Raw genomic sequence first — 57671 nt, 5'->3', positions numbered from 1 at the left:
CAAGGTCCAGACCACGCGATCCCACAACGACCAATTGCTTCGCAGGACCGTTGGATAGATCCAGTGCAGCACACTGCCGACGAGATTCCAGGTCCGCTCGCTGCGCGTCGTATCCAGGACGATCTCGCCGGTGAGCGAGGAGACATAGACCTCCGTTCCGGCGGAGTCGCCCAGGGCAACCCGAAACAAGGGCCGGTGGCGGTCAAAGCCGTTCGGCACGTTCCATTGGTCGTAGTCCGCGCGCGCAACGATCGCGACCCGCGCTGCATCCAGCCCGCGGCTGCGGGCGTGATCCCGCGCGATGGCCAGCGCGAGGTCGGAAGACGCGACCGACGCGTCGACCCCGTGGGCGGCGAGGACTGCGCCTGCGCGCGATGGCCCCGAAACGACATAGACTGGTCCGTCGCTGCGCTGGATCAGGCGAATGCGCGTCGCATCCGCGATCGCGCTCGCGGCAACGGCATCGGCGACCGCGATCGTCGTCTCAACGCGATCCAGCGGCACGAGGCCGGCAAAGCGTTCCGCTTCCGTCAAGGACGGAAACGGAACGAAATGCATCACGATTCCCGTCGCGAACCACATCGCGAACAGCAGGCAGAACGCCATCCCGAGCCATCGATGCAGCAGGACGATCGCGCGCATCATCGGTCAGCGTCCTACCATTTGAACGCGGCCGAAATTTCGTAGGTCCTGGGCGCGCCCAGCAGGATCTGATCGGGATAGAACGGATCGCCCCAGATCGCGTAACGCTTGTCGGCGATGTTACGCACCCGGAATGTCAGGCGGGCCTGATCGACCGCGTTGAATACGGTCTTGGGGATGTCGACGAAGGCATAGACATCGGCCACGGTATAGGCCTTCAGCGTCACGGTGTTGGCATCGGCGTTGTAGCGGTCGCCGACGTGGCGGCCGGTGATACCGAGCTCGACCGCCCAGGGCGCGAAGAACCGGTACGACGCGCCGGCATTGGCGACGACGCGCGGCACGTTCGGCGGCGTATTGCCGGAGAACGAGCCGCCGACGAAATCGTAATCGGCATAGCGGGCGTCGACATAGGCGATGTTGCCCCAGAGGCGCAGCGGCTCGATCGGACGCACCGAGGCGGCAAGCTCGACGCCCTTCGACTCCTGCCGCCCGGCGAGGTTGAGCTGCATGCCGCCTGCCGCCGCATAGACGTTCTTGCGCAAGATGTCATAGGCCGAGAACGACCACTCCGCCCGATTGTCCCAGAACAGGTGCTTGACGCCGGTCTCGTAGGTGCGCGCGGTGGTCAGGTTGAGCGGATCGGTCGGATTGAGCAGAAAGATGTTGTTGGCTGCGATGTCGGCGCCGGTCGCGTATTGGCTGAAAAAGGTCAGGCCCGGAACGGCTTCCCACGTGTAGCCGATACGGCCCGTCGTCGGGACCCAGGATTGCGAGAACGGGAAACCCGCGTTCACGAGCCCGGTCTTGTCGGTCGAGTTGCGGTCGAGCCCGATATGCTCGACGCGGAGGCCGCCGACTAGCGCAAAGGTCCGTGTCAACTTCAACCGGTCCTCGAACGACAGCGCCTCGTTGTCGATCCGCGCGGTCTGCTGCTTAGTCGTGAGCAAGCCGTAATAGCCGCGATCGGGATTGACCAGCGAGACGGAATCATCGGGAAAATTTGCGGCGCCCGGCCTGACGAAGTCGAGGTAACTCGACGATAACGTCGTGACCAGGCGGTTGTCGAAGCCGGCGATATTCGCATCCCAGATCAGGTCGGTGATGTTTCCGACCAAGCGTTGGCTGTGCGCGACATAGAAGCGCCCACGGTCCACCAGGTTGGTACCGGAATTGAACGCCTCGACCTCGTTGTTGAACCACGTGCGCTCTGCACCATAACCATAGGCCTGGCTTTTCAACGTCAGGTCTGGCGCGAGCTTCAGCTCGAAACCGCCGCGCAGCCACACCTCCTGCGCGACGTTGCGATTGTCGAGGACGTTGTAGTTCGTGTTGAAGGTGCGGTCATCGATCGTGACCGCACCGAGATTGGTTTTGTTGTAGTTCGAGACGTAATTGCCGGACACGATCCCCGTCGTCGCGTGCGAACCACTGAAGGCAATCGGCACCAGCGGCGCACCCCAATAGCCTTTCGAGCGATCCTCGCGGTATTCGATCGCGCCCCAAACCTTGAGGCTGTCGGAGATGCGGTAGTTGAGCTGGCCCGAGACGTCGAGCGTCTTGGTGTTGGTGTCGTCGGCAAAGCCGTTGAGCGAGGAACGACTGACGTCGAAGCGGTAGTCCAGTCCCTGCACGTTCGTGCTGCCGCCCGATCCGTAATGCGCCCGGAACGAGTTCAGCGAATCCCAGGAGAAATCCGCCTCGTTCCGGATCGGACCGGTGTGCGGCTGCTTGGTGACGAAGTTGATCGCGCCGCCGGCGGCGCCCTCGCCTGACATCAGTGACGCCGGACCCTTCAGGCATTCGACAGCCTCCAGGTTGGCCGTGTCGGTGATCCGCGAGGTCATGTTCTGCGGACCGATCTTGATGCCGTTGTAGAGCGTGTTGATCTGGCTGTTGGTGAAGCCGCGCATGGAGAAAGCCGACGGTTCGGCCGGATTGTCGCCGGCTGTGACGCCAACCGCGCCCTGCGCGACGTCGGACACGGTGCGATAGCCCCGCTCGCGCATGGTTGCGGCCGAGATCACCTCCACGGTCGCGGGCGTTTCGCGAACGGTCAGGCCAAGGCGCGAGGCGCTTTCGGCGACGGCATTGGTATTGAGCGGCGTCTGTGCTGCCGCAGTCGGCAGGACAGGCTTGGGCACTGCGGATGCAGTCTCCGGCCGGCGCGCTGCTGCGCGGCGTGAGCTCTGCGCGTCCCGTCCGGCCGGGCTGGCCTGCCTGCGGGATTGTGGCGCCGACACCTCGACGGGCGGCAGTGGCTCGCGGGCCTGCTGCGCCAATGCCGCTGGCATGTCGATGGCGACGAAAGATGTGAGAGAAGCGCATGCCAGTAGGAAACGGCATGGTCGTACGATACAAAGGGAATACACGGTCTTGGGCCTCGGAGTGACGTCAGTGGCACGTCACCGCGAACCAAGGTCCCATCTTCCGGCTCATAAGCCTTCCGATGAAGCCGAATGTCTGTACTCCCCGACCGACATCTTCGCGTGTGACCACGGCTGACGGCAGGTCTCCTGGCTCGCGGGTCACTACCTTGCGTCGCCTTCCCGGGACCGAGATACCCAGTGGCATGTGATGCAAGATTCGCCGCTTACAGTTGCGGGGGCAGCCACGGCATTGGGGACAATGTCCCCGCACCGCATTCCCTTTTCATCCCCTCTCGGGGAAACCGTCGCGAGCATCTAGGATTACGATCCAGACAGAGTCAATGTGCCAGTTGCGGCGTTATTGCCACAACGACCAGTTTCCTTGGAGATAAGCATGGAAGGCGAGACCTTCCTCTGGCTGATACGGCACGCGCCCGTCGATGGCGCCACGGGGACGATCCATGCGGCCGACGCACCGGCCGATCTCGGCGCTCGCGCGCAGCTGGAGGCGCTGCGGCAGCGCCTGCCGCGCGACGCCACGAGCTATGCCAGCCCCTCGCGGCGCACGGTCGAAACGGCCCGCGCGCTGGGGCTCGAGCCGCTGCAGCTGGACGAATTTAGCGAGCAAGACTTTGGCGACTGGACCGGCCGTCGGCATGACGAGCTCGCCGCGACCGGTGGCGAGGCCTATGCACAGTTCTGGAGCGATCCTGCGCGCGGACGGCCGCCGGGCGGCGAAAGCTTTGAGGAACAGGTCGCGCGGGTCCGGCTGGGTCTGTCAAGGGTCGGCGCCGGGGCCGCAACGCTCGTCGTGCATTCCGGCACGATCCGCGCGGCGCTGTGCATCGCGCTCGATCTGACACCACAAGCTGCCCTGCGCTTCGTGATCGATCCGCTGTCGCTGACCAGGATCGACCGGCTCGCGACCGGCTGGCGCGTCGTCTGCGTCAATCAGCCGATGATTTGATCAGGCCGGACGATCAGGCACATTGGCCTGCGCAAAGGTCGCCATGCCGTTGTGGAGCGCGCAGGCCGACCGCACCAGCGGCAGCGCTATGGCCGCGCCCGATCCTTCGCCGAGCCTGAGATCGAGGCTGATCAGCGGTTGCACGTTCAGCGCGCGAAGCACCAGCCGATGGCCCTGCTCGGCGGATTGATGCGAAGCCAGCAGAAACGGCTGGCACGAGGGGTTGAGCCGCGCCGCCGCCAGCGCCGCCACCGACACGATAAAGCCGTCGATCAACACGGGGATGCGGCGCTGTGCAGCCGCGATAATTGCACCGCAGATGGCCGCGATTTCGAGACCGCCGACGGCGCACAGGATCTTTTCCGGCGAAGCGCCCGCAATGCCATGGCGTGCAATCGCGGCGTCGATCACCCGCGCCTTGTGCACACGGCCGGCCGCGTCAACGCCGGTCCCGCTGCCCGCGATCTCCTCAGCGCTCACGCCGAGCAGGCTCGCCGCAATCGCAGCCGACGTCGTGGTGTTGCCGATACCCATCTCGCCGAAGATCAGAACATCGGGCTGCCCGGCCTGCGCGCGTGTCACCGCACGTCGGCCGGCTTCGAACGCAAATGCCAGCTCTGCGGGGGTGAGCGCAGCTTCGATGCTGAAATCGCGCGTGCCGCTGCGCGGCTTGTCGGTCACGATTCCAGCCATCTCCTCCTGCGCCAGCGTGCCGGCGTCGATAACCTCCAGGCTGGAGCCCAGCTCACGCGCGAGCACCGAGATCGCGGCACCGCCGGAGGCGAAGTTCGCCAGCATCGCGATGGTCACTTCCTGCGGATAGGCCGAGACGCCCTGCGCGACGATGCCGTGATCGCCGGCGAAGATGACGATCGGCACCCGCGCCGCGCGCGGTTGCTCGGTCGCTTGCAGGCCCGCAAGCTCGATCGCGAGCTGCTCGAGCCGGCCGAGCGCGCCGGTCGGTTTCGTCAGTTGCGCCTGCCGCGCCACCGCCGCCTCGCGATGGACTGCGGAGATGTCGGGGCATTGTTGGGTGACCCATTCGGGGAGCATGCTGCCTCGCTGCCTCACGGCCTGCGCTTGAGGATGTAATTGTCCATGATCCAGCCGTGCCGTTCGCGCGCCTCTTGCCGCACCGCGACGATACGCGGGCCGATCTCGGCCAGCGCGCCGGACATCACGATCTGATCGGGCATGCCGAGATAGGCCCCCCACCAGATGTGCAGGCCCGCCGGATCAAGCGACTGGAACGCCGTGCCGCCGTCGAGCATCACCACCACGGTATCGACGCCCTGCGGCCAGCCGCCATCGCGCAAGCGGCGTCCCGTCGTGACCAGAAAAGGCTCGCCGATGTCATTGAGCGGCAGCGCATGCGCCGCACACAGCGCCTGGATCGAGGTGATGCCGGGCACGACCTCGATCTTTGGCGAGGGATTGAGCCGCCGCGCAATGCGCAGCGAGGAATCATAAAGCGAGGGATCGCCCCAGATCAGCAGCGCGACCTTGCCCTCGCCTTCGAGATGATCTGCGATCGTGTGCGACCAGGCAGCGGCGACGGCATCGTGCCAATCGTCGACGCCCTTGCGATAGTCCGCTTCCGCGGCGTCGCGGACGGGCAGATCGAACTCGGCAATGCGGGTCGTGTCGCTGGCGAGCACATCGGCGCAGATCGTCCGCCTGAGATCGGCGAGGTCGGACTTGGCCGTTCCCTTGCGCGGGATCAGGACGAGATCGGCCGCGTTGATGGCAGTGATCGCGGCACGCGTGAGCTGCTCGGGATCGCCGCAACCGATGCCTATCAGGGAGAGCGTGAGCATCGTGGCTGCGAAGGGCGGCCACAGCGGCCGCCCTTTCGCTTGTCTCTAGGCCGCGTTGTGCAAACGCGGAGTGACGAGGCTGGGCGCGGTGACGCCGCGCAGCGACTTCGCCAGCGCCAGCACGCCAAGATCGGCGAGCGGCTCGATCACGATGACCAGCGCATAGGACGCCGCGAAGGTCGCGATGTTGGCGAGGTTGGTCGCACCGAAGCCGGAGCCATAAATCGCCCAGAACGCCACCCAGGCGATGACACCCGCCTGATAGGTCGTCGAAAGCGCCAGCGCCTGGCGGTACTTCAGATCGACATAGGCCGTGTTGCTCGAAATGATCCGCGTAGCGATTGCCTGGATCCCGAACAGCGGCACCAGCAGCGTGGTGACGTTCATGCCATATTGCGGCAGGTCGGGCGGCTCGAAGAAGATGCCCTGGAACAGCAGGCCGAACGCGAGGCCGAAGGCCGCAGGCGCAGCTCCAAACAGCAGGAACAAGGTCGAGCCGAGGATGAAGTGCACTTCGGAGACGCCGACCGGGAAGTGCGGCAGGATCTCAAAGAAGATAAACACGAGTCCCGTGGTGGCGAGCGTGCGCGCCGCGAACGACGCGATGCCCTGCTCGCGCACGGTCTCGACCGCGAGCTTCAAGGCAACGCCGCCAACGGCGATGCCGGTTGCGTAACTCAGCACGAGCTTGGCGTCCGAGACTAGTCCGGGTTCGATATGCATGGCTCAAATCCTTCTTGCCGTCACACCCGACGGCCTTGGCCTCAAAACGTGCACGGCCGGTCTCCTGGCTCGCGGTTCACTGGGAGTCTCCGGCCTTCCCGAACCTTGCGGCCCAGTGGCTGATCGAAGTCCCTCACCGCTTACAGTCGCGGGGGCGGCTGGGGTTTTGGGCGCCGCAACTGGGTCCGCCCATCCCCATTCCCGATTATGCTCCGGCGCTTTGCGCCGCGTCGAGCACCATGCCTCTCCTGTGTGCCCCTTTCGCCAGCCGGGCGTCAAGGGGCGAAGGGCGGCCGAGACCGTCATGACCGATAATCCCCCGCCAGCGCGCCGAACAGGATGACGGCCGCCGTGGAGGCCGCCCCGCCCCGCGCAAGCTGCTCGGCAAGTTCCGAAATGGTGGTGCGGACCAGCCGCTCATCGGGACGGCCGAGCGATTCGGCAAACAACGCCGGCGTGGTTGGGGCAAGCCCGTGCTCGATCAATTTGACGACAAGCGCCGGAAACGTCCGCCGGCCCATATAGACCACGGTCGTCGCCTCCGGATCGGCCAGCGCCGCCCAATTGAGGTCTGGCGGCAGCTCGCCGGTGACGTCCGCCCCGGTCACGAACTGCACGCGGCGCGAGGTGTGACGCCGGGTCAGCGGAATGCCGGCTTGCGCGGCGGCGACACAGGCCGACGTGACGCCGGGAATGATCTCGTAGCCGATGCCCGCTTCACGCAGCGTCTCGAGCTCCTCCTCGAGCCGGCCAAAGATGCCGGCATCGCCCGACTTCAATCGCACCACGCGCGCGCCTGTTGCGGCGTAGTCGACCAGCAGGCGGTTGACGTGGTGCTGCTTGGTCGAGGCGCGCCCTGCCCGCTTTCCCACCGCGACGAGATTGGCGCCGGGCCGGGCCAGATCGAGGATCGCCCCCGAAGCAAGATCGTCATAGAGCACGACATCAGCTTCGCGCAGCCGCGCGGCACCCTTGAGCGTGAGGAGCTCGGGATCGCCGGGCCCGGCGGAGACAAAGGACACAAAACCGCTCACCGGTCCTCCGCGATCAGGTGGAAGAACGTGCCGGTGGCTTGTCCCCGCCGCGAGCCGGTCTCGGCGATGACGGCGCCTGTCGCGTCGTGCACGACCGCCAGCGGCGTATCGGGTTGCGCGACGATCGTCGAATAGTGGAATTCATGGCCACGCAGGCGTGCACCCGCCTGATGACCCGGCATCGGCGCGGCGAGCTCGGCCAGACGATAGCCCAGATGCATGCGGCGCTTGGCAAAACTCGTCTCCAGGCCGAGCAGGCCCGTCATCTCGTGGCGGATGCCGTCGGCATCGGTCAAAGCGGTGCCCAGCACCATATAGCCTCCGCATTCGCCATGCACCGGGCGCGTTTCCGCGAAGGCCCGCAATCCGCTGCGGAAGCGCGCATTGGCCGCGATCTTGCCGGCCTGCAGCTCGGGATAGCCGCCAGGCAGCCAACACACATCGGCGCTCGGATCAGGGCCCTCGTCCGCCAGTGGCGAGAATGTCGAGATCTCCGCACCCGCCGCGCGCCACGCTTCCAGCATATGCGGATAGACGAAGGAGAACGCGGCGTCACGGGCGAGCGCAATGCGCTGGCCGGGCGGCGTCACGTTCACGCCGCTTGCGGCAGGTTGCGGCGACCAGGTGGCAGCCGAACGCAGCACCGCGTCGAGATCGACATGCTCGGCGACGAAGCGTGCGGCCTCATCGATGAGTTTGCCGATTTCCGCCTGCTCCTCAGCCTGCACCAGGCCGAGATGCCGCTTCGGCAGGCTGATCTCGGCATGGCGCGGCAGCGCGCCGAACACGGCGATGCCGACGTCCAGCAGCGCACGCCGCACGAGGGCTTCATGGCGCGGGCTGGCAACGCGATTGAGCACGACGCCCGCAAGGCGCACACCGGGACGGTAGTCACGAAGGCCCGCCGCGATTGCCGCCGCAGTTTGTGCCTGTCCCGAGGGATCGATCACCAGCAGCACCGGCCAGTCCAGCATCTCTGCGATATCGGCGGTCGCTCCCGTGCCGCAGACGCCGCGCGCGGCAACGCCGTCGAACAGGCCCATCGAGCCTTCGGCCAGCACGACATCGGCGTCAATGCCGCGACTGACGAGATGCGAGATTGTCCCGCGACCCATCGCCCAGCTGTCGACGTTGACCGAGGCGCGTCCCGTAGCGGCCGCATGAAACGCGGGATCGATGTAATCGGGGCCGCTCTTGAAGCACTGCACCCGCAATCCGCTGTTGCGCCAGGCGCGCGCGAGCGCAAGCGTCAGCGTGGTCTTGCCGACGCCCGAGGCCGGCGCGGAGATGACGAGCCCTGCCGCCATCAGGACACCTCCGGAAAGCGCGGCTCGGCGCCCACGGGGCGATAGCGGCGGTCATAGTCAGCTGCATAGAGACGGCTCTCGGAAAAAACCGCCGAGCCCAGCGTCTTGCCGACCAGGATGAGCGCGGTGCGCTCCATCTCGCTGCCGACGGCAACGTCGAGTGTTGCGAGCGTGGCGCGGATGATGCGCTGGTCGGGCCAGCTCGCGCGCCAGACGATCGCGACCGGACAATCCGCGCCATAATGCGGCGTCAGCTCGCCGACGACCTTGTCGAGCAGATGAATCGACAGATGGATCGCGAGAACCGCGCCGGTAGCGGCGAAGGCGGCGAGCTTCTCGCCTTCGGGCATCGCACTGGCGCGGCCCGGCGTGCGCGTCAGCACCACCGTCTGGGCAAGGCCGGGCAGCGTCAGCTCGGCCTCCAGCGCAGCCGCGGCGGCCGAGAAAGAGGGAACGCCGGGCGTGACCGTGTAGGGAATGCCGAGCGCGCGCAGGCGGCGGAGCTGCTCGCCCATCGCCGACCAGATCGAGAGATCGCCGGAATGCAGCCGCGCAACGTCCTTGCGGTCCGCTTGCGCGGCGGCGATCTCCGCGATGATCTCGTCGAGCGACAGCGGCGCGGTGTTGACGATCCGCGCGCCGGGCGGGCAATGCGCCAGCACGCCTTCTGGGACAAGCGAGCCGGCATAGAGACAGACCGGACAGGCGGCGATGAGGTCGCGGCCGCGCAATGTCAGCAAATCAGGGGCGCCTGGCCCCGCGCCGATGAAATGCACCGTCATGCGCCGTCTCCTTCCGCGATTGCCGCGGTCGCGGTGCGATCCTGCGAGACCACCCGCGTCGCAATCAATCGCGCGCGAGGGCCAGCCGCCGCGAGAGCTGCCGCTTCGGCGACCGATCCCGTCCCGAACCTCTCCGCGACGAGCTGTGACTGGGTCGGCGTATCGATGCCAACAAGCATTTCGGCGGCGACCGCCTTGATCGGCACGCCGCATTCGCGCGCGAGCTGCTTCAGCACCTCCGCGTCGGCCTTGTCGCTGACCGTCGCCACTGCTGCGAGGCCTTCGGGACCACCGGCCGCCAGAAGCGCCTCACGCAGCGAGGCCAGCGTGACATCCTTTTTGAATCCGAGCCCGGCGACCTTCATCGGACCGCGCTCCATTGCACCACGGGCCGCACCGCCTCCCAGGACCGGTAGCGGCCGAGGGAAGCGGCGTGCGCAATCTCCACGCGCATCAGTTCACCGCCGTGGCGCTGGTGCAGCTCACCCAGCAGCGCTTCCGTTTCCAACGTTACTGAATGCGCGACCAACCGCGTACCGGGCGAGAGCCGCGACCAGACCGCGTCGAACATCGCGATGTCGAGACCGCCGCCGATGAACACGGCGTCAGGTGCGTCCAGGTCAGCAAGGACTTCAGGCGCCTTTCCCGTGATGACTGTGATCCGATGTGCCAACCCGAACGCCGCTGCATTGCTGCGAATGTTGGCGGCGCGATCCTCGCGCGCCTCGACGGCGATCGCGGTGCCGCCGCACAGCGTCCACTCGACCGAGATCGAACCCGAGCCCGCGCCAATGTCCCACAGCCGTTCACCGGGACGCGGCGCCAACGCCGAGAGCGCGAGCGCACGGATCGGACGCTTGGTGATCTGGCCGTCATGGACGAAGAGTTCGTCCGATAGTCCCGAGCTGCGGGGAAGACCCTGCGCTCCTCTCGCCTCCACCGCCACCGTCACCAGGCTCCCGGCAAGATCGCCTGCAAAACTGTCGGCGCGATGCGCGTTGATAATTTCGCGCGGCCCGCCAAGCGCGGTAAGCGTCCAGAATGCCGAGGCACCCCATCCGCGCGCCGTCAACCATTTCGCAAGATCGCCGGCCGCCTTGCCATCGCGCGCGAGGCAAATGATGCGTGCACCTCGCGCCAGATGCGGCACCAGACGCTCGAATGGCGCGGCGTGGAGACCGAGGCACGCCACGGACTCAAGGCGCCAGCCTAGTCGCGCCGTGGCGAGCGAGAAGGTCGACGGCGCGGAATGCGCAATCCACTCGCCCGCGTCCAGCTTCTTGGCGAGGCTCGCGCCGGCGCCGTACCAGAACGGATCGCCGGAGGCGAGCACCGCTGTGGGGCGGCCGCGGCAGCTCAGCACGACATCTGCATCGAACGGCACCGGCCATGGACGGCCGCGCCCGGTCACGCCGGCAAGCGCAAGATGCCGTTCACCGCCGAAGACAGTTTCGGCATCATCGAGCGCCTTTCGGCTTGCCTCGGACAGCCCGGCAAGGCCATCTTCGCCGATACCGATGATGGTCAGCCAGGGATCAGCCATGACGCGCGCCCTCATTCTGGGCGGAACGGCCGACGCGAGCCTGCTCGCGGCGGAGATCGCGCGCGCCGGCATTGACGCTGTGTATTCCTATGGCGGCCGCACCCGCGCGCCCGCCGGTCAGCCGTTGCCGACGCGTATCGGCGGTTTTGGCGGCGTCGGCGGTCTTGCCGATTACATTCGTCGGGAAGAGATCACGCACGTGATCGACTCGACCCATCCCTTTGCCGCCAAGATGAGCCGCAATGCGGTCGCGGCATGCGCGGAAACCGGGACGCCGCTGATCGCTCTGGAGCGGGCGCCCTGGACCAAAGCGCCCGGCGACAACTGGATCGAAATACCTGATGTCAACGCCGCGGTCGCCGCACTCCCCGAGGCGGCGGCAAATGTGTTCCTCGCGATCGGCCGCCAGCACATCGCGCCGTTCGCGACCAGGCCGCAGCACGCCTACACGTTGAGATTCGTCGATCCGCCCGATGTGCCCCTGCCCTTTGCCGCGGACGTGATCGTGTCGCGTGGGCCATTCACGCTTGAGGGCGAGCTGGAGATGATGCGCAAACGCAGCATCACCCGGATCGTCGCCCGCAATTCGGGCGGCGACGGCGCGCGCGCCAAGATCGACGCTGCGCGGGTACTCGGCCTGCCGGTGATCATGATCGCACGACCGCAACTGCCGGAAAGATTGCGGGTCGAGGGCGTGGCCGAGATCATGCAATGGCTCGGTCATCGCACCTGCCTCGGCGCATAGACCCAGCGGCCGACGCGGCGTGTCTGCGAGTTGCCCACGATCACCAGCGTGCGCATGTCGGCCATTTCAGGTGTCGCTGCGTTCAGCCTGACGGTCTCGATCTTTTCATCGGCGGCGCTGATCGCGCGCGCGAAGATCACGAGCCGTTCGCCGCAGCCGGCCTCGTTCAGCACTGCGAGCGCACGGCCAAATCCCTCCGGCCGGCTCGCCGAGCGCGGATTATACATCGCAATGGCAAAGTCGGCTTCCGCGGCGAGCCGCAGGCGCTTCTCGATCACCGCCCACGGCTTGAGATTGTCGGAGAGGTTGATCGCACAGAAATCATGGCCGAGCGGCGCGCCGGCGCGCGCGGCAGCCGCCAGCATCGCAGTGACGCCGGGCAGCACACGAATCGGCAGCTCCCGCCATTGCGGCGCCTGTTCGAGCGCCTCGAACACGGCAGAAGCCATTGCGAAGACGCCGGGATCGCCCGAGGACACGATGACGACTTGCCCGCCTTCGGCCGTGAGCCGCAATGCCTCGCTTGCACGCTGCAGCTCTTCGCGATTGTCGGAAGGATGCAAAGTGAGCCCTGCCCGCGCTGGCACGCGCGCGACATAGGGCGCGTAGCCCAGAATGTCGGTCGCGGCGGCAAGCGCGGCGGAGACCTCGGGCGTCACCAGCGCATCGCTGCCCGGCCCGAGGCCCGCGATGGTCAGCGTGCCCGTCATTCGGCGGCGTCCGGATGCCGGCCCTTGCCGTGCACGAGCACGATCGCGAAATAGGGGCAGTCGGCGGCATCGATCTCCGCGAGCCGCACCACGCGCTCGCCCGGCATGGTGCCGCGCTCGACCAGCCAGGCGTCATCCAGCCGTCCGGCGGCAGCGAGCGCGCGGCGGACCTTTGCCAGATTGCGCCCGGTCTTCATGATCACGAGCGCATCGGAATCGCGCATGCGGCGCTCGAGCTCGGCCTCGGCGAGCGTGCCCATGAGCACCGTCGTCACGTCATCACCGAGCGCGATCGGCTGTCCCACGCCATTCCAGCAGCCGACCATGCCGGGAATGCCGGCGATCACCTCGATCTCGACACGGCCTTGCAGGCGCGTGTGCAGATGCATGAAGGAGCCGTAGAAGTAAGGATCGCCCTCGCAGAGCACGACGACGTCGACCGCACGCGCCAGCCGGGCCAGACGTTCCGCCCATTCGTCGTGGAAGCCGGCAAGCAGCTGGACATATTCAGGCGTGTCGAAGGCGATTTCCGTGGTGACCGGATATTCCATCGGATATTCGGTGACGTCGGCCGCCAACATGCCCTCGACGATGCGGCGCGCCTGGCCGGGCCGGCCCTTCTTGCGGAAATAGGCGACATGCTTTGCGCCGCGCACCGTGCGATCGGCGCGCACGCTCATCAAATCGGGATCACCGGGGCCGAGACCGCAGCAGATGATGCGTCCCATCTATTCGCTCCGGCTCGCCAGCGCGTTCACGGCGGCGACCGTGATCGCGGAGCCGCCGAGGCGGCCCTCGACCGTCAGCGCGGCGACGCTCGGATCGGCCATCAGCGCAGCCTTGGATTCGGCTGCGCCGACAAAGCCGACGGGACAGCCGATGATCGCCGCGGGCCGCGGGCAGCTCCGGTCCTCCAGCATGTTGAGGAGATGAAACAACGCAGTCGGCGCGTTGCCGATCGCCACGATCGCGCCGTCGAGATGCGGCCGCCACAGCTCCAGGGCCGCAGCCGAACGGGTGTTGCGCATGGACTGCGCGAGCGCAGGAACGGTCTCGTCGCCCAGCGTGCAGATGACGGCGTTGGCGGCGGGAAGCCGCGCGCGCGTAATTCCTTCGGAGACCATGCGCGCGTCGCACAGGATCGGTGCGCCCTTCTGCAACGCCGCGCGGGCGGCGACCGCCATGCCTGATGTGAAGCGGATATGCGCTTCGAGGCCGACCATGCCGGCGGCATGGATCATCCGCACCACCACCTGCTCCTCGTCCGGCGTGAAGCGCGCAAGATCAGCTTCAGCCCGGATGGTCGCAAAGGACTGCCGGTAGATCGCCGCGCCGTCGGTCTCGTAAATGTGCGGCATCAGTGTCCTCCCATCAGGATGGAGGGATCTCTGACGATGTCGTCGCGGGTCAACCCCCGCAGGATGGGCTCATCGCGCGTCGACCCGGCACGCACGAGGTCGAAGCCGGCGCTGGTCGCAACCAGAGTGATGGCGGCGGGACCGGAATGGGCGCAACCCTTGGCACAGCCGGAGACGTGGAGCCGTGCGGCCGCGCCGATGTTCGGGGCCAGGGCCGCGGCAAGGCCGCGGGTATCGGCATGCGCCTCGCGACAGCGTGGCGCACCGCTGCAAGCGATGACGCGCAGCGCAGGGTCGTAGGCCTCGGTGATAAGACCGGTCACGCTCGGCATCGCGCGCTTGCCCTCGCTCAAAACCATCCGCCATGGCGTCATACGCAGCGCATGTCCGCAACCGGCGAACTGGTTGAGCGTCGCATGCGCCATCTGCCCGAAGGCGACGCCGACCATCGCACCTTGCGCATAGAGGCCGGGACGCGCCGCGGCCATGATCGGCGCCGGCTCGGCCTCGCCGCGCAATGCCTCCGGCAGGATTGCGCCAGCGGCAAGATGCGCCGCCATCCGCCCTCGCCCGCCTCTGGCGCCGCCTGAGATCACGAACCAGTCGGCGAATGCGAGCGCGGTGGTCACGGCCTCGCCACGCACGACGGAGCGGCCGAGTTTGTCGCCATCAGCCCGGACCAGCAGTGCGCCGGAACCATCGCGCTCGATCCGCACGTCCGCGGAATCGCCCGCAAGCACGCGTGAGGTGCCGTCGTCGATGGCGAAGCCGAACTTGGTTGGAAGTTCGAGCGAGCTATCGGCGAGCGCCTCCTCGAGCTCGGCGGCGAGCGATTGGGTCGCGTCGCCGGCACGCCAGAACGGCGTCACAAGGATGTTGCGACGGGATTCGGTGTCAGCGTCCGGATCGAGCAGCGCCAGTTGGGCAAGGCCCTCGAGCAGCAGCCTGTGGCTGGTCTCGTTGACGCCCCTGATCTGGAGATTGGCCCGGCTGGTCACGTCGACCAGGCCGTTGCCATGGCGCTCGGCAAGATGGGCCAGTCCGGAGATCTGGGCCGCGTCGAGCCGTCCGCCGAACGGACGCACGCGGACCACGAGCCCGTCGCCCGATTGCATCGGGCGCAGGGCGCCGGGACACCAGCCCTTGACCACGGAAGCGCTCATGACGCCTCCCGCAGCGCAGCCGCGATCGAATTGCGGCGCGTTCGCCAGAGCGAGGCTTCATGCAGGCGCGTGAAACACGTCTCCATCGCCGCGAGTGCCGCCGGATTTTCGCGGGCCATGAAGGCCCGGACCTCGTCATGTCCGAGCGTCGCATCGTAGTAGAGGTCGAACAGATGCGGTGGCACGGCGCCGGCCAGATGCGCGAAGGCGGCCATATGCTCGAGCGTTGCGGTGATCTCGGCCGCCCCGCGAAAACCGTGGCGCATCATGCCGGCGATCCAGGCCGGATTGGCCGCGCGCGCGCGGACGACACGGGAGATTTCCTCGGTCAGCGTACGCGCATGCGGCTGCTCGGGGCGCGTCGCATCGAGATGATAGAGCGATGGCCCTGCCGCACCGAGATGTGCCGCGGCGGCCGCAATGCCGGCCTCATGCGCGGCATAGTCGGCCGCGAGCAGAAGATCGGTTTCCGGCAAATCCTGCACGTGCACGAAAGCATCGGCGGATGCGAGCCGCTTCTCGATACCGGCACGATCGAGCCTGATCTCGCCATCGGCCGAAAACGCCCATGACGATGCCGAGAGCCAGGCTTCGCCGGCGGCTTCGCGCGTCTCGGGCGTGAAGGCGTCCGGGATTGCCGAGAGGCCGACGCCGTATTGTCCGGGACGCGGCGCGAACACGCGCGATGTGCGATGGCGATATGGATTTTCGTCGCCCTCGTCCTCGCGGGCCGACAGCGCCTCGGCTGCCGCCTCGAACAATTGCGCAAGACCTGAGAAGACGTCGCGAAACAGGCCCGAGACCCGCAGCGTGACGTCGATGCGGGGCCGGCCAAGCTCGGCAGGCGCGATGATGTCGTAGCCGGTGACGCGGCCGGAAGCGTGATCCCAGCGCGGTGCGAGGCCGGCCAGATGCAGCGCCATGGCAAACTCCTCGCCCGCGGTGCGCATCGTCGCCGAGCCCCAGAGGTCGACGACAAGTCCCTTTGGCCAGTCGCCATGATCCTGCAGATGACGACGTAGCAATTCTTCGGCGAGCTTGATGCCTTGCGCATGCGCCGACGGCGTCGGTACCGCGCGCGGATCGATGGCGAAAAGGTTGCGTCCCGTGGGCAGCACGTCCTGCCGGCCGCGATAGGGTGAGCCTGACGGCCCCGGCGCGACGCGCTGTCCTGCAAGCGCGGCCCGCAAAGCGTCGCGCTCCGCGTCGCCGCAGGCGCCACGGCCGAACACGTGGAGGCCGTCACCGAACTGGCTTTCCTTGAGATCGCAGACGAAGCGGTCGATCCGCGGGATCGCTTCGGCCGGTGCGGCGGCTGCATCGAGGCCGAGATCGTCTTCGAGGCCTGCCGCGCGCGCCTCGTCACGGATCGCGGCGATCAGACGCTGGCGGCGGGCGGGATCGAGGCCGTCAGCCGTCGAGTACTCGTCGAGGAGCTGTTCAAGCCTGCGCAATCCGTCCGGCACCGCCGATGCTGCGAGCTGCGGCGGCAGATGGCCGATCGTGACGGCACCCAGGCGCCGCTTGGCCTGCGCGGCCTCGCCGGGATCGTTGACGATGAAGGGATAGATGACGGGCAGATCGCCAATCAGGGCTTCCGGCCAGCACGCCTGCGACAGCGCCACCGATTTTCCGGGCAGCCATTCCAGCGTGCCGTGCGCGCCCATGTGCACGACGGCATCATAGCGCTGCTGCCGGAGCCAGAAATAGAACGCGACATAGGCGTGGCACGGCGTGCGCGCGAGATCGTGATAGTCGGCATCGCGCGTCGCCGCATCGCCACGCTCCGGCTGAACCGCGATGATCGACCGGCCGCACTGAATCGCGGCGAAATGAAACGCGCCGTCGCGACAACCCGGATCGTTCTCCGGCGCGCCCCAGGCTTGCGCGAGATCATCCTGCAACACTTGCGGAAGGCGCGACAGCGCAGCGCGGTAATCGGCAACGCTCCAGCTCAAGGTCCGCTCGAGCAGCGTCTCGCCCAGTCCATGGACCGGCGCAACATCGAAGCCGGCCTCCGCTAGGTCCGACACCAATGCGTCGACCGAGGCCAGCGCATCGAGACCCACCGCATGCGCGATCTGATGCGGACGGCCCGGATAGTTCGAGAGCACGAGTGCCATCCGCTTGTCGGCGGCCGGCGTCTCCGCAAGGCGACGCCAGGCCGCAACGCGCGCGGCCACGGCCTTCACGCGCTCCTCGTCCGGCCCGTGTGCCAGATGCGAAAATTGCAGATCGGGATCGCGCATCGCTGCTGATTTGAAGCTCACCACGCCCGCAAACATGCGGCCGTCGACCTCGGGCAGCACCACATGCATCGCGAGGTCGCCGGGCGACAGGCCGCGGAGCGAACTCGCCCAGTCCTCGCGGCGTGCCGTGGAGAGTGCGACCTGGAACACCGGGCAGGATGCGGCATCGAACGGCGTCCTGCCGTCGTCGCCCATCGCCGAGAACGCCGTCGCATTGACGATCGCGGCAGGAGGATTTTGCGCAAGATGCACCCGCAACCAATCCGCGACCCCCGCGGCTTTCAGCGAGGTGACGAACACACCATGCGCGTCGAACCCCTTCTCGCGCAATGCGGCGATCAGGGCATCGACCGGGCCAGTGTCGGCAGCGGTGAGATAGGAGCGATAGAAGGTCACGAGCGCACGCGGCCTGCCCTCACCCAACGCCGGCGCGGCAATGACACCGCGCGCCGGATCGTAAAAGCCCATCTCGGGCACGGCCGTCTCGCCGATCACGGGGCCGGCATAGAGGCCCGAAGCCAGCGCAAGCTGCGCGATCGCGGCTTGCGATGCGACGGGGCCGCCGGTGTCGCAGAGCACCTTGAGCCGCCGCAGCGTCGAGACCGGCAGGGTGGAATACGCATCCAGACGCGTGTCGTCGCGGCCGTCGGCCGGCAGCACGGCTAGCACGATGCCGCGCTCCTTCGCCAGTTGCTGCAGGGCCCCGAGCCCATACGACCAGTAGGATTCTCCGCCGATCAGACGCACGAGGATGCCGCGCGCCTGCGCCAGCGTGCGCTCGATATAGGTGTCGACGGAGAGCGGGTGACGGAGTTCTGCGAGATTGACGAGCCGCAGCGACGGCAGGCTGTCGCGGCCACGACGCCAGCCGGCCGCGAATGTGGCAAGATCGGAATCCGAATACGAGAGCACCACGAGATCGGCCGGGTCCTGGCCGATGTCCCTTGGTATCGCGGTCTCCTCGAGACCGCGGCTCTCGCGGAAGACGACGTGCATCAGATACCGAGTCCCGCCTTGATCGCGGCTTCATCAATGTTTCCGTGCTCGCCGATCACGACCAGCTTTGACCGTCTCGCACCCGCGCCCCAGGGCTTGTCGAACTGGTGCCGCACGCGCTCGCCGACCGCTTGCAGCAAGAGACGCATCGGCTTGCCCTCTACCGCGATGTAACCCTTGACGCGCAGCACATTCTGCTCGCGCGCCAGACGCTGAACGGATGCAACCAGCGCGTCGATGTCGGTGACTTCAGGAAGATCGATCACGACGGACGCAAAATCGTCGTGCTCGTGATCCTCTTCGCCGTCGTGATGCGAGGGACGCGCGGCGAGATCGTTCTCGGCGGCAGCGCCGAGACCGAGGATGAGGCGCGCGTCGATCGCGCCGTCGGTAATCGCCAGCATCGGCACGCGGCGCGACATCTCGGCGGTGATCGCCGCTTTGGCTGCTTCGAGCCCTGCCGCACCCGCAAGATCGGCCTTGGTCAGCAGCACGATGTCGGCGCAGGCGATCTGGTCCTCGAACACTTCCGACAGCGGCGTCTCATGGTCGAGATTGCCGTCCGCCGCGCGCTGCGCCTCGACCGCAATTGGGTCGGTCGCGAAACGGCCGGCAGCAACAGCTTCGGCGTCGGCAAGCGCGATCACACCATCGACCGTAATGCGCGAACGGATCTCCGGCCAGTCGAATGCCTTGAGCAGCGGCTTCGGCAGTGCCAGGCCCGAAGTCTCGATCAGGATGTGGTCGGGCCTGACCGGCCTCGACAGCAGCTTCTCCATGGTCGGAATGAAATCGTCCGCGACGGTGCAGCAGATGCAGCCATTGGCGAGCTCGATGATGTTCTCTTCCGGGCAATTCGCATCGGCGCAGGATTTCAGAATCTCGCCATCGACGCCCTCGCTGCCGAACTCGTTGACGAGCACCGCGAGCTTCTTGCCGTTAGCGTTGGCAAGCAGATGCTGGATCAGCGTGGTCTTGCCGGAGCCGAGAAAGCCCGTGACGACCGTGACGGGGACTTTTGCGAGCGAATTCATTCGGCGGCCTCCGGCACGACGGCCAAGGGGAGAATGGGGGGAATGCGGGCAAGCGATTGCTTGCGGAAGATCTCCGGGCGGCTGCGCCAGGGCACGAGGCCATCGGGTGCGGCCGCATAGGCCGCGGCGCCCGCGACCACGTCGCTCGCATGCGCATCCGAGAGGCGACCATAGACATAGGACCAGCGGCCGGGTGCGCTGAGCGCGACCGAGCAACCCTGGTTGCATGCAGACAGGCATTCGACCGGAACCACGCTGACGCCATCGGGCACGCCGGCCTCGAGGATCGCACCATGCAGGCGCTTGCCGGGCGTCGTCTCGCCCTCGCCAAGCGTCTGGCCGGCGCGGCAGGTGATGCAGACATGAAGTGTGACGGTCATCGCTTCTTCCAGAATAAACAGCGGGAAGCGAAGAGGCCCACGAACCGTTCTTGCGAAGGCCCGTTTCCCCGTCGCGGAACACCCCGTCCGCCGGTCCAAAATCGTCCACGCTGGCAGGTCTCCCGGCTTCCGGAGCAGGGTTTCCCCTTCGATCCCCGCCTTCCCGATCCCCAAGGGATCAGTGGCTTCGGGCATCTCTCCGGTCACGGTCGCGGGGGCGGCTGCATTTTGGAACCAAATCTTGCCGATTCGGACCCTATCGCATTCCCTCTTCGCCTGTCGTAGGACAGGAACCAACGCGGGGCCACCATTTGCCCCCCACCGCCTCTTGTCAAGCCGAAGGACCCCGTCCGATGACGTCAGAACCGGATACCCAGACGGGCGACCAAACCGACGCCCGTCACGCCTCGAAAATGGCGAAGAAGAAGGTCGCCCGCGACAAGATCATGGCGACCAAGAGCGGCGAAAAGGGCCTCATCATCGTCCACACCGGCGCAGGCAAGGGCAAGTCCTCCTCGGCCTTCGGAATGATCGTCCGCTGCGTCGCCCATGGCTTCCCCTGCGCGGTCGTGCAGTTCATCAAGGGCGCCTGGGATACCGGCGAGCGCCGCATGCTCACGGGCCATTTCGGCGACCTCTGCCAATTCCACGCCATGGGCGAAGGCTTTACCTGGGAGACGCAGGACCGCACCCGCGACATCGCCGCCGCCCGCGCCGGCTGGGAGAAGGCCAAAGAGCTGATCCTTGACCAGAATCTTCGCATGGTCGTGCTCGACGAGATCAACATCGCGCTGCGCTACGACTATCTCGACATCGCGGAGGTCGTCGAATTCCTCACGACGCAGAAGCCGCCGATGACGCATGTCGTGCTCACCGGACGCAACGCCAAGGACGAGCTGATCGAGATCGCCGATCTCGTCACCGAGATGACGCTGGTCAAGCATCCCTTCCGTTCCGGCATCAAGGCGCAAGCCGGCGTCGAGTTCTAAGAACTCGCGATGGCGCGCACATTGATGATCCAGGGGGCCGGCTCGGACGTGGGCAAGTCGCTCATCGTCGCCGGTCTCGCGCGCGCCTTTGTGCGACGCGGCCTGCGCGTGCTCCCGTTCAAGCCGCAGAACATGTCGAACAATGCTGCCGTCACGATCGACGGCGGCGAGATCGGCCGCGCCCAGGCGCTCCAGGCGCTCGCCGCCGGCGTCGAACCGCACACGGACATGAACCCGGTGCTGCTGAAGCCCGAGACGGATGTCGGCGCGCAGGTGATCGTGCAGGGAAAGCGCATCGCGACCGCGCGTGCGCGTGAATATGCGGCGATGAAGCCGTCATTGATGGGTGCGGTGCTGGAGAGCTTCGAGCGGCTGAAGGCGCGCGCCGATCTCGTGCTGGTGGAAGGCGCCGGCAGCCCGGCCGAGGTGAACCTGCGCAACGCCGACATCGCCAATATGGGTTTTGCGCGCAAGGCCGATGTGCCGGTCGTGCTGGTCGGCGACATCGACCGCGGCGGTGTCATCGCGCAACTCGTCGGCATCAAGACGGTGATCGACCCGGACGATGCCGCGATGATCCAGGGATTTGTCATCAACAAGTTTCGTGGCGATCCCACGCTGTTCGACGATGGCTACAAGCTGGTCGAAGAAAAGACCACATGGCGCGGCTTCGGCGTGCTGCCCTGGTTCGCGCGCGCCGGCGAACTGCCGGCAGAGGATGCGCTGGGCCTGAGCGATGCGCGCAAGCCGGGCCAATGCAAGATCGCCTGTCTCGCGCTGTCGCGGATTGCCAATTTCGACGATCTCGATCCGCTCAAGCTCGAGCCTGGCGTCGATCTCGTGATGGTGCGGCCGGGCGAGGCCATTCCCGGCGACGTCAGGCTCGTCATCATCCCCGGCTCGAAATCCACCCGCGGCGATCTCGCCTTTCTGCGCGCGCAAGGCTGGGACATCGATCTTCTGGCGCATTACCGCAGAGGCGGCCACGTGCTCGGCCTCTGCGGCGGCTATCAGATGCTCGGACGAAGCGTTGCCGACCCCGATGGGATCGAGGGCCCTGCGGGCGACACAGCGGGTCTCGGACTTCTGGATGTAGAGACGGAGATGAGTGCACAGAAGACGCTGACGCGTGTCGCGGCCGTGCATGCCGCGACGGATCAGCCGATCGAGGCTTATGAAATCCACATCGGCCGCACTGATGGGCCGGATCGCGCGCAGCCATTCGCAAGGCTGAACGGCGAACCGGAAGGCGCGATCTCGCGCGACGGTCGTGTGCAAGGCAGCTATCTGCACGGCCTGTTCACGTCGGACGATTTCCGCAAGGCGTTTTTGGCGAAGCTCGACATTCCCGCCGGCGACGAGCCCTATCACGCCAGGGTCGAGAGCGCGCTCGATGCCCTTGCCGATCACATCGAAGGCCATCTCGACGTCGAAGGCCTGCTCGCGCTAGCGCGCTAGAGCCTCGGCCAGGCGCGTCCATTCGGGTTCGCCGCCCGGAAGCCCGAGGCGTAGCCATGCCGGCTCTCGCGCGAACACGCGCGACCAGATATGGCGACGCGCCAGCTTCTCCTGCGCGGCAAGCGCGTCAGGCGTCGCGTAGAGACGAAACAGCTGCGTCCCGCCAATGACCGTCCAGCCTTGCGCCTGCACCATGCCATCGAGGCGACCGCAGTCACGCACGAGCCGCACGGACGTGGCCTCGGCCCAGGCATCGTCATGCAGAGCGCGGCAGCCGACCGCGATCGCCGCTCCCGAGACCGGCCAAGGTCCCGACATCGAGGCGATCCTGGCGATGTCGGACGAATTGCCGAGCGCGAAGCCGAGCCGCAGGCCGGCAAGGCCGTAAAACTTTCCGAAGGAGCGCAGGATCAGCAGCCCCGGCCGGTCCTCGGATGCAAGCGATAGCTGCGGGGCCACATCGGCAAAACTCTCGTCGACGATGAGACGGCCGACGCGCGGCAGCAGCGCCAGCAAATCCTTTGGCGGATGGCATCGGCCGTCGGGATTGTTGGGATTGACGACAATGACGAGGTCGGCGCCGACCAGCGCGTCGAGCTCCCCGACCTCCTGGACCTCCCAGCCCGCGGCCGAGAGGACCCCGGCATATTCGTTGTAGGTCGGCGCGAGGATGCGCGCGCGGCCGGGTGGTGCGAGTTGCGGCAGCAATTGAATTGCGGCCTGTGCGCCGCCAAGCGCGACAACCGCCGCGCTCGTGCGGTAAGCGTGCCGCGCCGCCCGATGCAGAGCCTCGATCTCGGCGCGCGACGGCAACGCGCTCCACGCGCGCGAACTCACCTCGCCCACGGGATAAGGCAGGCGGTTGATCCCGGTCGACAGATCGATCCAGTCTTCCGCGCGACCGCCGAAGCGCTGCTGGGCCTGATCGAGATCTCCACCGTGCTCGCGCATGCGCTGTTCTTTCACGCGAAGGCCAGGATCGCAAGGAGGCCGGCGAGCAGCAGCATGGCGCGACGGTAAACCGTCAATCCCCGATCGATGTCGGCGGCAAGCGGATCGCGCGCACCTTCATTCAACCAGGGCTCGTTGGTGGTGCTGCCGTGATAGATCCGCGGACCGCTGAGCCGCACGCCGAGCGCACCCGCCATGGCGGCTTCCGGCCAGCCGGCATTGGGCGAACGATGACGGCGCGCGTCCCGCGTCATGCACGACAGCGCCTCTGATCGCTGGGGCGCCAGCAGCACGAACAGAAATCCGGTCAGCCGCGCCGGAATGAAGTTGGCGACATCGTCGATGCGCGCCGCGGCCCAGCCGAAGGCTTCGTGCCGTTCGGAGCGATGGCCAATCATGGAGTCCAGCGTGTTGATCGCCTTGTAGCCCAAAATGCCGGGCAGACCGAACAGCGCGCCCCAGAACATGGGTGCGACGATGCCGTCGGAGGCATTCTCGGCGAGGCTCTCGATCGCCGCGCGCGCGATGCCGGCCTCGTCGAGCGTCAGGGGATCGCGGCCAACGATGCGCGAGACCGCGTCTCGGGCGGCGGCGATGTCACCGGCCCGCATGGGATTTGCGACGGCAGCAACGTGGTCGTGCAAGGAGCGCAGCGCGACCAGCGGCCAGGCGAGGACGCCGACCAGCACGATCTGGATCCAGCCCAAGGGAAGCAGGGACTGCAGCGCCCAGCCGAGCGCGACGGAGAGCCCGATCACCGCGAGCGCTCCGGCGAGACCAGCGGCGCGGCGAAATGCCGGCGGATCAGACGGTCGATTCCAGGCAGCGTCGATGGCAGAAATCAGCCAGCCCAGCCAGGTGACGGGATGGCCGATCCGCGCGAACAACCACGACGGCCAGCCCAACAGGGCATCCACCGCCATCGCCACGACCATCGCACCGGCAAAACCCACGCACGCCTCCTGTCCCGCCCCTGTTGCGCAAACCCCAGCCGGAGCGCAAGCCGCCGGCCGGCGGATTTCGGCTTTGTCTTTGCCCAAGTTTGGTGATTAGTGCTGGCCGACAGGAGACTTCATGGCCGTCATTTTGATCACCGGCGGAGCACGGTCCGGCAAGAGCAAACGTGCGGAAACGCGCACGCGCGCCTTTCCCGGGCAGCCGGTCTATGTCGCAACGGCCGAGGCGCTCGATGCGGAAATGGAGACGCGTATTGCCATGCATCGCGCGCGCCGCGGAACCGACTGGATCGAACGCGAAGTGCCGCTCGATCTCGTCGAGTCGCTGCTCGCAACTGATGGCGGCGGCGCAAGGCTGGTCGACTGCCTGACGCTGTGGCTCTCCAACCTCATGCATGCGGAGCGCGACTGGGAGCGCGAGGTGAGCGAGCTCGCCGCCGCCCTGCTCCGCCTGAAGAGCCCCGTCGTCCTTGTCACCAATGAAGTCGGCCTCGGTATCGTGCCCGACAACGCGCTGGCGCGCAGCTTTCGCGACGCCGCCGGGATCATGAACCAGACCATCGCTGATGTCGCCGACGAGGCCGAGTTCGTCGTCGCCGGCCTGCCGATGAAACTGAAATGATGCCGCGCGCCGAGCTTCTGCGGGATCTCATCGCCGATCTCAGGATCGCGGCGTCCTTTGTCACGATCCTGCCGGTGGCATCGTCGGAGCCAGCCGGCGACGGCGCCATCGCGCGCGCGACCTGGGCGCTTCCCGTTGCGGGACTGGTGGTCGGCCTTGCCGGCGCTTTGGTTTATGCGATCGCCAGCCGGTTCGGTCTGACATCGAGCCTCGCCGCCCTGCTCGCGCTGGCCGCGACCGCCCTCGTCACCGGCGCGCTGCACGAGGACGGCCTTGCGGATACTGCCGACGGGCTCGGCGGCGGCCGCACGCGCCAACGCAAGCTCGAGATCATGCGCGACAGCCGGATCGGCACCTATGGCGTCTGCGCGCTGATCCTGTCGTTCGGCCTGCGCTGGAGCGCGCTCGCGGCGATCGCCAATCCGTGGGCCGTCGCGCTCGCGCTGTGCGCTGCGCATACAGCGGCCCGCGCGGGCTTGCCGGCGTTCATGTCGCAGGTCGCGCCTGCACGACCTGACGGCCTGTCGGCGAGCGCCGGATCACCGCCGGGCCGCAGCGTTGCGATCGCATTCGCTGTTGGGATCCTCGCGCTCGTGCTCGCGCTTGGGCCGGGCAAGGCGCTGGTGAGCCTGATCCTGCTCTCCCTCGCCGCCCTGATGCTGGCGCGACTTGCCATCCGCCAGATCGGCGGGCAGACCGGCGACATCCTCGGCGCATTCGAGCAGACCGGCGAGATCCTGATCCTGCTGGTTGCCGCAGCTTTTCAGATCGGAGGGTGATGCGATGGTCGAATTCGACGACACCTTCCGCCAGCACTTGCGCGAGCTGTTCGTGTGGCGCCGCGACGTGCGCCGCTTTCGCGCCGATCCGTTGCCTGACGGCGCCGTCGATCGCCTGATCGAGACGGCCTGTCTCTCGCCTTCGGTCGGCCTCAGCCAACCCTGGCGCTTCGTCATCGTTGACGACGCCGCACGGCGTCGCGCCGTGATCGACGACTTCAAAGCGTGCAACGCCGACGCCTTGAATGCCTATGCCGGTGAGCGCGCAGCGCGCTATGCGACGCTGAAACTGTCGGGTCTCGAACAGGCCCCCGGCCACCTCGCCGTGTTCGCGGACAAGGCCAGCGACATCGGTCACGGCCTCGGCCGCGCGACAATGCCGGAGACGACGGAATATTCCGTGGTCGCGGCGATCACCGCGATGTGGCTCGCCGCGCGCGCCGAGGGCATCGGGCTTGGCTGGGTATCGATCCTCCATCCAGATCGCATCCATGCCATTCTCGACGTCCCGGACAACTGGAAGTTCATCGCCTATCTCTGCATTGGCTATCCGGAGGTCGAATGCGACCGGCCCGAGCTGGAACAGGCGAAGTGGGAGCAGCGGCGCGGCGCGGAAGAATTTACGTTGCGGCGTTAATCAGACCGCATCGCAGTCCATCGGCTCGCATTGCGAGCGAAGCGAAGCAATCCAGGCTTGCGAGCGCAGCGAAGCAATCCAGAATCTTGCCGCCGAAGCAGTCTGGATTGCTTCGTCGCAAAGACGACCGAGAGCTTCAGCTACGACTTGCTCCTGCCGGCCACTGCCGCGACAGGCGCCGGACTTTCCTGCTTCTGGAACATCAACAACGGCCGGAAGATGACGCGGCCATAGGCCTCGTAATGGTTCTGGGTCGAGACAGCCATCTTCAACGGCGTCGCGTAATTCGCCTCGAACGTCATGAACGAGGCGTAGGTCCAGGAGAAGCCGATGCCGACCGAGCCCAACTCGGTGATCCCGGGGAACGTCGAATACACCGCACCCCAGTCGGTGAAGATGTAGGTGTCGAAACCCCTGAGCCATTGCGACCAATTGTAGTGCAGCTCGGCGTTGAAATAATAGCCGCTGTCACCGGATGCCGAGTTGGAGGGATAACCGCGCACGGTGGTGGGACCGCCGATCGAGAAGATCTGGTCGCCCGGCAGCAGCTTCTCCTGTGTGTACTGCCAGCTCGCCAGCACATTGGTGCTGAAATTTGCAGGCCCTGCGGCGCTGGTCGCGAACATCGAGCCGGTATAGGTGTTGAACGTGCGATTATTGCCGAGCACGTGGTCTTGCCACGTGATGTAGTTCACCGCCGGCGACACCGTGATCGAATAGGTGTTGCCGGAATTGGTCACCGAGAGGCCCGCCGTGGCCTTGTCGTAATGATCCTGAGTCACGGCGACGGTGGCGAAGCGGCTGACCGTCTTGCCCTCGGTCTCCGCGGCGTTGAGCAGCACCAGCCAGTTCTGCGTCACCCAGACCGGCTGGCTGAAATTGACCGCGGCCTGGCTCGAGCGTCCGGTGACGTCGAGCGCGACGAACGGTCCCTGGATGATCTTGATCTTGCCTTCGGTATAGCTGACGCCGGCGCGGCCGCCCCAGGGATTGACCGGGATGCTGTAGGCGACATTGCCGTTGAGATTGCCGTCGGAACGAACGCCGTAGAAGGTCAGGCGGTCGTCGACGCCGAACAGGCCGTGGCGCTTGTAGAAGGCCCCACCCTCCCAACGCCCGGTGTTTTCCGCGCCCTGGTTGTCGGTGAAGAGCTGCAAGGTGTCGACCGGCGGCTCGATCACGGCGAACTGGAGATCGGTCAGGCCGAAGCTCGTGCCGGGCTGCAGCAGCGCCTTGATCTGCACGTCGTTGGTTCGGTTGAACCAGATCACGTCGCGATTGAGTTTTGGAACGTCGAGGACCTCGCCTTCGGGCTCCTTCACGCGCTGAAAGATGTACTCGGTGCGGGTCTGCTTGTTGCCCTCGATGGTCGTCTTCTGCAGCCGGCCTTCGGTCAGCTTGACGCGGACGATGCCGCCCTTGGCATCCTGCTCGGGCAGCGTCGCAATGCCCGTCACGATGCCGCGCTCGGTATAGATGGCGTTGATGTCGGCGACGAGCTGCAGCAGCGAGGCGATGTCGACGTTCTTGCCGACATACTTCTTCGCGATCTCATCGAGCTCGGCCGGCGTGATGAACTTGGAGGCGTCGAACTCGACCTTGCGCAGGCGGAATTTCGGCCCGCCCGGCTTCAGGAGCTGGGACTTCTCCCGCTCGCCGCCAATTACCGCCGGCCCGTTGAGCTTGGGCGGCGCGCTCTGCTGTTCGAGCTGCCGGCGTTGCCGGTCGACGTCGTTCTGGATCACGCCGGGATTGATCGAGGGCACCTGCGCGCGCGCAGGCGCGATCCAGCTAGCTGCTAGCCCAATCCCTAACGCTGCCCCCCAAATCCGCATCCCGAGTCCCGTTACCATGCCTGTGCGAGACGGCCGATGGCCGGCTTCGTCGCCTCATTCGCCGCGTCTTTCCAGCCGGCGCGTCCCACGCGCTGACCCTGCCGGCGCAGCTTGCGCATGTCGCTCAGTCCCTCGATGTTGACGGCGGGACCAGAGCCGATGGTCTCGACCGGCCGCGGCGTCAGCAGCGCATCGAGCCGCGCCTTGCCGGAGAGACCGAGCAGGTAGAACGTCCCCCCGTCCTTCTTCGCGAGCCAGGTCTCGATGTTCTCGCTGCCCTCGCCGTCGACCGGGATGTTGCGCACCATGCTGGCGCCGGTGAAGTCGTAGCAGCAGGTGTGGGTCGGCCCATAGTTGCTAACGGTGGCCGAGACGTCGCCGGTGTAGAACACCACATAGGCGTTGCTGACATTGGCATTCCCGACCTGGCTCATCGTGAACACGCCACCCGGCTGGTAGAGCTGCAACGTCGGCCAGTTGGACGGCGCCGGCGTACGGTTGTTGAGCAGCACCTGCTGGGTTGCCGTGGTCAGCATCAACTGGCCCGGGACATAGCCGTTCAGGATCGCGACCGCGTGCGCATCAGTCCAGAAGTTCGCGTCCACCACCTTGAACTGGTTGATGATGATGCTGTCCGGATCGATCGAGATATTGGCCGAAGTCGCGACGCCGCCGTTATGGCCGGTGATGTTCATGATCAGCGGAACCGACGGGTTCGAGCGGACCTGCTCGCCCTTGACGTTGATGGTATCGGCGGCGAGATCGAGCTCCTTGACCACGCTGACCCAATCAATGGTCAGGTCGCCCGATGAAGTCAGCTTGATCACGTTGCCGCTGACCCGGTCGAGCGAGACCGATCCGGCCACATCGAAATGCGTATCCCCGCTGGCCGAGATCGATCCGCCACGGAGCGAGCCGGTGTCGGACTTGACGTTGAGGTCGCCGGCGTCGCCCGGGATGCCTGTCGTGGTGAGCTGGCTGAAGACGATGTCGTTGACGGCGTGCAAGGTCTGTGTGCCGCCGCTGATGGCGGTGCCAACGGTAATCCCCCCGGCGGTCGCGGTGACGTCGAGTGTGCCGCCGGCCGTGAGATTATCCCAATGAACCACGGTGCCGCTCAGGACCGCGGTGCCGGTCGCGGCCGTGAGGTTATGACCGGTGTTGGTGCCCGCCGCGATCAGCCTTGCCGAGCCGTTGGCCGAGACCGAGCCCAGCGTCGGCACGCCGCCCGACATCACCGTCTGCGCCAGGATGAAGCCGTTGTCCGCATTGACGTTGATGCTGCCGGCGTCGCCGCTGTAGCCGGTGGACGTGAGCGACTTGAACGTCACGTTCTGGGTGGCGTGGACCGTCTGCGAGCCGCTGCTGTCGGCGGTGCCGATGACGATGCTGCCGTTGTTCGCGACGGCGCTGAAGGTGCCGCTCGCGCCTGCATCCGTACCTGCCAGCACCTGGTCGAGCGTCAGGCCGCCGGTGCCGAGGATGTCCACACTGCCCTTGACCGCCGAGAGCAGGCTCGCCTCGGTGTCGGTCAGAGACTTCAGATAGATGTCGCCGGCACTCGTGCTTGCCGACAGCCGCGCGGCACTGAGGATGAACCGCCTCGCCGCGTTGCCGATGCCGTTGGACGCGCTCAGCGAAACTTCGGCGCCGGAGCCGGACGCGACGAATTTGGTCTGGCCGTCGCCATTGTCGATGATCGCTCCGAGCGAGGCGACGCCGCCAGCGGTGACGATGATCGAAGGCGCATTCGAGGCCACCGCATAGGACAGCGACGAATTCAGCTGGCCGATGGTCGCGTCGCCGGTGGTGGTCACGGAGATCACGCCGGCCGCGTTGATGGCGGAGTAAGCTCCCATCGACAGTGTCGCGGCTACCAGCGTCATCCCGCCGGCGCTGCTGGTCGCAACCACCGGCGCCGTGCCGGTGCCGGCCGCGAAGGTCATGCCACGGTTGGCGAGGAGCTGCATCAGGCCGCCGCTGGCGAGGTCGGCATTGATGGTGAGCGCGCCGCGCGCAACGTTCAGCGTCAGTGCGCCGCCGGATGTCAGCGTCCCATAGGCGCCGCTGGTGCCGACCACGAGGTCGCCGGTGACCGCCAGGATGCTGAGATCGCCGACCGCCGAGCCGGTCACGGCGCCGGAGATATTCACCTGCACCGGCTGGAAGGTCGAGCCGTTGAAGCCGATGCTGCCGCCGGCGCGCAGATCGAGATCGGTGCCGAGAATATGGATCGCGGTACGATCCGTGAAACCGGACTCGGCGTAGATGCTGCCGGTCGCCGCGAGCTGGATTGCATTGCCGGCGGCGATGTTGCCGACGATGAGATCGCCGGTGGTCTGCTTCACATAGATGCCCTGCGCCGACGAGACCTGGTCGAGCTGGTCGTTGGCCGGGTCGGCAAAGGCGATCTGGATCGCGTTCGCGTTGGTCGCGGGATTGCTTCCGGCAGCGCCGGGGGCACCGACATTGCCGTGCTCGGCGATCAGAGTCAGATTGCCGATATCGCCGGAGATCACGGGCGTACCGGTCACGCCGGCGGCGGCGGTGATGCTGGTCACGGCGTCGAGCTTGACGTCTCCGCGGCCGGTCACCTCGATGCCGTTGGCCTGCGCGGCCGCGATCGGGCCGTAATTCGCGGTGATGCCGCCGAGCGTGAGGCTGTTCTTGCTGCCGAGATAGATGTTGGTCAGCGCCTTGGCCGAGATCGCGATCGGGTTGTCGACGACGACGAGGTTCTGCTGCGACAGGCTGACCGTATAGGTCACGACGTGGGTGGTCGGATCCGTGACCGCGCCGACGGTGAGCTGACCCGGACCGGCCGTCGCGAGCAATCCCCTCTGCGCCGGCGTCAGCGACGAGGAATCGACGCTGGTGAATGTGAACGTCTGAGGCGCTGCCGAATTGCCGACCGAGCCGTGCGGCGCGTAGAGCATGATCTGGTTGGCGCTGACATTGGCCACGACGTTCTCGTCGATCGGCGGCGGCGCCGCGCCGACGGCCGACGACGAGACGGTGTAGGCGAGCTGGCTCTGCGTCCACTGCGCGCCCGCGGTGATGATGCCGTAGACCCGCTCGGTCGACGCGAGCGCATAGGCGTAGTTCGCATTGTAAGTGTTCAGCGCCGTTTGCAGCGCCGTATTGCTCGGTAGGCGCTGATTGGCTGTCGTTACGCCGTCGAACAGCTTCGTGAACAGCGTCGACGACAACGAGCTGCCGAACACGGTCCCCAGCGGATCTGCCGGTGCCGTGCCGAGCAATGTCGTCAGCGACGTCTTGAGCTCGTCGGTCGTGATCTTGCCGAGCAGGAACTGGTCCCTCAGGAACCGCGTCGTGGCCTCGACCTTCATGTCCGTCGTCGAGACGTTTGCGGGATCGATGCCGAGCTTGGCCGCCACCTGCGCCCGCAGCACCGTCAATCCCACCGAAGTCGGGTTGTAGGTGCTGCCGTTCGCGAAGGCGATGTTCTTGAGCTGGAAGTAGTCGTTATAGGCCGACGTCACCATCGACTGGTAGCTGTTGACGGCGTTGGTGGCGGCGTTGCCACTGAGCAGGTCGAGGCTGGTCCAGACGTCCTGGAGATGCTGGCTCTGCGCCTGGGTGAGACCAACCGCCGCCCTTCCGTTCAGGATGCTGGCCTGGTTGCCGTCCGAGCCGGCCGCCTCGAGGAACACCGGGCCGCCGCTCGACTGGACCGTGCCGAGACGCAGGTCGCCCTTGGACTGCACGATGTAGGTGCCGGTCGCCGATGCGCTGTCGAGAACCCCGCCGTCGACGGTGCCGCCGGCCTGCGTCGTGCCCGTCGCCTGGATCACCAGCGGATTGATATTGGTCAGGGTGCTCGCGCCGTTGATGACGGCGCTCGTCGCGCCGATCGCGCCGGCGGTGGAGTTGATCTCGACGTTCTTGCCGATCACGACGGGGTTGGCGACGTCGTAGGGCGAGGCCGAGTTGATGTCGCCGGTCGCCGAGATAAAGACGCTGCCCTGCGGCGTGCTTCCTGCCGAATTCACCTTCACATGGTTGATCGAAAGCGAGCCGACGGCCGCGATCGCGATGTCGTGGTCGATCGAACTGGCCGTCAGGCTGCCGCCATAGACCTGCACCTGGACGGGAACACCGTTCGCGCCGATCGTGCCGATGCCGCCATCCGCCGAGAGAATGACGCTCCGGCCCGATATCATCGGGTTGTTCGCGTTCGTGCCGCTGGTGATAGCCGAATTGGCTCCCGTGGCGCTGACCGTCGTCGTGCCCGAGAGGTTGTTGATCGGACCGTTGACGACGATGCCGGAGTTGGAAGTGACCAGAACCGTGCTGTTGCCGCCGCCGCTGAACGAGATGTTGATCGGGTTCGACGCCTTGACCGTATTGGTCAGCGTAAGGGTCAGGTGATCATAGATATTCTGGTACCAGTTATATTGGTTGTCCGTGCCGCAGCACTTCTCGGGATGGGTGTTGCCGCCACCGGTGTGATAGGAACCGGTCGCGGTGACGACTTCCTGGAAGTTCGATGTCTGTGGGCCAGTGCTGCCGCCGCCGCCCTGGGCCTGTTGCACGTCCGAAACCAGGCTGATGGTGCGGGTCCAGTTCTGCCCGGTGGCCGAGTTGGGCGTATAGTGCCATCCGTAGTCGAACTGCGTCGAACTCGTCGGACGATCCAGCGTCGCCATGTCGACCCACTGGTAGAACATGTTTGCCTTGGTCGCGTACTGGATACCTGCCGTGCCGCTGAGGCTCGTCAACATCGTGTCGGTGTAGTGGCTCGCATTGACGCCGCTCGTTTGATACGTCGACACCTGCTGGCCGCCCGCAGCGGACGGATTGTAGACGTACCACGTCGTCTGCTGCTTGAGCTGATCGACGATCTCGATCACGCTCGGCGCGCTGACGCCGGTATTGATGGTGTTGGTGACGAGCTGCAGACCGGTCGTGTTGTTGACCGCGATCGAGCCGGCGCCACCTTTGACCGCGATCGTGCCTTGGGAGACACCGTCCTGGGTCGAGGTCGAGATGATCCTGCCGTTCAGATAGACGTAGCCGCCCGAGCCCTGCACCACGCCGTTCACGAGGATCTGGTCGGTGAGAGCGTTGTACTTCACCCCGATCTTGATGTCGCCGGCGGCCTCCGTCGTCGCGGACGCCGTGATGTCGTAATAGCTGCCGTTCTGGGCGTTGACCTGGGCCTGGGCAAAGTCCGCGCCCGCATTGCGGCTCTTGAGGTCGTTGATGGCGGTCAACGTGGAGCCTCCGATGTCGACCGAGTAATCGCTGCTCGTGCCGCTCTGGATGGTGCCGTTGATGTTGATGACCCCCGCCGAGATGATGATCGCCTTGCCGAAGATGAAGGGCGCGTTAGCCGGCGGGTTGGTCCCCGTGCTCGAGTTCGCGGCCGAGTTCGAAGACGCGGTCTTCGGCGTGATCACGTCGGGCTGGATATTGACGACCTGGAAGTAGGCAGAGCACCCCGCGCAGTTGAATGGCGAGTAATACGTAGCCGTGTGGTTGGTGGTGGTGGTGTTGCCCTGTGCGTCTGTCGAGGTCGTGGTGTAATCGTAGGTCGAGTTGCTGTAGACGCCTTGCCCGGTATAGGTATTTCGCTCCCACGGCGCGGTGGAGATGGTCTGAGCCGTCGGGCCCTCCATGATCGCGAGCGTAGCAGCGTTAGGCACGCCGCCGACGTTCGGGTTACCGGCGCCGGGCGCACCCTGGCCCATCGGCAGGAAGATCGCCGAATAGAGCGACAGGCCGTCGTAATACAGATCCAGCATGCGCGCGGTGAAGATGGTGCTGTTGCTCGCCGTTTGCTGAACGCCGTTATTGCCGTCGACGCAGCAATAGTAGGAATACGGGTGACCGCCGCCCGCGCCGATATGCGGGCTGTTCGCGTAATCGCCATAGGCGCCGAGATAGGTCGCCGCCGCCATCACCGCCGTCAGCGTGTCGTTATCACCCGGCTTGAATTCGACACCCGACCATTGCGAGAGAACATCGTGGTTGGAGGTGTAGAAGCTGCCGATGCCGCCGAGGAAGACGAACGAGCCGTTGGGCGCCACCATCTGGACAGTCGCGGCGTTGAGCGACTGCGACGCGACGATGCTGCCGAGATTGTTGGTGATCTTGAGCAGGCCGTTCTCGTTGTTGACGACGCCGTCGAAATAGATGTCGGGCGTGCGGGTCAGCTGGTTGCCGTTCTGGTCGACGCCGAGTCCGCTGGAGGGATCCAAGCGGTTGTAGGTGGCCGAGATGTCGATGATCGGCGTCGCGCTCGGCGTGGCCGTGAAGGTCACATTGGAGTGCGAATCCGGGTCGACATGGTCGATCTGGCGGTAGGTGATGTTTCCTCCGGTGATATTGGTGACCGTGAGGTTGGCCAGGTCCATGAAGTCGAGGCCCCTGTTCTCGATCTTGATCATCGGCGAGCTGCGCGCGATGACCGCCGGCGCTGCGGGGTTCGTGCCGCTGTTTCCGGTCAGCTTCTGCGCCAGAATCGAGACGTTGCCGGCGGACACCAGCATATCGCCGAACGCGAAGGCATTGCCGGCGGCGTCGGAGGTATACGGCGCCTGCTGGATCAAGGCGTTGATCTGGCGCTGGAAGTCGCCGGTCGGATCGGTGCCCGACGGCGACATCGTGGCGGGCGCCGCGGGCGTCGCCGCCGCGAGCTGCGAGCGGATCTGCGTCTCGGTCAGGCCGGTCAGCGTGGCGAGCTGGTTGACGACGCTCTGGTAGGGATTGAAGCCGCCGACGATGGTGTACTGGACCACCTGGTGGTTCCAGCTCATCATCGGGTTGAAGTGATCGACGTCGGCGACATATTCGAGGGTGGGCGTCGACGAACCGCCGGACAGCAGTGACGAGTAAGGACTCGTCGTGCTCGCGGTCGGTGCGCCCGCACCAACGTCGATCGTAATGGTGATATCGTTGTTGATGCCCGCTACCACCAGGCCATCGAGTGCGACGTCGCCGGTTCCGCTGGTATGGCTGTGGTTGTCGCTGTTCTTGGCGCTGAAGATGTCCAGATACGGATTGTAGTTGCTGCCATTGCCGGAGGCGGTGACCTGTCCCTGGGTCGCTCCCAGGGAAATGTTCTGGACGCCGAGCACGGTCGAGGTGTTGGCGAGCGTCAGGCTCGTGGTGTCATCGGCATTGGCCGTGCCGCGGTAGAGCGTGGAGATCGGAATCGCGGTGTTGTTGTAGACGACCGTCGTCGCGGTAGCCTGAACGCTGCTGAAGATGATGGTGTCGCCCGACATGCCGGCATAGATGTTGATCTGGCCCCAGGCCTCGACCTTGGCGTTGTTGCCGACGTTGACGGCCTGGTTGGCGTGAACCCAGCTGTTGGTGCTGGCGCCGACGCCGGCGATCGCGCCGTAGAGACTGGCATTGGCGTTGTTGGACGCCGCCATCTTCGCAGCCGTGCCGATATAGATCTTGCCGGCGCTGAAGAGTTCGCGGGCATTGATGTTGACCGCGAGCATGGCGTTCGCCGTCATGTTGGATTCGGCGCCGCCGCCGGCGAAGAACGCGGCTGTGGCCAGGCTCGCCGTGTCGTTGGTATTGAGCGTGTTGTAGGCCTCGATGTTGATCACCGCCGCCGATGTCCGCGGATCGCCGTTGAGGCTCAGCACCGTCCCGGCGCCGATATTGGTGGTGACGGTCTGGGTGACATGCGTGTTGCTCAGTGCCGCAGCACCCGCGAACACGCCACCGGAGCCCGACCGCGCGCCGCCACCAGCCTGGGTGACGATGTCGTTGGCGATGACGACCATGTCGCCGCCGGCCGAGTTGATGATCAGATGAGGTCCAATGTCGACGGTCGTGGTCGCGTTGACGTCGTTCTGCGCGCTGCCTCCGGAGACGCCGGCCGTGGACGCCTGGTAGGCATCGCCGCTGGCGGCATAGTTCGTGGTGTGCTTGGCCTGGATGTTGAGGCCGCCGAAGAACAGCGTGTCATCCGTTGCGCCGCCGTCGAACCGCGCATTGGTCACGGCGGTCGAACTGGTCGTCGCGACCGCGGCAGCGCCGGCATAAGTGCCACCCGCGCCAACCGTCGCATTGGAGACGTTGATGTCCTTGCCGGTCGCCGTGATCTGGAGGATACCGGTGTAGTCGGCGTGATTCAGATGGGTCGCGCCCATATCGTCGGGGGCGCCCAGATAAGCGTAAGTGTGCGCGCTCGACGACGTCTGGGCGACCGTCGCACCCACTGCCAGGAAGCCGGTCGAAAGGCCGGTCGCCTGGGCGTATTGGCTGCTGTCGTTCTGGGCCGTGATGACCACGTCGGCGTTGGGAAGCGTAATCCCGGTGCCGCCATACGCGCTCACCGTCGCGTTCTCGGACGCCCTGGCGTAGCTGCCCTGTGCACCGATCAGCGAGCCACCGCCGCCAGCGAGCGACCAGGCGTAGGTCGTCGTGCCGCTCGTCGGAACCAGCGCCATCGCGGTCACGGCGAGCGCACCGCCCGAGAAGGTGGTGTTGTCGCCGACATCGGCCGTGACGGTGGCCGTCACCATCGATTCCGCGACCGACACGCCGATGGCGCCGCCGCCGACCGCGACGCCAATCGCCTTGCTCGAAAGATTGGGGGTGAGCGATGCCGAGACCAGCGTGCCGACGCCGGTCGCGGAGGTGGTGATCGATGCGCTGGAACCGATCTCGGCCAGAACAGTCGAATTTTCCTTTGCCGTCGCGACTGCGCCGTCACCGGCGACGATGCCCCCCGCGACCGCGGTCGCGGACGCCGACATTGCGCCGGCCTCGCCTGCGCCAACCGCAAGGGTCGAGCTGTTCACCGTCGCGTTCGACAGCACCTTTGCCGCGACAGAACTGGATCGTCCCGTGGTGGCGATCGATACCCCGATGGCCGCAAGGCCGCCGGTGCCGCCGCCCGCGGTCACGCTCTGCGTCGAGCTGTCCATCGCCATGACGGCGACGCCGGTGCCGCCCGTGCCGGTGACGGAGCCGCCGAGCTGGGCTGTCACGGTGTTGGCGACGTTGCCGACAGCGACGGCCGCGTCCGCGCCGAAGTAGAGCGCTGCACCGCCGGCGATCGCCTCGCTGTCGACGGTCTTGCCCGAATAAGGGCCGGTGTCGGCGTCCTTGACCCGGGCGGCGACCGTCACGGAAGGCGCCGCGACGATCGCGCTCAGATTGGCGAGCACGCTGCTGTTGACGCTGGTGTAGCCGATGCCGGCACCGATCCCGACATTCTTGGCAAAGCCGGCGCCGAGCAGGAACATCTTGGTCGCGTTGGCGCTGGTGGCGGCGACGTTGACCTGCGTGCCGGTCACATTGCCGCCCGCGATCTGGGCGGTGACGCCGTCATTGCCGCCGGTCAGGACGGTGCTGATGTCGTAGGTCGAGGTTGCGTTGGCGTTGCCCGGATTGCCCGAGGTGCCGCTCGCGACCGCGTCGCTGCCGTGCGAGGAATTGGTGCCCGCGTTCACCGACGCGAGGGTGCCGTTGTTGCCCTGGTTGAGCTGGCCGGTCTGCTCGCCCAGCGTGTCCGGATCGGCGGTGTTGGTGCCGACGATGATGACGCCGACGGTTGCGCCGATGCCGACGCTGCCGCCGATGCCGGCGGTGACTGCGTAGGACAACACTTCCTTGGTGCTGAGCGCGCCGACATTGATCGCGCCGGACGAACTGAGGTTGCTGTTGCGGCTTTCCGCAATGGTCTGGCTCTTGAAGACGATGACGTTGGCCGCCGCGCCAACGCCAACGCCGGATCCGCTGGCGGCAATCGAGAGCGCGCCGGCAATCTCCTTGATCGCAACGTCCTCGGTGGCGTTGATGGTGACCGCGCCAGCCGCGCCGCCCGTGGGGGACTGCAGCGTGGTGTCGTAAACGCCCGCGATGGTGGTGTTGTTGGCAATCTCGATATTGGCCATGCCGGCGATCGCCGCCGTGCCGGTCGAAAGCGCCCCGCCGATCGAATAGGCCTGGAAGCGGTTTTTCGTCGTTGCCTGGACGTCGAGCGCACCGCTCAGATTGACCGCGGTGGTGTGCGCCGCACCGTTGCCCTGGTAGTGGAACTCGTCGCCGACATAGGCCTCCGTCCGGTTCGCCGAGACCTGAACCAGGAACGCCGCGCCGACCGCGGCCTGGCTGCCATAGGCGCCCGAGCCGTTCGCCGACGCGATACCTGTGGCGTCGTAGGCGTTGACCGTGAGCGACGACGCCGTGAGGGAGCCGCCGTCGACATAGGCCTCGGTGGTTGCGACGAAGACGTTCAGCCCGACCGAGCCGGTGCCGAAACCGACTGCGATCGATGACGCGTCCTGCTCGGCATTGGCTTTCACGGTGACGGCGCCCACCGTTGCGCTCGTCGACTGCACGCCACCAACGGTCGCATTGGTGATGTACGCTTCGGTGTCACGCGACATCGTCGTGCTGAGAATGGTCGCGCCGCCGCCCCCGCTCCCGGTTGGCGGCACCACGCCGGCGCCGAACGCGCCCGAATAGGAGAAGCTGCTGGCGGCCACGTCGATCTGCGGGTCCAGCGTCGAACTTGCCAGCCGCGTGTCGATCGCCGCGCCGTCGATATAGGCCTTGGTGGATCCGCTCATCACATTGATGATCGGATTGATCATGATGGAGATGCCCGAGCCCGCAGACAGGGTGGCGACGTTGGTGACGACGGCCTGGTGCGAGCTGGCGACGACGGCGAGGCCGCGTACACTCTCCTGGGTCTCGCTCAGATCGGGCGTGGTGTCGGTGGGCGCGCTGAAGCCGCCGAGATCGATCGCGTGCGCGAGCGTGCCGCTGTTGACCGAGAGCACGTCGCTCGTGCTGGTCCCGAGCGCATCCACTTTCGTCGTCGTCCCGCTGATATAGGCCGCGGTGGTGCCGGTGATCTTGTTAGTGACCATCGAGCCCGCGCCGCCGGCCGCGCCCTTGCTGATGGACACGGCGCCGGCGAAAACACCCGCTTTGTCATTATTGCCGGCTAGCACGGCAACGTTGTTGTTCGCGATGACGTCGGCCCCGCCGGCAATGCTGGCGGTGACGTTGGTTCCCATCAGATTGGTAGCGACCGAACCTGCAAGGCCGATCTGGGAAGAAATCGCGATACCCACGGCAACTGTCGAGATGCTGGCGTTCGAGTTCGCGTTGACGGCGACACTGCCCGAGGCGGTCAGCTTGGAGCCGGCGACACCGGCGCTGACATTATTGGCAATGCTGCTGTAGACGAGCGCCAGGCCCGCGGCGCTGCCTTGCGTCGAGCCGCCAGCGACGGCGGCGGCTCCGGTGATGCTGGAATTCTCGGTCGCGGTGACGGAGATGTTGGAGGCCGTCACGGTCGATTGCGTCGTGTCGGACTGGTTGTTGCCGATAGCCGCCGAAACGGTATTGGCGATCGAGCTGATCGTCATGCCGCCGACGCCGGCAAACTGGCCGCTCGCCAGACCGAATCCGATCGTGACCGACTGGATCTTCGTGGTGTCGACCGCATTTACGCTGACTGTGCCGAGGGCCGACATCCGGACGTTGGCGATATAGGCCGAATGCGTCGTCGCGATGGTGTCATACACCATCGAAGCGCCGACATTGTTCTTGCCGGCCTGGATGGTGCCCGCAACGGAGACGATGCCGGCGCCCGGACCGTTACCCGCGCCGCCGTTGAGCGCCGCCGCGCTGAAATCTATGCAATTCGCCGTGCCGTTTCCGGCGGCGGCCGTGCACGTGTCCGATGCGAGATGACCGCTGTTCGACTTCTTGACCAGATTTCCGAGCGCCGTATCGAGGTCCGACACAGCGCCACTGTCCGCCAGCACCGTCACGCGCCCGACATTGATGTTCACCGTCGCGCTGCTGCTGATATACGCCGTCGTCGTGGGCGTAATCTCGTCGACGACGATTGCCCCGGCAAGTCCGTTGGCGTTGCTCCCTGCCCCGCCCGAGGCCGCACCCGCCGCAATCACGCTGGCGCTGTCGGCCAGCACCAGCAGGCTGTCATAGTTCGAGATCGACGTATTGCGGATATGCGCGTCGGTGGCATTAACGCCCGAGGGATCGGCAATCGACGCATAGGTCAGCGCGATGCCGACACCGGCCTTGCCGCCCGACAGATAGAGCGAACCGCCGCCGATCGCGATGTTCGTGGTCTGATAGGCATCGACCTCGATCGCGCGGTTGGTCCCCGTCGCGAAGCCCGTGATCGTCGAGTTCTCGATATAGGCATTGGCACTGTCCGTGACGATGCCGACGGATCCCGACAGAGCGAGCGCATTGGCTGACGTTCCGCCGGCCACGCCGAGGGCGACGACGGTTTCCGACCCGCCATTAAGTGCCTGCACCGTCACAGACATCTGGTTCTGCATCGTGGTGCCGGAGATATAGGCGAGCGTGGCATTGTTGGACATCGCCGCCGCGATGGCGGCGCCGATCGCGGCTCCCTGAGACGACCCGCCCGACATGTTGGCCGCGGCGGAGCCGGAGCCGTTGCTCAGAATCGTGTCGTTGAGCGCCTGCACGATCGTATTCGTGTTCACCGCGGTCGCCGTGGTGAATTTGTTGACCGACGTATTCTTTATATAAGCACTGGTTCCGAGCGAGACGTCGCTTACGGACGAGCTGCCCGCAAGGTCCATGGTGAAGCCGCTCGTGCTCGATCCGGAGCCCGAGCTGATCTTGTTAGCAGCCAGCGCGATCCCGGCCGGCCCGCCGGTCGCGGCGGCACCGGCGGCGTTCGCCTTGTCGGCGAAGCTGGACAATGACGGCTCGCTAATCGAAGCCGCGACGGCCGCGGACGTGATCCGGCCAGAGGTGGTGGCGCTGATCGTAAGGTTGTCGGCGTTGACCGAGCCGCTTCCGCCGCCGTTGCCGGCAAACGGATCGTTGCTGCTGAACGGACCGGACCGGATGTCGGAATGGTTGTCGCCGATATAGGCGGACGTATCCATATTCGCGCCCAGATAGGCAACGGACAATCCAACCGCCGAACCGCCGCCGACATTGACCGCGCCTGCGATCGTCACGACCGAGAGATCCTGCTGCGCCAGGACGTTGAGCGTCGGAGAAAAGACGCTGGCCTGGCTGGAGATCGCGGCGTGCGTCGTGTTGTTGAGGAAGCCGAGCGAGGTGATGCCGTTCAGAGCCAGCGCGCCGCCGGCCTTTCCGGACGACGGCGCGACCGCGACGAACTGATCCGAGGTGATCGCGTTGACGGCGATATCGTCCGCCGCCCGCAGCGATGCACTCTCCGAAACGCCGGCGATCGTGCTGGTGTTGAACTGGACGAAATTGAGCGATCCGCCCACCGAGGAGCCGCCGGAGGTGTTGCCGGGCAGGAAGCCGAGTGTACCGACATTGCCGGCGGCGTCGATCGACGCCGTCGTCGTCGTCGCCGCGATCTGGATGCTGGCGTCGTAAGTGTGGACGTCGCCGTTGTTCACCGTCGCAGACCAGCTGCTGCCGCAAGCCGCCGTGCATGTCGCGGTCAGGCTGGCGCTGCTGGCCACCCACGCCGTGGTGTCATTGTTCACGACGAAATGGTTCACCGAGCCGGCCACGGCGGCGGTATCGCCCGCGTCGGCCGTGGCGTTGGCATAGCTGGTCAGGATGTTGCCGCCGACGCCGAGATTGCCGTTGAGGTGGCTGAGAACCTCGGTCAATCCGTCCCACTTCAGCCAGGTATTGGTGATCGGCATCCAGGTGCTGGCGTCGACGGCGATGTTGGCCGCATTGATCACGGTACCGCCGCCGACATAGGCGTTCGAATTGTGATTGAAATTACCCCATGCGACCGCGGCGCTGATCGCGACCCCCTCGCCGCTTGTCGGGTCCGAGGCGATCGCGGAAGCCGTGGCGTTGCTGCGCACGCCGCGGTCGACGAGGGTGCTGACGACGACGACGTTGCCACTGACATAGAGGTTCGGTGCGCCGCCGCTCGGATTCTGGCCGATCGACGCGGTGGCGTTTTCGGTGCTGTTGGCCAGCGACAGCGCGGCGGCGGCCTTCAGATTGAAATTCACCGGCATCAGCGGGATCATATGCTGAGCGATGATCGAACCCGGGCTGGCCGTGGAGACCATGAAATCCTGGATCGCGCCGATCACGGCCGGCGTACCGACGATGGTCGAAGCCATGGTCGAGTTGCTCGTGGTGTTCGACGTCGCCTCGACCATCACGGAGCCGTTCATCCGGGACGACGTGCTGGTGCCCAGTGACGCGCCGAGCTTTGCGGTGGCCGACGTGGTGACGTCGCTGATGGCGAGCGCCCCGCCGATGCCGCCGCTCGCGTTTGGCGTGCTCAGCGCGACCGCGGTGGCACTGGTCGCGAACGAGTTGTTGTTGATCGCACGCACCGTCAGCGCGTTGCCGGATGCAATCACGTTGCCGACGGAAAGGTTCGCGCCGGTCGCGACATTGGCGGTGGTCGAGACCGAGCCGGTGGAATAGGCAACGGTCGCGACGAATTGCGCGCTGGACGTCGCCGCGACCGCAGTCACGTTCAGCGTGGCGTCATTGATGGCGTGGATGTTGAGGTTACCGCCCGCGCTGATCGTGGCGCCGGAGGCCACGTTGGTGGTGACGTTGCCGTCGAGCTTGCCGACGACGGCGGCGGCGCCGATCGGCGAGCCGCCGAGCAAGGTGCTCGCCAGCGCCGGATCCTGCGCCGTCTCCGAACCGTGCGACTTGATGTCGACGTTGCCGATGCCGTTGATGTTGGCGTGGCCGTTGATGTTCACCGTCGCCGTGGCGCTCGCGGCCACATAGCCGCCGTTGAGGCCGAGCAGCGAGGCCGCAAGCGTGGTGCCGACCAGCGTGAAGAGGCCGGGGACCGAGCTCGTGAAGCTCGATGTCGCCGTCGAGGTCGCGCCAATCGAGATGTCGCCGCCGGTGATCTGGCCGTCGATCGTGATTCCTGTGGTCGCGGTGGCCTGGCCCGAGAGCTTGGTATCAGTCGCCGTCGCGGTCAGCGTGACACTGCCGCTGGCGTAGTTCGTTCCACCAACATTGACCGCCTGGGCGAGAATCTTCGCTCCGTTGACGATGCTGATGGTCGGCGCGTCGATCTCGACGTTGATGGCGTTACCGACGGAATGGGTCTTGGTGGCGTCGAGGTTGCGGGCATCGATCACCGCATGCGCGGCCAGCGTGACCGAATTGTCGGCCTGAACCAGATAGGTGCCGCCGGCGCTGAGCGCCGCGATGGCGTTGGCCACGGACGTGTTCCCGAGGGTTACGCCGACGTCGCCCTGGCTGGCATCGCCGATCACCACATCGGTCGGGTCGATCAGCAGCGTGCCGGCCCGGCCGTTCGGCGCGGCGAGGTTGATGGTAACGCCGCTGCCGACGTCGATGACGCCGTTTCCGCTCAGCTCGACCAAGCCCGCATTGCCGGTTTTCGAGCTGGCATTGATCTTCGCGCCGCTCTTCACGGTCACGTCGTTGCCGGCCTTGACGAGGACGCCGCCGGCATCGGCGGTCCTGCTCGCCGTGCTCAAGCGTGCATTCTTGCCGAGTTCGGCCTGGTTGCCGGCCACGACCGTGATGTTGCTTGGCGTGGTGGTCCTGCTGCGCGCGGTCAGCCGTCCGTTGACGCTGGCGCTGTTGACGGCGCCGATGTGAATGGAGCCGTTGCGCACGGAAATCGCGGCAGCGCTCCGCAGCCCCTTGGAATTGACCGAGGCCGCGAACTTCGCGGCATGATCGAGATTGGCAATGTCGCGCTGGCTCGCGCCACCGACAAGGACGTTCTGCCCGGTCAGGCGCACGCCATCGATGGCATTGACCCGGCCGTAGATCCGGATGTTGCCGTCCGGCGAGACCGGGAACGAGCCCGCCATCAGATTGGCGATGGCCGAACCGTTGATCTGCCCCTGCGCGCCGATCAGGCTGTCGGTGAACTCGCGCGTCGGCGTCGAGACGTTGAGGCTGCCGACATTGACCGTTCCGCTGCGGCCGACCACGAAGCCCTTGGGATCGGCGAAATAGACGTTACCGCCGATCGCGCCATTCATGTAGGAGTTCAGCGTGCCGTTGACGTAGACCGGTGCGTCGCGAACGATGTTGACGAGATTTTGCGTGCCGGTCGGCAATTGCAGATTGACCGTGTTGCCCTGCCCGACGCTGAACTGCGAGAACGAGTTGAAGGCACTGGTGCCGGAGACGGTCGACGTCGTGACGGTGGTCACGCTGCCGGACGTCTGAAGGCTGGTCCCGGTGCGGCCGTCCGGCGTGATCACGTTCGCCGGCTGTGCCTGCAGGCGGACGCTGAACACCGGCAGGAAGACCATCTGCATCGCGCAGAGCAGTGACATCGAACGGAAACGCGCGAGCCCCCGCAGCGTCAGCTCGTCATTGTCTCGCCTTGCAGATGGTCGGCGCATTTCAGATCCTCTTCATCGGCACTGGGGCCGATCCACAACCGGGTGGGAGAATGTCGTGGCAGCGCCGCATCAGAACTGGCCGGGCGGCAGCTTGAAGATGTCGGGGCTCTTGGCGTCGGCCACGTAGAACAGCAGCAGGCTGGTCGGCGTCAGCACTCGCTGGTTGTTGTCCTTGTTCTCGAACGTGCCCTGGAGAAGCAAAATGACCGAGCGGTCCTTGGCGTCGCTGCCGCGGAACATCACGATGCCGCCGTTGACGGGCATGTTGACCGCGATGGAGTCGGGCTTGAAGCCCTCGCTGAGGAAATGGGCGCGCAGGATGTTGGCGTTGGAGAACAGCTTCTCCGGCGTGATCGCCGCGTCGGTGCCCTTCGACCAGACCGCGCCGACCTGGATCAGAGACTTCGACTTGTAGCCGAACACGTAGGAGAGTTCCGCGGTGCCGCCGTTCGGCAGCAGCTCGGGCGCCGAATAGAGCAGGCTGTGCGTCAGCTCGGATGCATTGTCCTGCGCCCTGGCGGCGTCGGGCTTCGCGCCGAAATCCTTGGCTATCGCCGCGCGCACGTCGGCCTCGTTCATCCCGAACTTGGCCGAGCGGAAGCCGTCGATCGCCTTGGAGTCGATCGCCTTGGACTTGTCGTCCGGGGCCGCTGTCTCGGCCGCGGCCGCCGACGTCGCGCCGGCAGCGACCGGCGTCCCGGCTGCTGCGGGAGCCGCACCGGCGGCGGCTCTCGGTGCCGTCGCAGCTTTCTGCTTTGGCACGGCGCCCTGGGCCGCAAGGGGGCCCGCTGCAACGGAGGTGAGCAGGCCGACGAGGGCCGGAACGAGATAGATCTTGCGCATCGAAAACCTTCGAAAAAAATTTGAAACAACGCTTCAAAAATCAGCAGCTACGAAATCGGCCTCCCCGAACCGTCATCACGACCGAGACGGAAAATGTTGCAACGCCGCAGTGCGTTACAAGGTGTCACGGAGGAGGCAAGGTTCGAACAGCGACTCTTTGGCGGCGTAGGAATACGGTATCGGGCTGCCAAACGCTGCGAATGAGCAGTCACAAACGCAATTTTTCATCAATTGTGGATGCCGGCCGTTCGCGCTAAGCATCGGCTTGGGGCAAAGCATCATGCAAAGACTTTCATGACCGAACGGCCTTCCGCGCTCGCGGTCGATCGCCGCGGGTTCATTCGCCTTGCGGGCACAACCGCCGCAGGATGGCTGGCGCTCGGCGCAACATCTGATCGCGTGAGGATCGTGGCATCGCTGACGGCGTTGCCGCTCGACGACGAACTGACCAGAAGGAGCATGATCGACAGCCCGACCTCCCGCCTGGGCGGCCTCATCGTGGGCTTGAGGCAGCGAGGCTGGGTCGAAGGCGTCAATTTCCGCCTCGAACTCCGTTCGACCTTCGGCGCGCCGGACAGACTGAAAACCGCGGTCCAGGAATTGCTGGCGCTCAAGCCGGATGTGATCCTGACCGGCTCGACGGTCGAAACCGCAGCAGTCCTGGCGGCCACCAAGACCGTCCCGATCGTGTTCGCGACCGCCAACGATCCCGTCGGCAACGGCTTCGTCGAAAGCCTCGCCCATCCCGGCGGCAACGTGACCGGCTTCACCAACAGCAGCGCCGAGATGGGCGGCAAATGGCTTCAGCTCATCCGGGAGGCGGTGCCGGATCTTGCGCGCGTCGGTATCCTGTACAACCCGGCGACCACGCCTCGCGGCGGCCGCTTCTTCCTCGATTCCATCGAGCAAGAGGCAGCACTGGCCGGCGTGTCCGTGGTCCCCGCCCCCGTCAGCGCGCCAACCGAGATCGACGAAGCCGTCAGGCCCTTCTCCGAACCGCCCAGGGCGGCGATGATTGCGCTGGTCGACAGCTTCCTGGTGGTCCACCGGCAGGCTGCGGTGGCCGCGGCGGCCAAATATCGCGTGCCCACGATTTACCCGTTCTATTATTTCATGGATGCGGGCGGCCTGATGAGCTACGGGCCGACGCTCGAAGTGCGCTCGGCTGACTATGTCGATCTCATCCTGCGCGGCACCAAGGCCGGCGATCTGCCGGTACAATCGCCGCGGAAATACGAACTCCTGATCAACCGCACGGTTGCCCGCACGCTGGATTTGACCATACCATTCACGCTGCTTGCGCGCGCCGACGAGATCCGCGAGTGAACGAGACGATCGACCAGGGAGATTCGCGGCCACCTCCCGGCCGGCTGTTCCGCAAATATCTCTACTCGATCGTCGCGCTCGCTTTCGCCGCGCTCGCCATCAACACCGGCTTCGACGTCTGGTTCTCCTATCGCGAGCAGAAACAGCTACTCGCGGCGACCCAGCGCGAGCAGGCAGCAAGCGCCGCCATCCAGATCGGCCAGTTCATTGGTCAGATCGAAAACCAGATCAGATGGCTCTCGCGCCTGCCGCCGGAGCTGTCCACGAACGAGGACCAGCGGCTGAACGCCATCCGCCTCCTGCGCCTCTCGCCGGCGATCGCGGAAATCGCCGAGCTCGACGCCCAAGGCCGCGAGCAGGTGCGCGTGTCGCGCCGTGTCGCGGACAGGATCGGCAGCAAGGCCGACCTCTCTGCTTCGCATGCCTTCCGCGGCGCCAATGAAAGCCGCGCCTATTACGGGCCGGTCTATTTCCTCGGCGACACCGAACCGTTCATGACGCTCGCCACGCGCGGAACCGGCCTGACGCCCGATGTGATTGTCGCCGAAGTCAATCTTCGCTTCATCTGGGACCTCGTCGCCGGGATCAGGGTGGGCAACACCGGCAAGGCCTATGTGGTCGATCGGATGGGGTTGCTGATCGCGCATCCCGATTTGTGGCCGGCACTGCGCCGCAGCGATCTCTCCGGCCATGCCGACGTCCGCGCCGCGCTCGATGGCGTCGGGCCGCCCTCCGGCGGCCTGGTCAAGGAGGATCTGTCCGGTCAACGCGTGCTCTCGACCTATGCTACGGTTCCCTCGCTGGGCTGGCTGGTATTCGTCGAGCTGCCGCTCACCGAGGCCTATGCGCCGATCTATGCGTCGATCGGACGCTCGACTTTTCTCCTGGTCATCCTGCTGGCATGTGCGGTGCTGGTCTCTCTCTTTCTGAGCCGGCGCATGACCGTGCCGATCCAGATCCTGACGCAGGGCGCGCGGCGGATCGGCAGCGGCGACCTCGGCCTGCGGCTCGCGATCAAGACCGGTGACGAGCTGGAGGCGCTCGGCGATCAGTTCAACCGGATGGCCGCTCACTTGCGCGAATCCTATGCGACGCTCGAGCGCAAAGTGATCGAGCGCACCTCCGAACTGGAAAAGACCCGCGACCAGGCCCTTGCCGAGCACGATGCCGCCGAGCGCGCGCGCAGCGCGGCGGTGGCGGCCAACGAGACCAAATCGCGTTTTCTCGCGGTCGTCAGCCACGAGCTGCGCACGCCGCTGAACGGCGTCATGGGGGTGCTGCAACTGCTCGACGACGGCCGCCTCGGCGAAGCGCAGCGGCGCCACCTCACCACCGCGGCCGCGTCGGGCGAAACGCTGATCGCGCTGGTCGACGGCATCCTCGAATATGCGCGCCTGGAGGCCAGCGCCGAGACTCTGGAGACCCGCGATTTCCGCCTCGACCAGCTCGTCGAAACGACGGCCGATCTGATGCGTCCGCAGGCCTCTCACAAGGGTCTCTCCTTCGATCTCGCCTGCGATGCGACGATCAATACCTCCGTGCACGGCGATCCGGTGCGTCTCAATCGCATTCTGCTCAATCTGATCGGCAACGCGATCAAGTTCACCCCGCGCGGCGGCATCGGCTTGAGCGCGGCCGCCGAGGCACATGACGATCATGTCCTGCTGCGCATCACCGTTCGCGATACCGGCATCGGCATCGCGCCCGACATGCACGAGCGGATTTTCGAGGATTTCGTCCAGGCCGACGACAGCATCGCGCGGCGGTTCGGCGGCACCGGCCTGGGCCTGGCGATCGCGCGGCGCCTGACCCGCCTGATGCGCGGCGAGTTGACGGTGGCGAGCACGCCGGGTACGGGCAGCTCGTTCATGCTTGAGGTACCGCTTGGCCTCGCCACGACCGACATCGTGCAAGGCGCGGTTCAGCCGCCATCGCGGCAGCTTCGCGTGCTGCTTGTCGACGACGACCCCGTCAATTGCGAGGTCGGCGAAGCGATGTTGAAGAGGCTCGGCCACCACGCCACCATCGCCACGAACGGCGCGTCGGCCATCACACTCGCCCGCGATCAAGCCTTCGACATCATTCTGATGGATCTGCACATGCCCGATATGGACGGCGTCGAGGCGGCATCGCGGATTCGAACGCTCGGTCTGCCGACCATGCCGCGCATCATCGCGGTAACCGCCGACATGTCGCGCCGCGCTCGCGAGCGGCTCGCGGGCGCAGGCATTGCCAGGATCGTCAGCAAGCCGATCCTGATCAATGCGCTGCGCGAGGCGATCGAGGACGATGCCCAGAACCACAAAGCCGCGCCGCAGCTCGCGGCAGGCGCCTTGATCGACCGGCATTTCCTCGATGACCAGAAGGAGCTGCTGGGCGCAGCGCAGATCGCAAGACTCCACGACCTACTGGAAGAGACCAGCGAAAAGCTGATCGAGGACATCACCAGGGCTGCGGCGACTGGCGATCCCACGCAGCTCGCACGCTGCGCACACCAACTCGGTAGCGGCGCGAGTGCGCTCGGCCTGGTCCGCCTGTTTGAATTTTGCCGTGAGGTCGAGCTGGCAGCAGCCTCGATGTCCTCTCCCGAATCCCAGAGCGCCGCCCGCGAGCTCGCCGTGCTTCGAGAGGCCTCGATGAGCGCGCTGGACGATCTGCTCCGGCCGGCCTAACAGCGTTCGGTCACTAGCGCTTCGGGCAACGGGCCTTATGCCTAGGCGTGATGGCTCGCCGACATCAGGAAATCGACATCTGCCGCGACGCGTTTCTCGAGGAACCCCATCAAAGCCTTGATGCGGGAGATGTGCAGCAGGTCCTCGTGGACGGATAACCAGATGTCGCGGACGGAAAAATAGCTGGGCAGGATCGGGTGCAGATCCTTGTTGTGGGCGGCTACGTAGGACGGCAGCATGGCGATGCCGAGCCCGTTCGATGCGGCCACATATTGTGAGACCAGGCTGGTACTGCGGAAGACGACGTGGGCCGGCCGCAGGATGTCGGACAGCCAGCGGTTCTCCTTGATGTGGATGTGCTCGTCAATGAAATCGACGAAGTCGTGATTGTCGAGGTCCTTCAGGTCGGAAGGTGCCTGTGCGCGATGCAGGTAACCGCTGGAAGCGTAGAGAAAGCTCCTGAACTCGCCGATCTTCTTCACCGAGAGTCGCCTTCCCTTTGGCTTGAAGAAGCTGATGAAGATGTCGGCCTCGCGCCGCGTCATATCGAGGAGGCGGGTATCGGTGATTAACTCGACCTGGATCGAGGGCCACGCCTTGTTGAAGGCGGCCATGCATCTCGTCAGGTACATGCTGCCGATGCCTTCCATGGCCGCAATTCGCACTGCTCCGGCGGCGTCCGCGTTCTCGGAACCGACCACGGTCTCGATGATGGCGTTGGCGTTGTTCTCCATGCCTTCGGCAAACTGGAGCAGCCGCACACCCGCTTCGGTCAGGGCGAAGCCTGCCTTGCTGCGCTTGAACAGCGTGGTGTTGAGGCTGCGTTCGAGTTCTCTCACCCGACGGCTGACGGTCGTGTGGTCGACCTTCAACTTCTGGCCCGCGCGAACGAGATTGCGGGTGCGCGCAACCTCCAGGAAGAAGATGACGTCGTCCCAATTGTAACGCAGAGTTCGCGCAGCCTTTGCCACCTCGGCCGTCCTGATATTCCCGTTCGCGAGCTTTGGCATCTAACACTCGCCACTTTCGGGCATATCGGCCGGTACCGCAACCGTCAGGCGGCGATGATCGGGGCGTAGGTCTCGACCAGCCGGTTCGCGAACATGTCGACCTTCGGGATCATCAGCTTCTGCCGGCAGACCGCGAGATCGATGTGCTTGGGCATGACAGCGCCGAGCTTGAGAACGCGCGGCGCTACGACGTTGATGTCCCAGAGCGGAAATCCCGTCGGCGGGATCACGAGGCTGCCGCCCGGATAGGGCGAATCGACGCGGTTCGCCAGCACCACCGCTACGCGATTGTCCTCGGCCCTCGGAACGGCCAGCAGTTCGCGTTCGAACGGCTCGCGCAGCGAGGCTGGCCACAAGATGATATCGGCAGCCGCGATGCCGAGGCAGCGCGAGACCTCCGGGAATACCGCGTCATAGCCGGACATGATGCCGATGCGGCCGAATGGCGTCTCGAACACCGGATATTCATCGCCCGCCCTTGCCCATTTCCGCTCCTCGGCTGTCAGATGGGTCTTGCGGTACTTCCCAGCGTCCTTCCCGTCCGGCCCGATCAGGAACGTCGTCACGTACAGTCCGGCTGCGGCGCGCTCCACCGTAGGGAGTGCGATCAGGCAGTGGTAGCGGGACGAGATCGCGGCCATCCTCGCCAGCAAAGTCGGCGTTTGATCGGCCAGCACCGCGGCCTCCGCCGCGTTCGGAATGGCGGTCGGACAGAATGCGTATTCCGGCAGCGTGAGGACCTTGATGCCGAGCTTGGCCGCGTGATCGACCATATCGAACACGTCTTCGGCCGGACTGTCCTTGGTGACGTGCATCTGCACGGCCGCGACCTTGGCAACGGATTTCGCCGGGATCAGCGGCTGCTCCGCGATCCTGTAGACCGGCGTCTTCTCATAAGGCAGCGCCATCAGGCCGTAAGTCTCGGGGCGGCGATCAGCGATCTTGTCGTTCGCCGAATAGATCGATTTGTCGTTCGCGGCGTCGAGATCGATATCGGCGACGGCCATACCGTGCGTATCGTACGGCACCTTCGACAGCACGCGTCCTTTGGGATCGACGATCATGCTGCCGCCGGGATAGTAGATCGACCGCTCATAGCCGGCCTTGGTGGCGGCCACGAGCCACAGGCCGTTCTCGTAGCTGCGCGCCGGGCCCCACATGTCCGCCTGGTCCATGCTGAAGAAATTCGCCATGTCGACGATTACTTCGGCACCCTGCAGCGCCATCGAGCGGAAGATCTCGGGAATGCGTCCGTCAAAGCAAATCAACAGGCCTATCTTTCCGAGGTCGGTATCCACCACCGGGCAGCCGCGCTCGCCGAACGCAAACCAATTCTGATCGTGCGTGGCAAGGAACTGCTTGTGGTAATGACAGACGGTCTCGCCGTTTCGGCCGAACATGATGCCGGTATTGAATATCTTCTCCTTGTCCGGATCCCACTCGGTGACGCCGCTGGCGATGTAGATGCGGTGCTTTTTGGCGAGCGCGGACAACGCCGTCACGAACGGGCCGTCCTTCATGGTCTCGGCGAGTTCACGGCAATGCTCGACCGAGTCGAAGAGGTAACCGGTGTCCATGCATTCGGGGAACACCACCAGCTCGGCTCCCTGCCTCACCGCATCCTCGACGTATTGCGTCGCCAACGCGATGTTGTGGTCAAAGTCTCCCAAGCGGGCGAGCGTCTGGACGGCGGCAGCGCGGAAACGGCGCTTCGTCATGTTGGTCTCCATCTTTCGAAGATTGATCGAATTAGTCCCGTTTGACTTCCCGCCAGAAGCGGTCAAGGCAATGGCGTTTCAGCTTGATGAATCCCTCGCCGGTGGTGACGTCGAGGTCGCGCGGCCAAGGCAGATCCACCGGAACAACTTCCGCCACTCGCGTCGGCCGACGCGTCAGCAGCACGACCTCGTCAGCGAGCTGTATGGCCTCCTCGAGATCGTGCGATACGAGCAGCATCGTCGTTTTCAGCTTCATAAAGATGTGCTGGAGCCGTTCGCGCATGAACAGCGTCATCTCGTAATCCAGCGCAGAGAAAGGCTCGTCGAGAAATAGCACCTCGGGTTCCGTCACCAGCGCGCGCAGGATCGAAACCGTCTGCTGCTGGCCTCCGGATAGCGTGTAGGGATAGGCGTTGAGGTCGAACGGCACGTCGAAATCGGCGAGCAGCTTTTCGACACGCTGGCGGCGCTCCTTGCGGTCCACCCCGATCACTTTCAGGGGATAATGGATGTTGTCGATCGCGCGCATCCAGGGAAACAGCGCCTCTCTGTAGTTCTGGAAGACGTACGATATCCTGGTGTCGCGGATGGTCTGGCCGTCGTAAAGCACCTCACCCGCGTCCATTGGCATCAGGCCGGAGATCATGTTGATGAGGGTGCTCTTGCCGCAGCCGTTCGGGCCGAATACCGAGATGAACTTTCCCATCGGAAGGTCGATCGAGAAGTCGTCGTAGATCGTCGTGCCCTGAAAGCTCTTGCTCAGTCCACGCACGGTCACATAGGCCTGCCGCGGTTTGCGCGACAGGACCGGCGACGGGCTCTCGGTTTCTGGCTGGCCCACGCTGCGGATCGCGGTCACTTTCCCCATCGGAATGTCCACTCAGTTTCCGAGATCGGACTTGGCAAGGATCTTGTCCTTGACGTTGATTGGGCCTGCCACCACGCTTTCCTTGATGAAGATGTCGACCAACGCCTGGTACGACCTCATGTCGGTCTCGTTGAGGTCCTTGAAACCGCGTAGAAGGGGCTGCGCCAGAAAGTCGAGCTGATCTTCCTTGGTGGGTGTGTATTTGGTGAGGATCGGCTTGTACTTTGCGAAATTGGCGTTGACGAGGTCGGTCGCCTCGTCGAGGACGGCCACCACCTTGCGCGCCGCGTCAGGCCGCTCTTTCAAGAACTTCGTGGTCATGAGCGAAGCTCCGGAATAGAACGGATCCGCAATCACGCGCGCGACCGGATTGGTCATGGCGCGGGCCGCCTTGCCCGAAGCGACGGCGATCGATCCGACCGGCTCGAGCGACAGCGTCGCATCGACCGTGCCGCCGACCACGGCAGGAATCTGCATGGCGACCGCGAGATCGACCAGCTTGACGTCGGTGTCGGGATCGAGGCCCGCCGATCGGACCATGTGGCGGGAGATGGTGCGCCACTGAATCCCCGGAACGTGACCGAGCGATTTCCCCTTCAAGTCGGCAAAGCTCTTGATCGGGCTGTCAGGCTTGACGATCAGGCCGTCATTGATGCGATCAACGGCGATGCCCCCGCCCTGCAGCCCGAACACCTTCAGCTTGCCGGGAAATTTGGCCTCCGCGATCATCGCGATGCCGGCCGCCGCGCCGGGCGGACCGAAGTCCGCGCGCTCCGCGATCAGCGCGTCGATGATCTGGTTCGGCGCTTCCATCTTGGTGGAAACAATCTCGATGCAGGCCTTCTCGAACAGCTTCTCTTCGAGCGCGACGTAATAGGCGGTGGTCTGCATGATCGGCAACCAGACCGCCGTCACCTTCTCGGTCTTTTCGCAGGCCGCATGTGCGCCGGTCACGCCGAGCAGGAACGTGGAAGCTGCGAATGCTCCAAGGAATCTCTTCATCTGCATGATGGCCTCTTCGTTTTGATTAGGCGGTCTATTTGCCGGACCAGTGAATGAGCGAACGTTCGATCGTCAGAAGCACGAGGTTGAGCCCGTATCCCATCGCGCCTGCGATCAGAATGGAGCCGTACATGTCGGTGAGCGAGTACGAAATCTGCGCGTCGATGATGCGGTGACCGATGCCATCGGTCGCGCCTATGAACATCTCGGCGACGATAATCACGACCAGCGCAAGCGACACCGCGGTACGCAGGCCGATGAAGGTCTGCGGCAAGGTTTCGTAGAAGATAACGTCCTTGAAAATGCGGAGCGACGACGCCCCCATTGAGCGCGCTGCGAGGATGCGGGTCTGACGAGCATTCATCACGCCGTAGGCGACGTTGAAGATAATAACGAGCCAGGCGGCGAAAGCGGCGACTGCAATCTTGGCAAAATCGCCAAGGCCGAAGAGCAGCAGGAACAGCGGAAACAATGCGGTCGCCGGCGTGGAGCGGAAGAAGTCCACCAGGAATTCGACTGAACGATAGATCGCGGCCCTGGCACCGAGTACGATACCGATGGGGACACCGGCAACCACGGCGATCAGGGTCGAATAGCCGACGCGCGCGATGGTGTGGACGAAATCGCCGGTCATCTTGCCGGCGGCGATGCTGGCCGCGGTGTCGCGCAGCGTGTCGACCGGCGACGGCAGCAGATCCTTGTTGACCAGCTGCCCCTTGAACGCGATCCACCACAACGCGAACAGCAGCAGCGGCCCGATCGCGAGTTCGATGGCGCGCTTCACCTTTGGATTCGATATCGCTTCATTGATCAATTGCATCGGCATCCTCGTGGTCTTCGCGCCTCGCTGCGTGCCTCCCGCCGTGAGCACGAGAAGTGTTGGCTTCGGGAGCCCGAAAGAAAATGGCGAGATGTGCAATCAATCGTGCAGGAATGCATATTGAAATCAATCATTTGGCTGATTGATTTGCAGGCTTGCAGCGCTCAACACTTAGGCAAACTGAGCCTTTTTGCCCAATCTAGTGGCAGATATTGAAGGCGATGGGCCCACCGGCCGATCTCCTCTCCACCAAGCTCCAGCGGCCTTCATCTCATCGACCGGTTGATCGCTCAGTGCGTCTGCGCGCATCAGGTTCGTTTTCCCGGCCAAAACGCTCCACCAGAAAATCGATGAACAGCCGCACCTTCACCGACAGATGCCGGGTCGGCGGATAGACCGCGTAGAGCGCGAGCGGCGGCGCGGAATAATCGTTCAGCACCGTTCGCAGTTCGCCTTTCCTCAAGGCGTCGGCGGCGATGAACTCCGGGAGCAGCGCGAGCCCCCTGCCCTTGATCGCGACATCACGCAGCACTTCGGCATTGTTGACGCAGAGCGACCAGGCCGGCTGGATCCAGTGATCGCCGTCGGTGCCGGTGAGCTTCCACTGATTGCCCGTCAGCAGGAAGCCGTAGGTCAGCGAGGCGTGGCCGCGCAGGTCCTGCGGATGTTTCGGTGTGCCGTGACGTGCGAGATAATCAGGTGAAGCGCAGATCATGCGTGCCACCGGCATGATTTTTCGCGCGATCAAACTCGATGATTCCAATTCCGCGATCCGCAAGGTCACGTCAAAACCGTCCTGGACGGGATCGAGCAGATCGTCGCTGAGCACGAGCTGGAGCTGCAGCTCCGGATATCGCGCCATGAAATCGGCGAGCACCGGCCCGAGCCGCAGGGTGCCGAACGACATCGGCGCGTTGACGCGCAACAGGCCGCGCGGCGCCGACTGGGCTTGCGCCGCGGCCTGGTCGGCCGCCTCGATCTCCGACAGGATCACGACCGCGCGCTCGAAATAGCGCTGGCCGTTCTCGGTCGGGCTCGCATGGCGCGTGGTCCGGTTCAGGAGTTGCACGCCGAGGCTTTCTTCGAGGTCGGCGATGTATTTGCTGATCGCCGAGCGTGACAGCCGCAACTGCCGGCCCGCCTCGGCAAAACTGCCGCTTTCGACCACCTTTACGAAGGCCCGGAGGCTGGCGACCTTATCCATGGGCTGGCGCCGGCGATTGTTTCCAAATCGTAGACATAGACGTCATATTTGCATGGATTGTCTCCAATCCAAAGCGGAACGATATTTCCGGTCAGAGCACGACCGCTCCCCGAGCTTTGGAGGACGACAATGTCTGGACTGCACCACGTGACCGCGATCGCCGGCGACCCGATCAGGAATTTCGGCTTCTACACCCGGGATCTCGGCCTGCGCTTCGTCAAGAAGACGGTCAATTTCGACGATCCCGGCACCTATCACTTCTACTATGGCGACGAGACCGGCCGCCCCGGCACCATCCTGACCTTCTTTCCCTGGGCCGGTGTGCCGGCCGGGCGGCGCGGCGTCGGCGAGACCCACCAGACCGCCTTCCGCGTGCCGCAACGCTCGCTCGGCTATTGGGCGCAGCGCTTCGTCGAGAAGGGCATCGCCTACGAGGCGCTGGAGAAGCGCTTTGGCGAATCCGTGCTGCCGTTCACAGACCCTGATGGCATGGCACTCGCGCTGGTCGGCATTCCCGGTGCCGAGAGCGAGCCCGGCTGGAGCAACGGCGACGTGCCGGCCGAGCATGCGATCCGCGGCTTCCACGGCGTGACCTTGCTGCTCGACAGCGCGGCAAAGACGGCTGCCGTCCTCACCGACGTGTTCGGCTTCAAGGAGACGGCGCGCGAAGGCTCCGTGATCCGCTTCAAGGCACCGGGCGATGTCGAAGGCAGCGTCGTCGACATCTACGAGGCCAAGGGCTTTTTGCGCGGGCACCAAGGTGGCGGCTCCGTGCATCACATCGCCTTCCGCGCGGCCGACGACGCCGAGCAAGGCAAGATGGCGCGAAGGCTTGTGAGCGATCACGGCCTGCACCCGACCGAGCAGCGGGACCGCAACTATTTCTGCTCGATCTACTTTCGCGAGCCTGGCGGCGTGCTGTTCGAGATCGCGACCGACATCCCCGGCTTCGCGGTCGACGAGCCCGTCGAGACGCTGGGACGTGACCTGAAGCTGCCGAGCTTCCTCGAAGCGCAGCGCAAGCAGATCGAAGGTGTTCTGCCGAATTTGGAAGAGAGGGTGTCGTGACCGAGAGTTCATTCGTCCATCGTTTGGAGCCCGCGACCGGCGCGGGCTCCCCTCCGCTCCTGCTGCTGCACGGCACCGGCGGCGACGAGAACGATCTGCTCGGGCTTGGCAAGATGGTCTCGCCCGGCTCGGCCCTGCTCTCGCCGCGGGGCCGCGTGCTCGAGCACGGCATGCCGCGTTTCTTCCGCCGCCTGGCCGAGGGCGTGTTCGACGAGGACGACGTGCGCCGCCGCGCGCACGAACTCGGCGGCTTCGTCGCGGAGGCGCGGCAGCGATATGGCCTCGCCGCGCCGGTCGCGGTCGGCTTCTCCAACGGCGCCAACATCGCAGCCGCGCTGTTGCTGCTGGAGCCGGACGTGCTGGCAGGCGCGATCCTGCTCCGCGCCATGGTGCCGCTGTCGGATCCGCCGAAGGCTGAGCTCGGCGGCAAGCCCGTCCTGCTTCTGTCAGGGCAGGCTGATCCGATCGTTCCGCCGAGCAATTCCGCGAAGCTAGCCTCGTTGTTGTCGGGAGCCGGAGCGCGGGTCGAACACAAGGTGTTGCCGGCGGGCCATCAATTGTCGCAAGCGGACGTGACGCTCGCCCGCGACTGGATCGGCAAACTCGCCGCCGAAGTCGCCTGATCCGGAAAAAGCGGCGCATCGTTTTCGAACGGTGCGCCGCGGCTTCATTCGAACCAGCCGCGCCGCTTGAACCAGATCAGCGGCAGCACGCCGCTGGCAATGATGGCGAGCCACGCCAGCGGATAGCCGAACGT

Annotated in this window: 39 protein-coding genes and 3 riboswitches (1 of these 42 only partly in view); of the genes, 11 read left to right on the top strand and 28 right to left on the bottom strand. The window is 65.6% G+C overall.

Features of this window, described 5'->3' with window-relative positions; all coding sequences use genetic code 11:
* Positions 1-645, bottom strand: partial view of a PepSY domain-containing protein gene (locus IVB47_RS33115; RefSeq protein ID WP_247467788.1) — the 5' end (the start) only. It extends 783 nt beyond the left edge of the window; only the first 645 of its 1428 coding nucleotides appear in the window; the start codon lies at positions 643-645; its stop codon lies beyond the left edge, outside the window.
* Between the two features lie 11 nt (positions 646-656).
* Positions 657-3014 carry a TonB-dependent receptor gene (locus IVB47_RS33110; RefSeq protein WP_247467785.1) on the bottom strand — a complete coding sequence of 786 codons (2358 nt, stop codon included), beginning with the start codon at positions 3012-3014 and terminating at the stop codon, positions 657-659.
* 116 nt (positions 3015-3130) lie between these two features.
* Positions 3131-3333, bottom strand: a riboswitch (cobalamin riboswitch).
* A gap of 72 nt (positions 3334-3405) precedes the next feature.
* Between IVB47_RS33110 and IVB47_RS33105 the strand changes: the two genes are divergently transcribed.
* Positions 3406-3978 carry a histidine phosphatase family protein gene (locus tag IVB47_RS33105; RefSeq protein ID WP_247467782.1) on the top strand — a complete coding sequence of 191 codons (573 nt, stop codon included), beginning with the start codon at positions 3406-3408 and terminating at the stop codon, positions 3976-3978.
* Here IVB47_RS33105 and cobT read toward each other — a convergent pair whose 3' ends face one another.
* The 8 genes from cobT to cbiT all read right to left on the bottom strand — a co-directional run bounded on the left by cobT (position 3979) and on the right by cbiT (position 11184).
* The gene (cobT, locus tag IVB47_RS33100; RefSeq protein WP_247467780.1) at positions 3979-5031 is read right to left on the bottom strand and encodes a nicotinate-nucleotide--dimethylbenzimidazole phosphoribosyltransferase; all 1053 of its coding nucleotides are present in this window, start codon (positions 5029-5031) and stop codon (positions 3979-3981) included. It lies immediately after the preceding gene.
* 14 nt (positions 5032-5045) lie between these two features.
* On the bottom strand, positions 5046-5795 hold the full coding sequence (cobF, locus tag IVB47_RS33095) for a precorrin-6A synthase (deacetylating) (protein WP_247467777.1): 750 nt from the start codon (positions 5793-5795) through the stop codon (positions 5046-5048).
* A 45-nt stretch (positions 5796-5840) separates the two neighbouring features.
* A complete protein-coding gene (locus IVB47_RS33090) occupies positions 5841-6518 on the bottom strand; it encodes an energy-coupling factor ABC transporter permease (RefSeq protein ID WP_247467774.1) in 678 nt (225 codons plus the stop codon).
* A 36-nt stretch (positions 6519-6554) separates the two neighbouring features.
* A riboswitch (cobalamin riboswitch) is annotated at positions 6555-6775 on the bottom strand.
* Between the two features lie 45 nt (positions 6776-6820).
* Entirely contained in the window at positions 6821-7552 is a 732-nt protein-coding gene (gene cobA / locus IVB47_RS33085) for a uroporphyrinogen-III C-methyltransferase (protein ID WP_247467771.1), read from the bottom strand.
* On the bottom strand, positions 7549-8859 hold the full coding sequence (locus IVB47_RS33080) for a cobyrinate a,c-diamide synthase (protein WP_247467768.1): 1311 nt from the start codon (positions 8857-8859) through the stop codon (positions 7549-7551). Before IVB47_RS33080 ends, cobA begins: the two co-directional genes overlap by 4 nt.
* Positions 8859-9641 (bottom strand): precorrin-4 C(11)-methyltransferase, encoded by a 783-nt coding sequence (gene cobM / locus IVB47_RS33075; protein WP_247467766.1) that lies wholly within the window; start codon positions 9639-9641, stop codon positions 8859-8861. Before cobM ends, IVB47_RS33080 begins: the two co-directional genes overlap by 1 nt.
* Entirely contained in the window at positions 9638-10006 is a 369-nt protein-coding gene (locus IVB47_RS33070) for a cobalamin biosynthesis protein (RefSeq protein ID WP_247467763.1), read from the bottom strand. The genes cobM and IVB47_RS33070 overlap by 4 nt, the downstream gene beginning before the upstream one ends.
* A complete protein-coding gene (gene cbiT / locus IVB47_RS33065) occupies positions 10003-11184 on the bottom strand; it encodes a precorrin-6Y C5,15-methyltransferase (decarboxylating) subunit CbiT (protein WP_247467759.1) in 1182 nt (393 codons plus the stop codon). Before cbiT ends, IVB47_RS33070 begins: the two co-directional genes overlap by 4 nt.
* Here cbiT and IVB47_RS33060 point away from each other — a divergent pair.
* Positions 11183-11929: a cobalt-precorrin-6A reductase gene (locus tag IVB47_RS33060; protein ID WP_247359749.1), complete on the top strand. Its 747-nt coding sequence runs from the start codon at positions 11183-11185 to the stop codon at positions 11927-11929. The two genes, cbiT and IVB47_RS33060, sit on opposite strands and share 2 nt — an antisense overlap.
* Here IVB47_RS33060 and cobJ read toward each other — a convergent pair.
* Genes cobJ through IVB47_RS33025 form a run of 7 tightly spaced genes read right to left on the bottom strand, consistent with a single transcriptional unit; the run spans position 11905 to position 19819 of the window.
* Entirely contained in the window at positions 11905-12639 is a 735-nt protein-coding gene (gene cobJ / locus IVB47_RS33055; RefSeq protein WP_247359750.1) for a precorrin-3B C(17)-methyltransferase, read from the bottom strand. The two genes, IVB47_RS33060 and cobJ, sit on opposite strands and share 25 nt — an antisense overlap.
* Entirely contained in the window at positions 12636-13367 is a 732-nt protein-coding gene (locus tag IVB47_RS33050) for a precorrin-2 C(20)-methyltransferase (protein ID WP_247289004.1), read from the bottom strand. The genes cobJ and IVB47_RS33050 overlap by 4 nt, the downstream gene beginning before the upstream one ends.
* Positions 13368-13997: a precorrin-8X methylmutase gene (locus tag IVB47_RS33045; RefSeq protein ID WP_247467757.1), complete on the bottom strand. Its 630-nt coding sequence runs from the start codon at positions 13995-13997 to the stop codon at positions 13368-13370. It lies immediately after the preceding gene.
* On the bottom strand, positions 13997-15160 hold the full coding sequence (gene cobG / locus IVB47_RS33040) for a precorrin-3B synthase (protein WP_247467753.1): 1164 nt from the start codon (positions 15158-15160) through the stop codon (positions 13997-13999). The genes IVB47_RS33045 and cobG overlap by 1 nt, the downstream gene beginning before the upstream one ends.
* Complete coding sequence (gene cobN / locus IVB47_RS33035; RefSeq protein WP_247467750.1) at positions 15157-18405, bottom strand: cobaltochelatase subunit CobN; 3249 nt, start codon at positions 18403-18405, stop codon at positions 15157-15159. Before cobN ends, cobG begins: the two co-directional genes overlap by 4 nt.
* Positions 18405-19439, bottom strand: a complete 1035-nt coding sequence (cobW, locus tag IVB47_RS33030) for a cobalamin biosynthesis protein CobW (protein ID WP_247467747.1) — start codon at positions 19437-19439, stop codon at positions 18405-18407. The genes cobN and cobW overlap by 1 nt, the downstream gene beginning before the upstream one ends.
* Positions 19436-19819, bottom strand: a complete 384-nt coding sequence (locus IVB47_RS33025) for a DUF1636 domain-containing protein (RefSeq protein ID WP_247288996.1) — start codon at positions 19817-19819, stop codon at positions 19436-19438. Before IVB47_RS33025 ends, cobW begins: the two co-directional genes overlap by 4 nt.
* Before the next feature lie 94 nt (positions 19820-19913).
* Positions 19914-20132: riboswitch (cobalamin riboswitch) on the bottom strand.
* Between the two features lie 40 nt (positions 20133-20172).
* On the opposite strand from IVB47_RS33025, the gene cobO reads away from it, so the two are divergent.
* Complete coding sequence (cobO, locus tag IVB47_RS33020) at positions 20173-20808, top strand: cob(I)yrinic acid a,c-diamide adenosyltransferase (RefSeq protein ID WP_247407788.1); 636 nt, start codon at positions 20173-20175, stop codon at positions 20806-20808.
* Positions 20809-20817: 9 nt separating this feature from the next.
* The gene (locus tag IVB47_RS33015; RefSeq protein WP_247467743.1) at positions 20818-22266 is read left to right on the top strand and encodes a cobyric acid synthase; all 1449 of its coding nucleotides are present in this window, start codon (positions 20818-20820) and stop codon (positions 22264-22266) included.
* Here the strand turns inward: IVB47_RS33015 and cobD are convergent.
* Both cobD and cbiB read right to left on the bottom strand, forming a co-directional pair.
* The gene (gene cobD / locus IVB47_RS33010; protein WP_247467740.1) at positions 22255-23217 is read right to left on the bottom strand and encodes a threonine-phosphate decarboxylase CobD; all 963 of its coding nucleotides are present in this window, start codon (positions 23215-23217) and stop codon (positions 22255-22257) included. The two genes, IVB47_RS33015 and cobD, sit on opposite strands and share 12 nt — an antisense overlap.
* Positions 23218-23228: 11 nt before the next feature.
* Complete coding sequence (cbiB, locus tag IVB47_RS33005) at positions 23229-24170, bottom strand: adenosylcobinamide-phosphate synthase CbiB (protein ID WP_247467736.1); 942 nt, start codon at positions 24168-24170, stop codon at positions 23229-23231.
* Positions 24171-24291: 121 nt separating this feature from the next.
* On the opposite strand from cbiB, the gene cobU reads away from it, so the two are divergent.
* Genes cobU through bluB form a run of 3 tightly spaced genes read left to right on the top strand, consistent with a single transcriptional unit; the run spans position 24292 to position 26211 of the window.
* On the top strand, positions 24292-24795 hold the full coding sequence (gene cobU / locus IVB47_RS33000; protein WP_247467733.1) for a bifunctional adenosylcobinamide kinase/adenosylcobinamide-phosphate guanylyltransferase: 504 nt from the start codon (positions 24292-24294) through the stop codon (positions 24793-24795).
* A complete protein-coding gene (gene cobS / locus IVB47_RS32995; RefSeq protein ID WP_247467731.1) occupies positions 24792-25574 on the top strand; it encodes an adenosylcobinamide-GDP ribazoletransferase in 783 nt (260 codons plus the stop codon). Before cobU ends, cobS begins: the two co-directional genes overlap by 4 nt.
* Before the next feature lie 4 nt (positions 25575-25578).
* Positions 25579-26211 (top strand): 5,6-dimethylbenzimidazole synthase, encoded by a 633-nt coding sequence (gene bluB / locus IVB47_RS32990; RefSeq protein WP_247467728.1) that lies wholly within the window; start codon positions 25579-25581, stop codon positions 26209-26211.
* Positions 26212-26351: 140 nt separating this feature from the next.
* Here the strand turns inward: bluB and IVB47_RS32985 are convergent, their stop codons facing one another.
* The 3 genes from IVB47_RS32985 to IVB47_RS32975 form a co-directional block, all read right to left on the bottom strand.
* On the bottom strand, positions 26352-28046 hold the full coding sequence (locus tag IVB47_RS32985; protein ID WP_247467726.1) for a ShlB/FhaC/HecB family hemolysin secretion/activation protein: 1695 nt from the start codon (positions 28044-28046) through the stop codon (positions 26352-26354).
* A gap of 11 nt (positions 28047-28057) precedes the next feature.
* Positions 28058-44383, bottom strand: coding sequence for a leukotoxin LktA family filamentous adhesin (locus IVB47_RS32980; protein ID WP_247467724.1), 16326 nt, complete (start codon positions 44381-44383; stop codon positions 28058-28060).
* A 69-nt stretch (positions 44384-44452) separates the two neighbouring features.
* Positions 44453-45226, bottom strand: a complete 774-nt coding sequence (locus IVB47_RS32975; protein ID WP_247467721.1) for a hypothetical protein — start codon at positions 45224-45226, stop codon at positions 44453-44455.
* A gap of 294 nt (positions 45227-45520) precedes the next feature.
* On the opposite strand from IVB47_RS32975, the gene IVB47_RS32970 reads away from it, so the two are divergent.
* A complete protein-coding gene (locus IVB47_RS32970; RefSeq protein ID WP_247467718.1) occupies positions 45521-46552 on the top strand; it encodes an ABC transporter substrate-binding protein in 1032 nt (343 codons plus the stop codon).
* Positions 46549-49224 carry a hybrid sensor histidine kinase/response regulator gene (locus tag IVB47_RS32965; RefSeq protein WP_247467715.1) on the top strand — a complete coding sequence of 892 codons (2676 nt, stop codon included), beginning with the start codon at positions 46549-46551 and terminating at the stop codon, positions 49222-49224. The genes IVB47_RS32970 and IVB47_RS32965 overlap by 4 nt, the downstream gene beginning before the upstream one ends.
* Positions 49225-49265: 41 nt before the next feature.
* On the opposite strand, the gene IVB47_RS32960 is transcribed toward IVB47_RS32965, so the two are convergent.
* The 6 genes from IVB47_RS32960 to IVB47_RS32935 form a co-directional block, all read right to left on the bottom strand.
* Positions 49266-50234 carry a LysR family transcriptional regulator gene (locus IVB47_RS32960; protein ID WP_247467713.1) on the bottom strand — a complete coding sequence of 323 codons (969 nt, stop codon included), beginning with the start codon at positions 50232-50234 and terminating at the stop codon, positions 49266-49268.
* Positions 50235-50278: 44 nt separating this feature from the next.
* Entirely contained in the window at positions 50279-51952 is a 1674-nt protein-coding gene (locus IVB47_RS32955) for a carbon-nitrogen hydrolase family protein (protein WP_247433151.1), read from the bottom strand.
* Between the two features lie 31 nt (positions 51953-51983).
* On the bottom strand, positions 51984-52820 hold the full coding sequence (locus IVB47_RS32950; protein WP_247467710.1) for an ABC transporter ATP-binding protein: 837 nt from the start codon (positions 52818-52820) through the stop codon (positions 51984-51986).
* A gap of 12 nt (positions 52821-52832) precedes the next feature.
* Positions 52833-53828 (bottom strand): ABC transporter substrate-binding protein, encoded by a 996-nt coding sequence (locus tag IVB47_RS32945; RefSeq protein ID WP_247467708.1) that lies wholly within the window; start codon positions 53826-53828, stop codon positions 52833-52835.
* A 28-nt stretch (positions 53829-53856) separates the two neighbouring features.
* Positions 53857-54642, bottom strand: a complete 786-nt coding sequence (locus tag IVB47_RS32940) for an ABC transporter permease subunit (RefSeq protein ID WP_027569218.1) — start codon at positions 54640-54642, stop codon at positions 53857-53859.
* Between the two features lie 271 nt (positions 54643-54913).
* Entirely contained in the window at positions 54914-55846 is a 933-nt protein-coding gene (locus tag IVB47_RS32935) for a LysR family transcriptional regulator (RefSeq protein WP_247467705.1), read from the bottom strand.
* 129 nt (positions 55847-55975) lie between these two features.
* On the opposite strand from IVB47_RS32935, the gene IVB47_RS32930 reads away from it, so the two are divergent.
* Both IVB47_RS32930 and IVB47_RS32925 read left to right on the top strand, forming a co-directional pair.
* Positions 55976-56914, top strand: coding sequence for a ring-cleaving dioxygenase (locus IVB47_RS32930; RefSeq protein ID WP_247467702.1), 939 nt, complete (start codon positions 55976-55978; stop codon positions 56912-56914).
* Positions 56911-57537: an alpha/beta hydrolase gene (locus IVB47_RS32925; protein ID WP_247467699.1), complete on the top strand. Its 627-nt coding sequence runs from the start codon at positions 56911-56913 to the stop codon at positions 57535-57537. Before IVB47_RS32930 ends, IVB47_RS32925 begins: the two co-directional genes overlap by 4 nt.
* The last annotated feature ends 134 nt before the right edge of the window (positions 57538-57671 follow it).

The organism is Bradyrhizobium sp. 62, assembly GCF_023073035.1.
Taxonomy (GTDB): domain Bacteria; phylum Pseudomonadota; class Alphaproteobacteria; order Rhizobiales; family Xanthobacteraceae; genus Bradyrhizobium.
This window is presented reverse-complemented; position numbering and strand designations above follow the sequence as displayed.

Excerpts from the sequence above, each read along its gene's own strand:
- cobN (WP_247467750.1), bottom strand. The coding sequence starts at position 18,405 with ATGCACGTCGTCTTCCGCGAGAGCCGCGGTCTCGAGGAGACCGCGATA.
- IVB47_RS32950 (WP_247467710.1), bottom strand. The coding sequence starts at position 52,820 with ATGGGGAAAGTGACCGCGATCCGCAGCGTGGGCCAGCCAGAAACCGAG.
- cobM (WP_247467766.1), bottom strand. The coding sequence starts at position 9,641 with ATGACGGTGCATTTCATCGGCGCGGGGCCAGGCGCCCCTGATTTGCTG.
- IVB47_RS33080 (WP_247467768.1), bottom strand. The coding sequence starts at position 8,859 with ATGGCGGCAGGGCTCGTCATCTCCGCGCCGGCCTCGGGCGTCGGCAAG.
- IVB47_RS33105 (WP_247467782.1), top strand. The coding sequence starts at position 3,406 with ATGGAAGGCGAGACCTTCCTCTGGCTGATACGGCACGCGCCCGTCGAT.
- IVB47_RS33015 (WP_247467743.1), top strand. The coding sequence starts at position 20,818 with ATGGCGCGCACATTGATGATCCAGGGGGCCGGCTCGGACGTGGGCAAG.
- cobD (WP_247467740.1), bottom strand. The coding sequence starts at position 23,217 with ATGCGCGAGCACGGTGGAGATCTCGATCAGGCCCAGCAGCGCTTCGGC.
- cobW (WP_247467747.1), bottom strand. The coding sequence starts at position 19,439 with ATGAATTCGCTCGCAAAAGTCCCCGTCACGGTCGTCACGGGCTTTCTC.
- cobT (WP_247467780.1), bottom strand. The coding sequence starts at position 5,031 with ATGCTCCCCGAATGGGTCACCCAACAATGCCCCGACATCTCCGCAGTC.
- IVB47_RS32985 (WP_247467726.1), bottom strand. The coding sequence starts at position 28,046 with ATGCGGATTTGGGGGGCAGCGTTAGGGATTGGGCTAGCAGCTAGCTGG.
- cobU (WP_247467733.1), top strand. The coding sequence starts at position 24,292 with ATGGCCGTCATTTTGATCACCGGCGGAGCACGGTCCGGCAAGAGCAAA.
- IVB47_RS33025 (WP_247288996.1), bottom strand. The coding sequence starts at position 19,819 with ATGACCGTCACACTTCATGTCTGCATCACCTGCCGCGCCGGCCAGACG.
- IVB47_RS33090 (WP_247467774.1), bottom strand. The coding sequence starts at position 6,518 with ATGCATATCGAACCCGGACTAGTCTCGGACGCCAAGCTCGTGCTGAGT.
- IVB47_RS33050 (WP_247289004.1), bottom strand. The coding sequence starts at position 13,367 with ATGGGACGCATCATCTGCTGCGGTCTCGGCCCCGGTGATCCCGATTTG.
- IVB47_RS32930 (WP_247467702.1), top strand. The coding sequence starts at position 55,976 with ATGTCTGGACTGCACCACGTGACCGCGATCGCCGGCGACCCGATCAGG.
- IVB47_RS32935 (WP_247467705.1), bottom strand. The coding sequence starts at position 55,846 with ATGGATAAGGTCGCCAGCCTCCGGGCCTTCGTAAAGGTGGTCGAAAGC.
- IVB47_RS32975 (WP_247467721.1), bottom strand. The coding sequence starts at position 45,226 with ATGCGCAAGATCTATCTCGTTCCGGCCCTCGTCGGCCTGCTCACCTCC.
- bluB (WP_247467728.1), top strand. The coding sequence starts at position 25,579 with ATGGTCGAATTCGACGACACCTTCCGCCAGCACTTGCGCGAGCTGTTC.
- IVB47_RS32940 (WP_027569218.1), bottom strand. The coding sequence starts at position 54,642 with ATGCAATTGATCAATGAAGCGATATCGAATCCAAAGGTGAAGCGCGCC.
- IVB47_RS33060 (WP_247359749.1), top strand. The coding sequence starts at position 11,183 with ATGACGCGCGCCCTCATTCTGGGCGGAACGGCCGACGCGAGCCTGCTC.
- IVB47_RS33045 (WP_247467757.1), bottom strand. The coding sequence starts at position 13,997 with ATGCCGCACATTTACGAGACCGACGGCGCGGCGATCTACCGGCAGTCC.
- IVB47_RS32960 (WP_247467713.1), bottom strand. The coding sequence starts at position 50,234 with ATGCCAAAGCTCGCGAACGGGAATATCAGGACGGCCGAGGTGGCAAAG.
- cobG (WP_247467753.1), bottom strand. The coding sequence starts at position 15,160 with ATGAGCGCTTCCGTGGTCAAGGGCTGGTGTCCCGGCGCCCTGCGCCCG.
- IVB47_RS33070 (WP_247467763.1), bottom strand. The coding sequence starts at position 10,006 with ATGAAGGTCGCCGGGCTCGGATTCAAAAAGGATGTCACGCTGGCCTCG.
- IVB47_RS32945 (WP_247467708.1), bottom strand. The coding sequence starts at position 53,828 with ATGCAGATGAAGAGATTCCTTGGAGCATTCGCAGCTTCCACGTTCCTG.
- IVB47_RS32980 (WP_247467724.1), bottom strand. The coding sequence starts at position 44,383 with ATGCGCCGACCATCTGCAAGGCGAGACAATGACGAGCTGACGCTGCGG.
- cobJ (WP_247359750.1), bottom strand. The coding sequence starts at position 12,639 with ATGACGGGCACGCTGACCATCGCGGGCCTCGGGCCGGGCAGCGATGCG.
- IVB47_RS32955 (WP_247433151.1), bottom strand. The coding sequence starts at position 51,952 with ATGACGAAGCGCCGTTTCCGCGCTGCCGCCGTCCAGACGCTCGCCCGC.
- cobO (WP_247407788.1), top strand. The coding sequence starts at position 20,173 with ATGACGTCAGAACCGGATACCCAGACGGGCGACCAAACCGACGCCCGT.
- cbiT (WP_247467759.1), bottom strand. The coding sequence starts at position 11,184 with ATGGCTGATCCCTGGCTGACCATCATCGGTATCGGCGAAGATGGCCTT.
- cobS (WP_247467731.1), top strand. The coding sequence starts at position 24,792 with ATGATGCCGCGCGCCGAGCTTCTGCGGGATCTCATCGCCGATCTCAGG.
- IVB47_RS32970 (WP_247467718.1), top strand. The coding sequence starts at position 45,521 with ATGACCGAACGGCCTTCCGCGCTCGCGGTCGATCGCCGCGGGTTCATT.
- cobF (WP_247467777.1), bottom strand. The coding sequence starts at position 5,795 with ATGCTCACGCTCTCCCTGATAGGCATCGGTTGCGGCGATCCCGAGCAG.